48 protein-coding genes and 5 pseudogenes (1 of these 53 only partly in view) are annotated in these 54,153 nt (G+C 64.8%); 23 read left to right on the top strand and 30 right to left on the bottom strand.

Features of this window, described 5'->3' with window-relative positions:
- Positions 1-150 precede the first annotated feature (150 nt).
- Positions 151-1,245: a Gfo/Idh/MocA family protein gene (locus ACW9UR_RS17205; RefSeq protein WP_458918278.1), complete on the top strand. Its 1,095-nt coding sequence runs from the start codon at positions 151-153 to the stop codon at positions 1,243-1,245.
- Between the two features lie 2 nt (positions 1,246-1,247).
- The gene (locus ACW9UR_RS17200; RefSeq protein ID WP_458918277.1) at positions 1,248-1,898 is read left to right on the top strand and encodes a ThuA domain-containing protein; all 651 of its coding nucleotides are present in this window, start codon (positions 1,248-1,250) and stop codon (positions 1,896-1,898) included.
- Positions 1,899-2,337: 439 nt separating this feature from the next.
- Here ACW9UR_RS17200 and ACW9UR_RS17195 read toward each other — a convergent pair.
- Positions 2,338-3,491: pseudogene (locus ACW9UR_RS17195) on the bottom strand (IS3 family transposase); the annotation flags it as partial.
- A gap of 118 nt (positions 3,492-3,609) precedes the next feature.
- Here ACW9UR_RS17195 and ligD point away from each other — a divergent pair.
- On the top strand, positions 3,610-4,206 hold the full coding sequence (gene ligD / locus ACW9UR_RS17190; protein ID WP_458918276.1) for a non-homologous end-joining DNA ligase LigD: 597 nt from the start codon (positions 3,610-3,612) through the stop codon (positions 4,204-4,206).
- Between the two features lie 125 nt (positions 4,207-4,331).
- Here the strand turns inward: ligD and ACW9UR_RS17185 are convergent, their stop codons facing one another.
- The 13 genes and pseudogenes from ACW9UR_RS17185 to ACW9UR_RS17125 form a co-directional block, all read right to left on the bottom strand.
- A complete protein-coding gene (locus ACW9UR_RS17185; RefSeq protein WP_458918275.1) occupies positions 4,332-6,041 on the bottom strand; it encodes a PRC-barrel domain-containing protein in 1,710 nt (569 codons plus the stop codon).
- Between the two features lie 126 nt (positions 6,042-6,167).
- The gene (locus ACW9UR_RS17180; RefSeq protein WP_458918286.1) at positions 6,168-6,539 is read right to left on the bottom strand and encodes a hypothetical protein; all 372 of its coding nucleotides are present in this window, start codon (positions 6,537-6,539) and stop codon (positions 6,168-6,170) included.
- A gap of 90 nt (positions 6,540-6,629) precedes the next feature.
- Positions 6,630-7,553 (bottom strand): annotated as a pseudogene (locus ACW9UR_RS17175) (FAD-dependent oxidoreductase); the annotation flags it as partial.
- A 39-nt stretch (positions 7,554-7,592) separates the two neighbouring features.
- Entirely contained in the window at positions 7,593-7,898 is a 306-nt protein-coding gene (locus ACW9UR_RS17170; protein ID WP_458918274.1) for an aldehyde dehydrogenase family protein, read from the bottom strand.
- A 98-nt stretch (positions 7,899-7,996) separates the two neighbouring features.
- Complete coding sequence (locus ACW9UR_RS17165) at positions 7,997-8,698, bottom strand: cytochrome c oxidase assembly protein (RefSeq protein WP_458918273.1); 702 nt, start codon at positions 8,696-8,698, stop codon at positions 7,997-7,999.
- Between the two features lies 1 nt (position 8,699).
- A complete protein-coding gene (locus tag ACW9UR_RS17160) occupies positions 8,700-9,008 on the bottom strand; it encodes a hypothetical protein (protein ID WP_458918272.1) in 309 nt (102 codons plus the stop codon).
- On the bottom strand, positions 9,005-11,518 hold the full coding sequence (gene ctaD / locus ACW9UR_RS17155) for a cytochrome c oxidase subunit I (RefSeq protein WP_458918271.1): 2,514 nt from the start codon (positions 11,516-11,518) through the stop codon (positions 9,005-9,007). The genes ACW9UR_RS17160 and ctaD overlap by 4 nt, the downstream gene beginning before the upstream one ends.
- Positions 11,515-12,447 carry a cytochrome c oxidase subunit II gene (gene coxB / locus ACW9UR_RS17150; RefSeq protein ID WP_458918270.1) on the bottom strand — a complete coding sequence of 311 codons (933 nt, stop codon included), beginning with the start codon at positions 12,445-12,447 and terminating at the stop codon, positions 11,515-11,517. Before coxB ends, ctaD begins: the two co-directional genes overlap by 4 nt.
- Entirely contained in the window at positions 12,444-12,926 is a 483-nt protein-coding gene (locus ACW9UR_RS17145) for a c-type cytochrome (RefSeq protein ID WP_458918285.1), read from the bottom strand. The genes coxB and ACW9UR_RS17145 overlap by 4 nt, the downstream gene beginning before the upstream one ends.
- Before the next feature lie 15 nt (positions 12,927-12,941).
- Positions 12,942-13,766, bottom strand: a complete 825-nt coding sequence (locus tag ACW9UR_RS17140; RefSeq protein WP_458918269.1) for a c-type cytochrome — start codon at positions 13,764-13,766, stop codon at positions 12,942-12,944.
- Between the two features lie 12 nt (positions 13,767-13,778).
- Positions 13,779-15,557 carry a GMC family oxidoreductase gene (locus tag ACW9UR_RS17135; RefSeq protein ID WP_458918268.1) on the bottom strand — a complete coding sequence of 593 codons (1,779 nt, stop codon included), beginning with the start codon at positions 15,555-15,557 and terminating at the stop codon, positions 13,779-13,781.
- Between the two features lie 3 nt (positions 15,558-15,560).
- Positions 15,561-16,283, bottom strand: a complete 723-nt coding sequence (locus tag ACW9UR_RS17130) for a gluconate 2-dehydrogenase subunit 3 family protein (RefSeq protein WP_458918267.1) — start codon at positions 16,281-16,283, stop codon at positions 15,561-15,563.
- A gap of 101 nt (positions 16,284-16,384) precedes the next feature.
- The gene (locus ACW9UR_RS17125) at positions 16,385-17,194 is read right to left on the bottom strand and encodes a sulfotransferase family protein (RefSeq protein WP_458918266.1); all 810 of its coding nucleotides are present in this window, start codon (positions 17,192-17,194) and stop codon (positions 16,385-16,387) included.
- Positions 17,195-17,310: 116 nt separating this feature from the next.
- On the opposite strand from ACW9UR_RS17125, the gene ACW9UR_RS17120 reads away from it, so the two are divergent.
- From ACW9UR_RS17120 to ACW9UR_RS17105, 4 genes are read left to right on the top strand one after another with little or no spacing between them, the layout of a single operon-like run.
- On the top strand, positions 17,311-19,341 hold the full coding sequence (locus tag ACW9UR_RS17120; protein WP_458918265.1) for an HAD family hydrolase: 2,031 nt from the start codon (positions 17,311-17,313) through the stop codon (positions 19,339-19,341).
- A gap of 4 nt (positions 19,342-19,345) precedes the next feature.
- A complete protein-coding gene (locus ACW9UR_RS17115) occupies positions 19,346-20,542 on the top strand; it encodes a glycosyltransferase (protein WP_458918264.1) in 1,197 nt (398 codons plus the stop codon).
- The gene (locus ACW9UR_RS17110; protein WP_458918263.1) at positions 20,521-21,504 is read left to right on the top strand and encodes a glycosyltransferase family 2 protein; all 984 of its coding nucleotides are present in this window, start codon (positions 20,521-20,523) and stop codon (positions 21,502-21,504) included. The genes ACW9UR_RS17115 and ACW9UR_RS17110 overlap by 22 nt, the downstream gene beginning before the upstream one ends.
- 5 nt (positions 21,505-21,509) lie before the next feature.
- Positions 21,510-22,706 (top strand): glycosyltransferase, encoded by a 1,197-nt coding sequence (locus tag ACW9UR_RS17105; protein WP_458918262.1) that lies wholly within the window; start codon positions 21,510-21,512, stop codon positions 22,704-22,706.
- Between the two features lie 4 nt (positions 22,707-22,710).
- Here the strand turns inward: ACW9UR_RS17105 and ACW9UR_RS17100 are convergent.
- The 4 genes and pseudogenes from ACW9UR_RS17100 to ACW9UR_RS17085 form a co-directional block, all read right to left on the bottom strand.
- Positions 22,711-22,932: pseudogene (locus tag ACW9UR_RS17100) on the bottom strand (hypothetical protein); the annotation flags it as partial.
- 310 nt (positions 22,933-23,242) lie between these two features.
- Complete coding sequence (locus ACW9UR_RS17095) at positions 23,243-23,872, bottom strand: TetR/AcrR family transcriptional regulator (RefSeq protein WP_458918261.1); 630 nt, start codon at positions 23,870-23,872, stop codon at positions 23,243-23,245.
- Between the two features lie 28 nt (positions 23,873-23,900).
- Positions 23,901-24,656, bottom strand: a complete 756-nt coding sequence (locus tag ACW9UR_RS17090; protein ID WP_458918260.1) for a tyrosine-protein phosphatase — start codon at positions 24,654-24,656, stop codon at positions 23,901-23,903.
- Positions 24,646-25,470 carry a metallophosphoesterase family protein gene (locus ACW9UR_RS17085; protein ID WP_458918259.1) on the bottom strand — a complete coding sequence of 275 codons (825 nt, stop codon included), beginning with the start codon at positions 25,468-25,470 and terminating at the stop codon, positions 24,646-24,648. The genes ACW9UR_RS17090 and ACW9UR_RS17085 overlap by 11 nt, the downstream gene beginning before the upstream one ends.
- A gap of 168 nt (positions 25,471-25,638) precedes the next feature.
- On the opposite strand from ACW9UR_RS17085, the gene ACW9UR_RS17080 reads away from it, so the two are divergent.
- The 4 genes from ACW9UR_RS17080 to ACW9UR_RS17065 are packed head-to-tail and all read left to right on the top strand — an operon-like array spanning position 25,639 to position 29,794.
- Entirely contained in the window at positions 25,639-26,919 is a 1,281-nt protein-coding gene (locus ACW9UR_RS17080; RefSeq protein ID WP_458918258.1) for an ABC transporter substrate-binding protein, read from the top strand.
- On the top strand, positions 26,916-27,854 hold the full coding sequence (locus ACW9UR_RS17075; RefSeq protein WP_458918257.1) for a carbohydrate ABC transporter permease: 939 nt from the start codon (positions 26,916-26,918) through the stop codon (positions 27,852-27,854). The genes ACW9UR_RS17080 and ACW9UR_RS17075 overlap by 4 nt, the downstream gene beginning before the upstream one ends.
- A 10-nt stretch (positions 27,855-27,864) precedes the next feature.
- Positions 27,865-28,683 (top strand): carbohydrate ABC transporter permease, encoded by an 819-nt coding sequence (locus ACW9UR_RS17070; protein WP_458918256.1) that lies wholly within the window; start codon positions 27,865-27,867, stop codon positions 28,681-28,683.
- Between the two features lie 4 nt (positions 28,684-28,687).
- Positions 28,688-29,794 (top strand): ABC transporter ATP-binding protein, encoded by a 1,107-nt coding sequence (locus ACW9UR_RS17065; RefSeq protein ID WP_458918255.1) that lies wholly within the window; start codon positions 28,688-28,690, stop codon positions 29,792-29,794.
- Positions 29,795-30,116: 322 nt separating this feature from the next.
- Here the strand turns inward: ACW9UR_RS17065 and ACW9UR_RS17060 are convergent, their stop codons facing one another.
- Positions 30,117-30,326 carry a hypothetical protein gene (locus ACW9UR_RS17060; RefSeq protein WP_458918254.1) on the bottom strand — a complete coding sequence of 70 codons (210 nt, stop codon included), beginning with the start codon at positions 30,324-30,326 and terminating at the stop codon, positions 30,117-30,119.
- A gap of 198 nt (positions 30,327-30,524) precedes the next feature.
- Here ACW9UR_RS17060 and ACW9UR_RS17055 point away from each other — a divergent pair, with 198 nt between their 5' ends.
- From ACW9UR_RS17055 to ACW9UR_RS17030, 6 genes are read left to right on the top strand one after another with little or no spacing between them, the layout of a single operon-like run.
- Positions 30,525-32,084 carry an ABC transporter substrate-binding protein gene (locus ACW9UR_RS17055; RefSeq protein WP_458918253.1) on the top strand — a complete coding sequence of 520 codons (1,560 nt, stop codon included), beginning with the start codon at positions 30,525-30,527 and terminating at the stop codon, positions 32,082-32,084.
- Positions 32,081-33,115, top strand: coding sequence for an ABC transporter ATP-binding protein (locus ACW9UR_RS17050; protein ID WP_458918252.1), 1,035 nt, complete (start codon positions 32,081-32,083; stop codon positions 33,113-33,115). The genes ACW9UR_RS17055 and ACW9UR_RS17050 overlap by 4 nt, the downstream gene beginning before the upstream one ends.
- The gene (locus ACW9UR_RS17045) at positions 33,112-33,948 is read left to right on the top strand and encodes an ATP-binding cassette domain-containing protein (RefSeq protein ID WP_458918251.1); all 837 of its coding nucleotides are present in this window, start codon (positions 33,112-33,114) and stop codon (positions 33,946-33,948) included. The genes ACW9UR_RS17050 and ACW9UR_RS17045 overlap by 4 nt, the downstream gene beginning before the upstream one ends.
- Complete coding sequence (locus tag ACW9UR_RS17040; RefSeq protein ID WP_458918250.1) at positions 33,945-34,682, top strand: glycerophosphodiester phosphodiesterase; 738 nt, start codon at positions 33,945-33,947, stop codon at positions 34,680-34,682. The genes ACW9UR_RS17045 and ACW9UR_RS17040 overlap by 4 nt, the downstream gene beginning before the upstream one ends.
- Positions 34,679-35,614, top strand: coding sequence for an ABC transporter permease (locus tag ACW9UR_RS17035; RefSeq protein WP_458918249.1), 936 nt, complete (start codon positions 34,679-34,681; stop codon positions 35,612-35,614). Before ACW9UR_RS17040 ends, ACW9UR_RS17035 begins: the two co-directional genes overlap by 4 nt.
- Positions 35,611-36,504, top strand: a complete 894-nt coding sequence (locus ACW9UR_RS17030; protein WP_458918248.1) for an ABC transporter permease — start codon at positions 35,611-35,613, stop codon at positions 36,502-36,504. The genes ACW9UR_RS17035 and ACW9UR_RS17030 overlap by 4 nt, the downstream gene beginning before the upstream one ends.
- A gap of 395 nt (positions 36,505-36,899) precedes the next feature.
- On the opposite strand, the gene secD is transcribed toward ACW9UR_RS17030, so the two are convergent.
- A complete protein-coding gene (secD, locus tag ACW9UR_RS17025; protein WP_458918247.1) occupies positions 36,900-39,488 on the bottom strand; it encodes a protein translocase subunit SecD in 2,589 nt (862 codons plus the stop codon).
- Between the two features lie 118 nt (positions 39,489-39,606).
- Entirely contained in the window at positions 39,607-39,969 is a 363-nt protein-coding gene (locus ACW9UR_RS17020) for a hypothetical protein (RefSeq protein ID WP_458918246.1), read from the bottom strand.
- 2 nt (positions 39,970-39,971) lie between these two features.
- Here ACW9UR_RS17020 and ACW9UR_RS17015 point away from each other — a divergent pair, with 2 nt between their 5' ends.
- Positions 39,972-40,421 carry a DDE-type integrase/transposase/recombinase gene (locus ACW9UR_RS17015; RefSeq protein ID WP_458918284.1) on the top strand — a complete coding sequence of 150 codons (450 nt, stop codon included), beginning with the start codon at positions 39,972-39,974 and terminating at the stop codon, positions 40,419-40,421.
- 233 nt (positions 40,422-40,654) lie between these two features.
- Here the strand turns inward: ACW9UR_RS17015 and ACW9UR_RS17010 are convergent, their stop codons facing one another.
- Positions 40,655-41,593: a helix-turn-helix domain-containing protein gene (locus ACW9UR_RS17010; protein WP_458918245.1), complete on the bottom strand. Its 939-nt coding sequence runs from the start codon at positions 41,591-41,593 to the stop codon at positions 40,655-40,657.
- Positions 41,594-42,168: 575 nt separating this feature from the next.
- Here ACW9UR_RS17010 and ACW9UR_RS17005 point away from each other — a divergent pair.
- The gene (locus ACW9UR_RS17005) at positions 42,169-45,807 is read left to right on the top strand and encodes an Ig-like domain-containing protein (protein WP_458918244.1); all 3,639 of its coding nucleotides are present in this window, start codon (positions 42,169-42,171) and stop codon (positions 45,805-45,807) included.
- A 329-nt stretch (positions 45,808-46,136) separates the two neighbouring features.
- Here the strand turns inward: ACW9UR_RS17005 and ACW9UR_RS17000 are convergent, their stop codons facing one another.
- From ACW9UR_RS17000 to ACW9UR_RS16965, 8 genes and pseudogenes are all read right to left on the bottom strand, one after another.
- Positions 46,137-46,433 (bottom strand): DUF6525 family protein, encoded by a 297-nt coding sequence (locus ACW9UR_RS17000; protein WP_458918243.1) that lies wholly within the window; start codon positions 46,431-46,433, stop codon positions 46,137-46,139.
- The gene (locus tag ACW9UR_RS16995) at positions 46,433-47,053 is read right to left on the bottom strand and encodes a DUF1826 domain-containing protein (RefSeq protein WP_458918242.1); all 621 of its coding nucleotides are present in this window, start codon (positions 47,051-47,053) and stop codon (positions 46,433-46,435) included. The genes ACW9UR_RS17000 and ACW9UR_RS16995 overlap by 1 nt, the downstream gene beginning before the upstream one ends.
- Complete coding sequence (gene zigA, locus ACW9UR_RS16990) at positions 47,053-48,273, bottom strand: zinc metallochaperone GTPase ZigA (protein ID WP_458918241.1); 1,221 nt, start codon at positions 48,271-48,273, stop codon at positions 47,053-47,055. Before zigA ends, ACW9UR_RS16995 begins: the two co-directional genes overlap by 1 nt.
- 105 nt (positions 48,274-48,378) lie before the next feature.
- Positions 48,379-48,689: pseudogene (locus ACW9UR_RS16985) on the bottom strand (hypothetical protein); the annotation flags it as partial.
- 77 nt (positions 48,690-48,766) lie between these two features.
- On the bottom strand, positions 48,767-49,192 hold the full coding sequence (locus tag ACW9UR_RS16980; RefSeq protein WP_458918240.1) for a MarR family winged helix-turn-helix transcriptional regulator: 426 nt from the start codon (positions 49,190-49,192) through the stop codon (positions 48,767-48,769).
- 58 nt (positions 49,193-49,250) lie between these two features.
- The gene (locus tag ACW9UR_RS16975) at positions 49,251-49,745 is read right to left on the bottom strand and encodes a nucleoside deaminase (protein WP_458918239.1); all 495 of its coding nucleotides are present in this window, start codon (positions 49,743-49,745) and stop codon (positions 49,251-49,253) included.
- Between the two features lie 63 nt (positions 49,746-49,808).
- The gene (locus tag ACW9UR_RS16970; protein ID WP_458918238.1) at positions 49,809-50,195 is read right to left on the bottom strand and encodes a DMT family transporter; all 387 of its coding nucleotides are present in this window, start codon (positions 50,193-50,195) and stop codon (positions 49,809-49,811) included.
- Between the two features lie 27 nt (positions 50,196-50,222).
- Positions 50,223-50,543, bottom strand: a complete 321-nt coding sequence (locus tag ACW9UR_RS16965) for a DMT family transporter (RefSeq protein WP_458918237.1) — start codon at positions 50,541-50,543, stop codon at positions 50,223-50,225.
- 709 nt (positions 50,544-51,252) lie between these two features.
- On the opposite strand from ACW9UR_RS16965, the pseudogene ACW9UR_RS16960 reads away from it, so the two are divergent.
- The 4 genes and pseudogenes from ACW9UR_RS16960 to ACW9UR_RS16945 all read left to right on the top strand — a co-directional run.
- Positions 51,253-51,382 (top strand): annotated as a pseudogene (locus ACW9UR_RS16960) (IS6 family transposase); the annotation flags it as partial.
- 181 nt (positions 51,383-51,563) lie between these two features.
- Entirely contained in the window at positions 51,564-52,940 is a 1,377-nt protein-coding gene (locus ACW9UR_RS16955; protein WP_458918236.1) for an NAD-dependent succinate-semialdehyde dehydrogenase, read from the top strand.
- The gene (locus ACW9UR_RS16950) at positions 52,937-53,551 is read left to right on the top strand and encodes a glutathione S-transferase family protein (RefSeq protein WP_458918235.1); all 615 of its coding nucleotides are present in this window, start codon (positions 52,937-52,939) and stop codon (positions 53,549-53,551) included. Before ACW9UR_RS16955 ends, ACW9UR_RS16950 begins: the two co-directional genes overlap by 4 nt.
- A 17-nt stretch (positions 53,552-53,568) precedes the next feature.
- On the top strand, positions 53,569-54,153 hold the 5' portion of the coding sequence (locus tag ACW9UR_RS16945) for an SDR family oxidoreductase (protein ID WP_458918234.1). Its footprint extends 18 nt past the window's final position; 585 of the gene's 603 nt are visible here — the first part of the coding sequence; the start codon lies at positions 53,569-53,571; its stop codon lies off the right edge, out of view.

The raw sequence follows: 54,153 nt of genomic DNA, 5'->3' as shown, positions 1-54,153 counted from the left end.
GCGCCGCCCGCTAGGTCGGGCGGCGCGCAAGCGGCATTTGTATTCGCCCGCCTTACGGGGAATCTTTGGTCCAGCAGAGTATGCCGTAACGCATACGTAAGGCCTGCCTCCCAAGAAGAGGTGGCCGCACGACGGAGGAAAGACGGGACAATGAGCGGGACATTTGGCGTCGGGATCATGGGCTGCGGCCACATCTCGGAAATCTACATGGCGAATATCCCGGCTTTCGGGGCACTGCACCTGGTCGCCTGCGCCGATATCCGCCCCGAGGCGGCAAAGGCGAAAGCGGCCGCGCACGGTATCGTCGCCCTGACGCCCGAGGCGCTTCTGGCGGACGACGGCATCGACATCGTGCTCAACCTGACCACGCCCGCGCATCACAAGGCCATTGCCTGCGCGGCGCTTTCGGCGGGCAAGCATGTCTATGGCGAAAAGCCACTGGCGCTGGACGTTATCGAAGGGCGCGAGATCCTTGCGCTTGCCGAGCAGAAGGCGCTGACCGTCGGGTCCGCGCCGGACACGTTCCTCGGTGGGGCGCACCAGACCGCCCGCGCTGCCATCGATGCCGGGCGGATCGGGCGGCCCCTGTCCGGCATGGCGGTCATGATGGTGCCCGGCCACGAGCGCTGGCACCACAACCCGGAGTTCTACTACCAACCCGGCGGCGGCCCGCTTTACGACATGGGGCCTTACTACCTGACGGCGCTGGTGAACATGCTGGGCCCGGTGGCCCGCGTCGTCGGCATCGGCGGCAAGGGCTTCGCCTCGCGCACGATCGGGACCGGGCCGAAGGCCGGAACCTCGTTCCCGGTCGAGATCGACAGCCATGTCGCGGCGGTGCTCGAGTTCGCCCAAGGCGCCATCGTCTCGATGGTCATGAGCTTCGATGTGAAGGCCCACAGCAACGGTCATATCGAGATCTACGGGACCGAGGGCAGCCTGTCCGTCAGCGATCCGAACCGGTTCGACGGTCCGATCCGCCTTGCAAGCGTGGACAGGGAGTGGAGTGACCTGGACCAGACCCACTGTTATGGCGACGGCAATTACCGGGGGCTGGGCCTCGCCGATATGGCGAACGCGCTGGCCGGGGGACGGCAGCCGCGCGCCAGCGGGGCGCTTGCCTTCCACGTCCTCGAGATCATGGAGGCCATCTCTACCGCCTGCCGCACCGGCGCCGCCGTTGACCTGCATTCGCGTCCGGAGCGTCCGCAGCCGATGGCCTCCGCAACCCTCGAACAGGAATGACCATGACCGAACGCAAAGCCCTCATCGTCCACGGCGGCTGGGAGGGGCACACCCCAGCCGAAAGCGCTCAGGTGGTCGCCCGCATCCTGCGCGGGCACGGGTTCGAGGTCACCGTCGAGGCCTCGACCAGCGCCTTCGCCGATCCGGAGCTGGGGCGCTATGACCTGATCATCCCGGCGATCACCATGTCCACGATCGAGAAGGACGAACTGTCGAACCTGATAGCGACGATCCGGGCGGGCACCGGCCTTGCCGGCTTCCACGGGCTGATGTGCGACACGTTCCGCAACGAGCCTGCCTACCAGTTCATGACCGGCGGCCAGTGGGTGGCGCATCCCGGCGACATCATCGACTACACGGTGAACATCACCGATGATACGCATCCGATCACCGCGGGCCTGCGCGACTTCCCCTATAGGTCCGAGCAGTACTACATGCACGTAGACCCGTCGTTGACCGTGCTGGCGACAACCACGTTCGACGGATCGCGATTCCCCGAGATCGACGGCGTCGTAATGCCCGTGGTCTGGACCCGGATGTTCGGGGCAGGGCGCGTGTTCCACAGCACACTGGGCCATGTGGCGGCCGAGTTCGACGTGCCCGAGATGGCGACCATCTTCGAACGCGGCGCGCTCTGGGCGACGAGAGGATAGCTTGCGGTATTTTCGCGTTTACCTGTGGGCCTGTTTAGATATCGTTACATATACTCATTATAATTATTATTAAGTTTAGAAAATTATAGTTTTCTATGCAGCGCGCTTGCCAATTTATTGGGTGGAGTGTTTTTAATTGCTTTACTTGGCGGCCATGTGTGCTCCGATCATCGCTAGGGCGACGCGACAGTAGCTATCCGGTGGCAGAGCAGCGGTGCCGACGGTCGCCACCGGTGATGATCTCTATCTTGGCCACAAGTACGTGCTCGGGCATATGCCTAAGCTTCCATGGCTATGCCTGAGTATCCGGTCTAAACGGCTGCCAGTTTAGGGAGGATCTTGGGAAACCGACAAAGCGGCCCTTCCTAACCGAATATTCTGGTTGCTCCTCTATCGGGCCAGTCAATCGGGAAAGCTTCCGTTCGCTGTGTGTGGCCGGCGAAGCGGCTCCGGATGGCGGATCTGGCCATTGCGCGACCTCGGGAGTTGGCGGCCGATAGCCCAGGGATGACTGCGGGCGCTTCGTGTTGTCTTGCTTGCGCCAGTCCTCGATGACGGTCCGTGCCTCGGCCAGGCTGTAAGAGATCTCGCCGTTAGGCAGCTCATACCTGCGCTTCGCATTGAAGCTCTGGCGGTAGCCGTTCTGCCAAGGCCTGTCCGGCTCGATACAGGCCGTCTTGGCGCCGACCGCGGCGACCCGTTCTCTCAAGGCCGTGACCACGAACTTCGGGCCGTTGTCGGACCTGATGCGGTCTGGGGTACCCCGCGGGATGAACTGATCCGACAGCACGTCGATCACGTCCGTGGATTTCAACCGCCGATCAATGCGGATCGCCAGGCACTCCCGGGTGAACTCGTCGATCAGGTTGATCGGGCGGCCCCTCCTTCCGTCATGGGTCCGGCTCTCGACGAAGTCTTAGGACCATACATGGTCAGGTCGCTCCGGTCGCAGACGGACGAACGATCCGTCGTTTCACCAGAGGCGGCCCCTCTTCGGTTGCTTCTGCGGAACCTTCAGCCCCTCCCGCCGCCGGATCCTCTCGACCCGCTTCGCGTTTGCGATCCAGCCTGCATCACGCAGCAGGGCCATGATATGCCGAGTGCCGTAGCGGCCATACTGCGAAGCGAGCGCGATGATGTCCGCGGTGATGTTTGCGGTGAGCGCGCCCTCGTCGGGACGTCCACGCGGCACCTCCCGCGGGTCGCGCGATGTTGGCCGAGCCCCCCGACAGGCAAGCCATTCGGAGGCCCCAAACTTCTGCCTGACATGATCGACGCGCCGAGGGCGGCGGGCGGGGCTCAGCCGTTCCCCAACGCGGCGCCCTTCAGGATCAGCGTCTCGAGCGTGGGGTCCGATACGGCTTTCCGAAGCCGCTAGTTCTCTTTCTCAAGCGCCTTCAGACGCTTCACCTGGTTGGTCTTCAGGCCACCATACAGCTTGCGCCACCGATAGTAGGTGAACTGCGTCACGCCGACCGCGCGCATCGTCTCCGCCACAGACCGGCCTTGCGACACCAACACATCAACCTGCCGCAGCTTCGCGACAATCTCCTCGGGCTTATGCTTCTTCCGGGCCGTTCCTTGATCCTCAATCCGGCTCGAAAGCCGACCTTGGGGAGGAGCACTTTTCAGTGGGCAGGCCGATGAGATACGGCAAGTCCGCCGACTACCTTGTGATTAAAGCCCGGAGGGTTTCATTGCAGCAACTCAGATGGGTGCCGTCGAGTTTCACGTATGGCCAGCCCATGTCGACAAGCTGGATCGCCCTGACCGGCTGGTATTCGACCTGGATCCCAATGAGACACTGGCGTTTGCAGATGTTCGGGAAGCTGCGCGGGATCTTGGTGCATTTCTCGATGAGATCGGGATCGAAACTCGACCAATGGTTACCGGTGGAAAGGGCGTTCATCTGGTCACACCGCTGCGCCGAACGGTCGAATGGGACGCGTTGAAAGGTTTCGCGAAGGCGGTTGCGCATGCGATGGCCGCGCGCGAGCCGGAGCGGTTCGTCGCCTCCATGTCGAAAGAGCGCCGGATGGGCCGGATCTTCATCGACTACCTGCGGAACGAGCGCGGGGCTACGGCAGTTGCGCCTTGTTCGGTCCGTGCACGTCCGGGCGCACCTGTAGCAGTGCCGGTCGCTTGGGGCGATCTGGCAACTCTAGACAGCGCAAATTCATTCGACATGCGGGTAGCCGCAGGAGAAGAGCTTGCGACCAGTCCTCATGTGGATCTTAATTTGCGAAGTCTGAGAAAACGAGCGTTCTCGGCGCTTGACGAGCTCCTAGGACCGTTTGGGGAAGAATAGCCTCAAGGACAAGTTAGCCTATGGGCGGGATCGGGTTCGGTTCGGTGACCTGACTTGTCCCGTTCACCAGCACAAAAAGCCCCGCCGGAAACCGGCGGGGCAGTCGGCACAGCCGTCAGGGAGACTTACTGCCTGAGGCGCGGCAGTTCGAGCGTGCGATCCGATGCGACGCGCTGTTCATTCGACACGTCGAACTCGGGCATATTTTCGAGTTCTTGATCCGTAATGTCCTGCAGGATCACGTCCTCGCCCGTGAACGCAACCCGCTCGGCCTCAAGTGCGACTTCGCTGTCGCCAAGTCCCAGAAAGCCCCCGTGTTCGACCACGATGTAGGTGATCCCGTCGAGCGCAACGACACGGTCGACATCGCCCATTTCTTCGCCGTTGGCCGTAATGACATCAGCCCCTTCCAGCTCGTTGACGACCACCGACATTGTCTCTTGCGTATTGGCGACGGTATCGACCGGCTCGCTCATGTCCTGCTCGCTTTCAGCTAGCTGGGTCTCGGCGGGTTCCTCCCGCGCGGTGTCGGCCTGTGCCTGCTCGCCCTCAGCGGGCTGGTTCGCGACATTCGCAGTTTCGGTTTCGGCCCGATCCTCTACCGGCTGAAGCGACGCCGCGCCGGCGGCCTGCTGATCCTGCGCGACAGGCTGTTTACCCTGGGCTACGTCCTGCTGCGGTTCGGGCTGCTCATTCTCGGCGACCTCCTGCGAGCCGCGCGCTTCGGTTTGCGCGCCGTCCGCCAGTTGCTTTTCGCCGTTCGCTTCCCCAGTGGCCGTCTGGCCGGCATCGGCGCGGTCGTTCTGAGCGCCCTCGTCCTCGGATCCGCGAATGGTTACCTTCGGCTCGCCCACCTGGGTGATCTCGACGGTTGGTTCGCCGTACATGGCGAACTGGATGTTCGGCTCGCTCGGCTCGTAGCGGATGCTTGGCTCAGCGCGGTTGAACGTGTACTCGGGCTCGCCGGCGGGGCGCTCGATGGTCACCTGGGGCTCGGACTTGTTGAGCGCAACCTCGGGCTCGGCGGTCTCGACTGTCTCGCCAGCGGAGTTCGTGCGTTCGGTGCGGGTCGCAACCTCGCCCTCGGCTTCGCCCGGATCGACGAGGCGCGCTTCGACCTGTACGTCCATGTTCGGATCACCCTGCGTGACCGAGACCTTCGGATCGGCCTGGACGACCTCGACCTTGGGTTCCGATTTGGCGACACTCACGCCGGGTTCGGGCATCGTGATGATGATCTCGGGGGCGGGCTGTTCGATCGTGATCGTCGGTTGCGGCATGTTCACCGAAATGTTCGCCTGCGGTTGGCGAACGAGGATTTCAGCGGACTGCTGCTCGATGTCCACGCGGGCCTGGCTCTCGCGGATGTTGACCTCGGCGCCGGGCTGGTCGACCTGGACCTCGGGGTTTGGGACCTGGACCACGACCTCGCCATCCACGACGGCCTGCTTTTGGATCTCGACGGTTTCGGTAACCTCCTCGCTTTCACGGAAGGTTTCGGTCTCGCGGACCATCTCGGTGTCGGTATCCGAGGTGCGGTCCGACTCGCTGGCTTGCTCGTTTTCCTGCTGGTTGGACTGAATTTCAGCCGTGGTGATGCCACCGGCCTGCATGATTTCTTCGATGTAGACGACGCACTGTTCGGTCTCGCCGGCCTCGGCTACTTCGTTTGCGTCGCGAAACGGTTCCGCAAGTTCAGCGCCTTCAGCGGCCTGGACCATTTCGCGCAGGTCGTCGCAATTCGCTTCGGTTTCCTGTGCATGGACGGCCCCTGCGAGCGGCAGCCAAAGAGCGGTGGCGCTCAGCATAAGGGCTTTTGTTGTACGATGGGTCATGTCGTGCGATCTCCCCCAGAGATTGAATGTTTCGTGATTGCACGTGCACTCTTCGAACGAGGGGGAGCGCAGAATGTTCCTGCAAAATCGGACCTGGTTCTCGCAACCGCGATCACCAGTATGCCATCAGGTGCCGGGCGCATCCCCGGAATCCCGGTCGGTGGGCACTTCCGTTGGGGTCTGCGCGCATATCTCGCGCAGCGCCGCTTTCAGGCCTTCTTCCAGAGTTGGATGATAGAAGGGAAGACCGAGAACATCGCTTGCGGTATCGCCCCGCTGGATCGCGTAGGCTAGCAGGTGGGCCATGTGGTCGGCGCCCGGGCAGAACAGCTCCGCACCTATCAGGCGACCGTCCCGCTGCGCGTGGATGCGGACCAGCCCGCTGGCCATTGCCTCCACCTTCGCACGCCCCTGGTCCTCGTAGGATGCACAGCCTGACACTATGCTTTCATCCGGCGCTGCACCGAGCACCGCAAGCGGCGGGTCGGTAAAGGTCAGTGTGAAGGATGGCGTTCGCGTCGCTGCGTCCGTCGCCGGGTAGGCGACAGCGTTTCGGCCGGCGACGCTACCCTCGTTGGAGGCCTCGTGCAGGACCGGCCGGTCCGCGTTCGCGTCGCCCGCAAGAAATATGGGCGCGTCGCCGCACTGCATTGTGTCCGTGTCGAACGTGGGTAGTCGATTTTCGTCCAGCTGCAGGCCCGCGTTCTCGAGAGCCAGTCCCCCTATCCGGGGAATACGCCCGGTCGCCAACAGGATGCGATCGAAGCGCCGGCTTCCCGCTGAATCGCCGGACCACGACACCCGGACCTGTTCCTGGTCCGGTTCGGCCGAGACCTTGACTCCAAGATGAATCGGGAATTCCTTTTCCAGAACCCGGCGAAGCGATTGCCGGACATCCGGGCTATGTGCGTTTCCGATTTCGCGGTCGTGGTCGAAAAGCTCTGTTTCCACGCCCAAGCGCGCCATGGCCTGAGCCAATTCAAGTCCGATCGCCCCCCCGCCTATGACGGCAAGCGAGCGCGGCAGATCCTTCAATTCGAAGACGGTTTCGTTGGTCAGCGCCAGATCGCCAAGACCGGCGAAGGGTGCCGGTATCACCGTCTCGGAGCCGGTCGCGATCACGACTGCTCCGGCGCTGATCGTGTCGCCATTGTCGAGTGCAAGCCGGGTCTGCGCGGTGAACCGGGCCTTTGCCTTGATGCAAGTGCCATCGGGTAGATCGTCAAAGCCTTCGCGCGTCGACGCGACGAACTTGTCCCGTTCCTATCTAAGGCGGTTCATGACGGCGGGGCCGTCGACGGTGACGTCGCCGGTTCTGATCCCGAAGACACCGGCGATCCTTGTCCTATATGCGGCGCTGGCCGCGGCAATGAGAAGCTTAGATGGCATGCAGCCGGTAGCGGCGCAGAGCGTTCCCCGGAATGCTTCGTCTATCAGCAACGTGCGTGCACCGGCACGCCGGGCGCTGCGTTCGGCAGCGAGGCCGGCTGTGCCGGCCCCAATGATCGCCACATCGGTATCGTGGTGGGTCACAACTCCGTCCTCCTTGTGTCAGCCAAGATAGACGGGCTTGGTGGCGACGAACTCCTTCATGCCGAAGCCACCGTGTTCGCGGCCATAGCCGGAGTCCTTGACGCCTCCGAACGGCATATTGAGGGTCGCGATATTATGGCCGCTCACCGACACCATGCTGGTGTCGAAGTGAAGGATCGCGAGTTCACGGGCCTTTTTCTCATCCTTCGTGAGCGCGGAATGCCAATCCTCAATTGCTGCCATGGCCTCCTGCTCGCTCACCGAGGTGTTGGTCTCGAGGGAGCTCTCGTCGACGGGGTTCACCGTACGAATTGCCTCAGCCATGGGAATGCCTCCTTAAGTGCTTCTTCTGTGATCGTGGAAACGCGGGAGGCGCGCGACGTTTCCAGCAGCCCCGGTCACGATCCGGCGAGGATCAGTCTTTACGCTGGTGTCCTCAGAAACCGGGAGGTGTTCACTGCCGCAACCACGACGAACAGGCCGCCGCCTGCGACCCACATGAGAGCCCCAGACAGCACCTGGTCCTGCGCCGCGTCCAGTCCCCATGTCGGGGCTGTCGCCAGGTGCCAGGCGTGCCAGATTCGGGCGGAGAATGTCAGCGCCACAGCAAGAGCCGTCATTTGCGCGGCGGTTAGCGCAAGCGCCAGCATTCCAGCGAATGGGCGGAACTTTGTGGCGTGCCCAAGGGCCGACCAGAGCACAGTCGCAGCTCCAAGCACGCTCAGGTGCATTGCCCAGTATGCTCCATCAGATTGCAGGGTCGCGGCATAAGGGGCAGGCAGGTGCCAAAACCAGAACAGCGCGGAAAAGCAGACGGCCGTGGCCACCGGGGGTAAGCGCCAGGGCCGCAGCGCAGCGGCCAGAACCGGAGCCGCGATCAGGGTCAGCACGAGATGCTGGGCGATCCGCGCCGAGAACAAGGCCATCGATGCGGCGCACAGCGGGGAGGTGAAAGCCAGCGCTACCAGCACCCAGGCGACACCGAAGCGTTTTCGGTCGGATGCCATCCATAATCCCAGCCCCAGTGCAAGGGCCAGGCCGCCCAGCAGCAACGGATCGAGGGTCCAGCGGGACCAGATTTCCGCAGGCACCGGGGGAGGGCCACAGAAGGGGACGTAGTCCATCTCAGCCTCCGCAACTGTCGAACAGGTAAAGGAAGGCGGCATCGAACAAGATTGCAGCCGAAAAGATCAGCCCGGCCCAGAATGCCGCCGCCCGTAGTTCGGGTGCACCGCGCGGCGGACGGACTGTGGGCCAGATCGTTATGCCCAAGGCCACACCTGTCAGTACACCGGCCCATAGGTGGACCTGCGCGATATCCAGTAGCCCGCGCGGGGCGCAGGCGGCGGACACGAGGGCATAGATGGCGATGAAATGCAGTGCCCACAGCGTGGCAGGGCGCGCGATTGCGCGGATCTGGTGGTGAAGGGTCATGACAATCCCCGTCCGAGCATCAGCAGAGCAATGGCAGCGATGAGGGTCATCGCCCCGCTCCCCTTGGCGAATGTCGCGAGGGTGAAATCTGGCATGGCATGCCCGGCGCGAACCTTTCCCGCGGCCTTGCGCACGGCGTTGAACAGCGCCCATAGCGCGACGATGCCGAGGTTGAGCGCCACAAAACCGGCGAGTGTCCATTCCACGGCACCCAGCGCGGACGCCCAAGGATCGACCGGCCGCAGCGCGGCACCCAGTGATGCGATGGCCAGTGTGGAAAGAACAAGCGTGGCCAAGTTCCAGGCCGCGCCGGTTGCAATCCGGTCGGCCAGCATCGCCCGCCGCCCGAGCGCGCCGGAGGCCGCGCACAGCAGGCCGGCGGCGGCGGCGATCGCCATCCAACCGGATAGCGGGGCCAGTGTCGCCTCGGCCATGTCGGGATGCACGTTCCACAGATACAGGATAGCGAACAGTACCGAGGCGAAGAGCGAGAAGATAACCAGCAGAGTGCCTACCGCCGCAACATGACTGTGCCCACGACGGTCAACAAGGTTCACCGGCAGGTCGATCCCCTCGGCCGAGGTATGTGTCAGGTGGCTCTCGGATGGTTCCCACGCCCAAAGCGCGAAACAGACCAGCGTCAGCACCGCGCCGACAGCGCACAGCCAGTAGGTTGAGGCGAGAGTTGCCGCGAACATCAGTGCAAGCGACAGCGCGGCCAGCATCGGGACCCATGTGGGGTGCGGAAGGCGGACGATATAAAGCGGATCGCCGGTTACTGGATCAACGCCGATCGTCTCGCGCCGGCCATGGGGTGCGCCGCGCAGGTGGCCTTCGACCTCATGTGCGGCCTGATCCATCAAATCGGGCTGATCCCAGAGGGGCTCCCGGCTCTCGACACGCGGGATGGCGTGGAAATTGAACCCCGGCGCCACGGGCGGATAGAGCCATTCAAGCGTCGCGGCGCCCCACGGATTGCGTTCGGCTTTGCGCCCGGTGCGCCGGTGCGCAATCAAGTCCCAGACGAACAGCAGGATGCCCGCAGCCAGCACATAGGAGCCTAGCGAGCTGAGCAGGTTCAGCCGGTCCCAGCCGATGCCCTCGGGATAGGTGGCAATGCGGCGCGGCATGCCGCGGAGGCCGGTCACGTGCATCAGCAGGAAGGTCATGTTGAAGCCGATGAACATCAGCCAGAAGACCCATTTGCCGATGCGTTCCGACATTATCCGCCCCGTGAGGTGCGGCGCCCAATAGTAGAATGCCCCGAAAAGCGGAAAGACCATGCCGCCGATCAGCACGTAGTGAAGGTGCGCCACCACGAAATAGCTGTCGTGGGCCTGCCAGTTGAACGGGACTGAGGCCAGCATCACGCCGGTTAGCCCGCCGAGGACGAAGATGAACAGGAAGCCGAGGATGAACAGCATCGGCACGGTGAGGCGGGTTCTGCCTTGCGCAAGGGTGGCGATGAAGCAGAAGATCTGCACCCCGGTCGGCACCGCGACCATGGTGGAGGCCGCCGAGAACAGGCTTAACGTCATTGCCGGCAGCCCGGTCGCGAACATGTGGTGCGCCCATAGCCCGAAGCTGATGAAGCCCATCGACACAACCGCCGCCACCGCGAAGCCGTAGCCGAACAGCGGTTTGCCCACGAAGGTGGGCAGCATCGTGGCCACCATCCCCGCGGCGGGCAGGAAGATGATGTAGACTTCTGGATGGCCGAACAGCCAGAACAGGTGCTGCCAGAGCAGCGGGTCGCCCCCCAGCGCCGGGTCGAAGAACGGAAGGCCGGCTAGCCGGTTCACCTCGAGTAGGATCGACCCGATGATCAGCGGCGGAAAACCGATGGCGATCATGAAGGCCGTAATCAGGATGTACCAGCCGAAGATCGGCATCTTCGTCAGGCTCATCCCCGGCGCGCGCGTGCACAGGATGGTGACGATCAGTTCGACCGCCGCCGTGACCGAGGCGATCTCGGCGAAGGTTATTCCGATCAGCCAGAAATCCGCGGAAAGGCCCGGAGTGTATTCGTTCGTGGTGAGCGGGACGTACATGAACCAGCCGCCATCGGGCGCCGCGTCGAACAGGAACGATGCAAGGACGATGATGCCGCCGAACAGGTAGCAGTAGTAGCCGAACTGCCCGAGCCTCGGAAAAACCAGGTCCCGCGCCCCCAGCATCAGCGGGATCAGGTAGACTGCGAACCCTTCGAGGATGGGAATTGCGAACAGGAACATCATCACCGTGCCGTGCATGGTGAAAACCTGGTTGTAGGTCTGCGCATCTAGGAAAGTGTTGCCCGGTACGATCAACTGGGTGCGGACCAGCAGCGCCAGGAAGCCCGCGATCAGGAAGAAGACGAAACCGGTGTAGATGAACCGGCGACCGACTACACGGTGGCTGACCGAGGACAGCACGCGGATGCCTGTCGGGGTGGCCCAGACTTCTTCGAAGCTTGGCGCATGGGCGCCCTCTTTGCGCGGCTCAACGGTGAGCGGGTCGGCATGGGTCATTCGAGGCTCTCCAGCCAGGCGGCGACGGCGCGCAGGTCCGGTCCGGAAAGATGGTTGTAGGCGGGCATTTCCGCGCCGGGTTTCATGGCTTGCGGATCGGCTATCCAGCCGGCTAGCGTGCCTCGGTTCAGGTGCCACATGCCCGCGCCCAATGCCTCGCGCGCGCCCACGCGGCTGAGGTCCGGGCCAAGGCGCCCCCCTTCGGCAACGCCCCGGACTTCGTGGCAGGCGGGGCACCCAGTGTTCAGAAACACGTCGCGCCCCTGCCGTTCCTGCGGGGTGACGGCATCGCGGGCCTCGTCCTCGAGTTTGTCCAGGAAGCCAGCGAACTCTGCCTGGGGCAGCACGACCGCTTCGAAGGCCATCAACGGATGCGAGAGGCCACAGAACTCGGCGCATTGGCCGCGGAACCGGCCAGTCTCGAGGGCTGTGAGTGTGGTCTCGTTGGTGCGGCCGGGGATCATGTCCATCTTGCCGGCGATCGAGGGCAGCCAGAAGCTGTGGATGACGTCGGCGGAATTCAGAAGCACGCGGACCGGGCGATCCTTGGGCAGGTGCAATTCGTTGGCATCGCGCAGTGCGCGGCCGCCGGGGTCGTAGACGATTTCCCACCAGTACTGGTGACCGATGATCTCTACCGTCAGCGCATCCTCGGGCGGCGGCGCGGCGATGGCGCGGAGCGTCAGGGTCGAGGCGACGAACAGCCCGGTCAGAGTAGACAACGGCAGGACGATCCCGCCGGCGATCACCCACCAGTGCCGAGCGCCGCCGCGGGCCCGCCACGCCAGCGCAACGAGGGCCATGACCAGCGCCAGCAGCGCGATACCTGCGACGCTCATCGCAACGGTGAGGGTGTAGGTGCGGTCGGCCTCGAGCCCGGCCTGCGCGAGGGTCGTCTGTGAGCCGAAGATGTCGAGCGTGGAGTTCATTCGGTGCCGTCGAGCGTGTAGAGCCAGGCCGCTATGTCGCGGGCCTCTTCCTCGGTCAGCCCAAGATCGGGCATGGCGGTTTCAGGGGCATGACGTGGCGGGTTCATCAGCCAGGACACCAGATCGCCCGGGCGGTTGGGTAGAACGCCCGCAAGGTAGGCGCGGTCGCGCAGGCCGGTCAGCGGCGGGCCGATGGTTCCGCGGGCACCGGGAAGACCGGGAATTGCATGGCAACTGCCGCATCCCGTTTGCCGGACCAGATCGCGCCCACGGGCGGGATCGGCCCCGGGGATGTTCAATGCAGCGTCCGCGAAATCGGCTGCATCCCCCGTGCGCCAGCCGTCCAGAGTGTCGCCGACCGCCTGTGTCGCCGCCCGCGCCGCATCCCCCAGTGGATCCTTGTCGCCGGGGACGACGAGCGACCACCAGCCCACGGCGCCGGAGGCCGCCAGCCCCAACGCGGCCAGCGTGATGCGCATCACCGCCACCGGGAGTTACTCCTGATCCGTCAGAAGCTCCGGCGCGGCGACGGTATCGTTGCGCACCTCGATATCCTCGCCCTGCTTGGGCTGCACGCGGGCGTAGTATTCGGCCACGGCGCGCATGTCGTCTTCGTTCATCTTCACGGCAATGGCTTCCATGACGTTCATCGCGTCATTGTCCCGCTCGCCGTCACGCCAGAGCATCAGCTGATGTTCCATGTAGCGGGCGTACTGCCCGGCGAGATAGGGAACGGACGGTGCAAGGCCGGTGCCGCTGGCGCCGTGGCAGTTCACGCAGGCAGGAATTCCCTTCTCGGCCGAACCAACCGCGGCCAGTTGCCCGCCCCATTGCAGCATGGTGCCATCCACCTCGCCGCTGACGTCGAGCGCCTCGACCTCCATCGCGCCGTAGTAGGCGGCGACCGCTTCCATCTCGGCCTCGGTCAGGCGCTTGGCGATGTCGGCCATGATCTGGTTCGGGCGCGACCCCTGCGCATAGTCCATCAACTGCTTGTAGAGGTACCAGCCCGGCTGTCCGTCGAGCCGCGGGAACGCCCCCGAGCCGTCGCCTTCGCCCTCGACCCCGTGGCAGGTAATACAGGCCATGTCGGCACCGCCGTTCTGCGCACCGCCCATGGCGACCAGCCGGCCAAGCTCCAGCAGGTCGTCGTCTACGACCTCGCCGACGGTGGCGTTGAAGCGTACGACGTCGTCTTCGAGCCTGGCCTCCAGTGCGGCGGTTCCCTCGGCTTCGGTCATGTCCTGGGCCTGTGCAAGCCAACCGGCGCCGAAGACGGTAGGCACCGCAAGGACGAAAATCAGGTTCAAACGATCCATAACGGCCTCCAATCAAGCGTCCATCAGCGGGCGGGGGTTGCTCAGGTACTCCCGCTTCATGTGGTCGAGCGTCCAATAGGCCAGCCCCATCAGCGGACCGGTCGGGTTATAGCCAAGGTTCTGCGGGAACAGACAGGCGCCGAAGACGAACACGTTGTGATGGTCCCACATCTGGCCGTACCGGTTGACGACCGATGTCGCCGGATCGTTCCCGATCACCGCGCCGCCTGTGTTGTGCGTCGTCTGGTAGGGTACGGTGGAGTAATCGTTTCCCTCTTCGGCGTTGTTGGAGGTCGAGATCGACTTCACATGCGCCATGTTCCGGGCGATCTCCTCGGTTTTACCGAGGACGTACTTCGCCATTCTCCGGTCGTTCTCGGGGAAGTTGAAGGTCATCCTCAACAGCGGCTGGCCATAGGCGTCGGTGTAGGTGGGATCGAGGTCAAGGTAGTTCCCCGGCATCGCAATTGAACTGCCGTGCACACCGATACCCACGTGGTGCAGGTAGTTCTCGCGCACCGCCTTCTTCCATTCTCTGCCCCATTTGGGTGTGCCTTCGGGCACCGGCTGGTAGTTGATCGGGCGACCGTTAGTCTGGTTCGCCGAGATGTACCCGCCGCCGACAAAGCCCAGACCGGTATGATCGAAATTGTCGCCGTTGAAGTCGTCCATGCTCATGCCGAGCGCACCGGCCCCCATGAACGGGTTCGACCAGACCTCGTCATCGAAGAAGACGGAAACGCCGGCCATCGTCTGGTAGGCGTAGTTTCGACCGACGACGCCCTCTCCGGTCGCCGGGTCATAGGGCTGGCCCAATCCGCTGACCAGCATCAGGTGGACGTTCCACAGCGCGTAGGCGTTCATGCACACAACATCGGAGGGCTGGAACACTTCCTGCCCATTCTCGTCTAGGTAGGTGACGCCGGTGGCCGTCTTGCCGTCGCCGGATTTCTCGACCCGGAGCACGTGCGTGTTAAGCCGCAGCGTGAAATTTTCGTGGTTCTTCACCCGGTCGTAGATGCAGATGATCGGGTCCGCCTTGGCGTAGTAGCCGCAGCCGAACCTTTCACAGAAGCCGCAATAGGTGCAGCCGTGGAGCTTTGCGCCATAGGGGTTCTCATACTCGGCGGTCATGTTGGCCGAGGGCATCTGGAACGGGTGATAGCCCATGTCTGCCACTGCATCGCGGAACAGTTGAAGCGGCGGCGAAGGCTTCATCGGCGGGTTCGGGTACGGATTGGAGCGTGGCCCTTCGAACGGGTTTCCGCCCTCCTGAATCTCGCCGTTCAGGTTTCCCGTTGCGCCGCCGATCCCGGCGACTTTCTCCCAAAAGTCCAGATGCGGTTCAAGTTCCTCGTAGGTCATACCCCAGTCCTGGACGTTCATACCGTCGAGGATCTCTTCGCCGTAGCGCTCGGTGTAGTGAGAGCGCATCTGAAGGTCCGAGGGCAGCGGGCGCCAGCTTTGTCCGTTCCAGTGGATGCCGGCGCCGCCCAGCCCCTTGCCCGGAAGGAACGAGCCCAGCCGGCGCATGGGCAGCGCAGTCTGATCGGTGTTGTTCCGGAAGCTGAGCGTCTTGGTGTGCGTGTCGATCATATGCCCCTTGCGGCGGGCATAGCGCAGTTCGTCGTGCTCTTCGGGTCCGGCGAAACTGGATGCATCGTGCCGGTATCCGCCACGTTCCAGCACCACGCAGCGTTGGCCTTCGTTGCATAGCTCGATGGCTGCGGCCAGCCCGGTCCAGCCGCCGCCGACGATCACCACATCGGTTTTGGGAAGCGTGCGCACCATGGCTCAGCCCTCCTGTTTCGCGGGGCGCGGCCGGGCGGTGTAGACGCTGCCCGACCGGCCAGTGCCGGGGATATGTGCCACGCCCTTGGGCGGCGCCGGGTAGGGCACGTTCTTGTCAATGAAATCGGTGTAGTAGGCATGGGCGCCGGGGAAGCCGACCATCCGCCAGCCTGCGTAGTCCTTGTTCCCTCCATAGACCGGGTCCGCGAAATAGCCCTCGTTGGTCAGGGCGTGCAGTTCTCCGAACACGGTCTTTGCGTCCAGTTCGCCCAGGTCGATGTCGCCTTCGGATAGCCGGGTCACGAGGTCTTCGCGCCCCGCCTCGTCCATGTCCACCAGCGGGGTCTCTTGTGCGTCGAGAGCCGCAATCGCTTGCCGGATCAGCTGCGCAGGCGTCAGGGGAGACTGGTAGCCCTGCTGCGGCGTGCCTCTTTCGAAAGGCCCTCGCATGTAGAGTCCGTCACCTTGCCCGAATGACCCCGCGAGTTGCAGGTCGATGAAATCCACGACTCCGGTCTGGCTAGCCGACGGGTGTTCGTCTTCGGGGATTAGCACGTCGGAGAAGGCGGCCAGGAAGCGCGCTTCAGACGTGGTCAGGAAAAACCAGGATCGGCTGTCGAGTTCGACGTAGCGGTTCTGTGAAAGCGCCGCACCCGGTATGGTGGCAGCCAGGCCTGCTGCGCCGATCTGCAGCAATACGGCGCGTCGGGAAAATTGTTCGGTCATCCAAAACCCCCGCTCAATATCCTTGAAGGGCGAACGGATCAGCGGCGGAAGGGGTTCCCGAATTTCTTGCTGTTGCTCGTCAAGCTACTGATATTCTAATATTATTTTAGGTTTTCCGCGCTTGATATCGCGTTCACCCAGGTCGCCGCCGTGCTTTCGCGCACCGATCGCAGCGGGTGGCGGACGTCCAGCGGGGCCGGCAAGATAGCTCCTCCGCCAGCGTATCCCCAGCGCGCCAACTCGGCGTTTTGGGCCGGATCAAGGCGCGCGGACAGATCGTACTCTCGATTGCCGTCTCGGACGGGTTCGGGTGCGAGGTCTGGGCATTCCACACCGAGATATTTCGCTACCGTATCGCGTGCGCGGTGCGGGTCGGCGACCACGTCCTCGTATCGCAAAACCAGCGCGGCGTGGAGGTAGGTAAGATCGACCGCGACACGGGCATGTGCTTGGATCCAATGGTCGATCAAGGCGGGCGTCGGGGTGTTCAGCCATTTCGCCACTGCTGCCGCAACTGCCTGCGGGTGCCGCAGAACTACGACAAACTGCGCCAGTGGGAACAGCTGCTGGTAGAGACGCATCCGGGTCAGGTTCACGGGGGATTTCTCGACCCGCCAACGTGCAGCCGGATCGAACCACTTGGCCCAGTCGGCTTCGATCCGCTGGCGGGTTTCAAACCTATCGTAGGCGCAGCCTTCGACAAGGTGCTGAGTGGGGTCGGTAGCGAACGACATGGGCGCGCCATGCCGCGCTGTATGAGGGATTGCACCTTGCAGGTAGGCACCCTCGTTCTCGGGCACCGGCGCGCCGGTGATCGAGGCAACACCCGGCAGGCTGCCGATCAGCCGCGCGACAAGCGAGGTGCCGGAGCGATGCAGACCACCCACGAAAACATAGCGATGGCCGGTCACGGAGGCTTTCCTTTTTCTTGGCCGCCCGTCCTTGGGGAACCAAAGAGGGGGGAGGGGGGTTTAGGTGCAGACTGTGGGGTTCTTCCTCTGAAAATCCAGAAATTGAAGGGGGTGTCATGCGCGTCATGCACATCGCTCTGGGCGGCTGCCTGAAGTCGCCGCCGGTCTGCTATGGCCTGACGGAAGATACCGGTGGGCACATCGCCTATGTACTCGGCGCGGCCATGGCGCAGGCCCGGCGGGGCGATGTGAGCCGTGTGGATATCGTGACACGGGCATTTGACGATGCAAGTCTCGGGGCGTGCCACGCCGCCAGCGAAGAACTTGTCGCGACCAAGTGCGTGATCCGCCGGTTGCGCACCACGAGGCGCGACTACCTGAGCAAAGAAGCGCTCGAGGCCGAGCTTCCCGCCCTGCAACGCGCATTCCTCGAGATGCTGACAGTACCTGGTGCGCGACCCGACGTGATCCACGCTCATTTCGCAGATGCGGCGGAACTGGCCCGTGCGGCTTACGAGGCGTTCGGGATTCCGTGGGTCTATTCCAGCCATTCCCTGGCTTTGGACAAATTAAGCGCCGGCGGGGAAATGAACCCAGCATTGAGGCGGCGGATAGACCGGGAGCGTGCCGCCATACGCGGCGCGGTGGCGATCATCGCCTCGTCCCGCGACGAGGCAGAGCGGCAGATCGTCGCCTATGATGCGACGGCCGAAGGCCGGACGCATCGGGTCAGCCCGGGGGTGACAGTGCCCCGCACGGTCGGTGTCGCACCCGCACGACGCTTGATCGCGCCCTTCCTGCGTGAAGCCGACAAGCCCGTGATCCTGGCCGTGGCGCGCCCGATCCGGAAAAAGAACCTTGTTTCGCTTGTCGAGGCGTATGCCCTTGATCCGGTGTTGCAGCAACGGGCCAACCTTGTGGTTCTCGCGGGTTTGCGGAACGGGTTGCAGGGGCAAGGCGACGAGCCGGACGCCGTTTTGGCCGACCTGTTCGACGCAGTGGATCGGCATGACCTGTGGGGCCGCGTCGCGTTGCCCCGCCGACATTCGTCTAATGACGTTGCCGCGCTCTACGCCCTAGCTGCGGAGGGAGGGGTGTTCGTCAACCCCGCGCATCACGAGCCCTTTGGCCTGACCCTGATCGAGGCGGCTCAGGCGAACGTACCGCTGGTGGCCACAAACAAGGGCGGGCCGGTAGATATCATTAAGGCTCTGGGAAGCGGCGCGCTCGTCGATCCGTCAGATCCGGCGGATATTGCTCTGGGCATCCGCAGGGTACTGCTGGATCCAAATCGGGCACGGCTTGCGCAACGCGCCGGGAAACGTGCGCGACGGATCTACGACTGGGACCGCTGGGCCGATCGGGTGCAGGAAGTCTGCCGGGGGCTGGTGAGTGCCGCGCCCGCTATCTCGAAAGCACGGGCGCTCCTGGTAAGCGATATCGACGGTACGCTGACCGGCGATACCGGTGCGGCCCATCGTTTTCGCGACTGGCGTGAGGCGCACGGAGACACCGGCTTTGCCGTCGCCACAGGCCGGTCGGTGGTCGAGGCGCGGCGCGTGCTGGCGGACTGGAAGCTGCCGATGCCTGAGGTCTTCATTACTTCTGTTGGGACTGAGATCTGGCGGTGGACCGGGGCCGGGGGCCTCGAACTCTGCCCCAAGTACGCCGCAGAGGTCGATGCTGATTGGTGCCGGTCGGCGATCGAGGCCGAGTTGGCGGCTCTGGCCTTGCCACCGCAGCCTGCGCATGACCAGCGCCGTTGGAAGTTGAGCTTCTTCGGTGACGTTGCGGATGCGCGCAGAGTCGATATGGCCCTTAGGGGGCTACCCGCGCGGGTCGTGCATTCGCATGGCAAGCTGATCGACGTGCTTCCCCTGGCCGCTGGCAAGGCGGCGGCGATCCGGTTCGAGGCGCACCGGCGAGGGCTCACCAACGGTGACTGCGTTGTGGCGGGGGACAGTGGCAACGACCTGGACATGCTGGAGAGTTTCGCGCGCGCCATCGTTCCGGCCAATGCCTCGGACGAGGTAGCGGCGGCGGCTGGAGTTTTCCTCAGTCGCTTTTCTTACGCGGATGGTGTGCTTGAAGGTCTTGCCAGGTTCGGGCTGGCGGCACCACTGCCTCACGCACTGGCTGCGGAGTAGAGCGATGCGGGATCATGCAGATTTTCTCCCGCGGCCCTTCGGCTATTTCGTGCACCATCAGGGGCGGGGTCACGCCGAGCGTTGTGCAGCGCTGGTCAATGCCCTGCCCAAGGACCGGCCAGTGCGGATCTTCAGCGCGCGCGACGACATATTTCCGACGCTGCGGCCCGGGGTCGAGATCACGCGGATCCCTTCGCTCTTTGAAAGAACCGAGGATGCGGCGCGGGGAATGGACTGGGTAAAGACGCCCGATACGCTGCACTGTGCGCCGTTGGGCTGGCCCGGCATCCGCGCCGCTATGGCCACCATTACAGGCTGGTTCGCGCAGGCGGACCCGGCGTTGATGATCTGCGACGTCAGCGCGGAACTGGCCCAGCTTTGCCGGATCTGCTCGGTGCCGCACGTAAAGGTCGTGCAGCACGGCGATCGTAACGATCCCGGACACCGGGCGGCCTACGATGGCGCTGCCGGGCTGCTGGCTCCGTTCCACGAAGCGTTGGCCCAGCCGGAGTGGGGGTCGGACATGCGCGCCCGGATGCACTTCGCGCCGGGTCTTGGTATCGACACCGCGCAGCCGGACCGTGAAAGCGCCCGGATTGCACTGGGGCTGAAGCCTGACCAGCGGATGGCGCTGGTGATTTCGGGCGGCGGCGGCAACGGCTGGAGTGAAGCTCCGCTGGGAGTGGCAGCGCGCAGCTTTCCGGAGATGCGATGGATCGTGATCGGCAAGGCACAACGGGACTGGCACGCGACGCCACCTGCAAACCTGGAGTTCCGGGGCTGGGTGGACAATGCGGCCGAACTGATCTCGGCGGCCGATCTGGTGGTGTCCTCGACCGGGAACACGACCTGCCATCAGGTTCTGTCAGCGGGCCGTCCCTGGCTGGTGGTGCCCGAATGGCGCTATTTCGACGAGCAGGTCGAGAAGGCCTGTGCGCTTGAGCGCGCCGGTGTTGCCGTGCACCTGTCGATGCTGCCTGCCTCGGCCCATCGGTGGCGTGAAGCGGTTGTCCGAATATTGGACACCCACGATGCGAACCGTCAGCGCAATTTGGTGACTTCAGGCGCCGCCAAGGTCGCTGCGGACTGGCTCGAAATGCTTTCCACGCGCCTTTGGCGTGCTGGTTTTACCAAAATCACACCGGGGCAGGACCCCGCCGACATGGAAAGGAAGGAAAAATGCCCGACGTCTCCGCTTTGACCATCGCCGCCGGTCGTGCCGAGCATTTGCGCAACGTGATCCGCGGTTTCCAGGCGCAGCAGCAGAAGCCCGTCGAACTGATCGTGGGCGTGATGCAGGACGCTGCCTATGACGATCTGCCCGAAACCGACTTTCCGGTACGGCAGATCCTCGTCCCCAAGGTAGAGGGCGAATTGCCGCTGGCCGCCGCGCGCAATCGCGTCGCTAAGGCCGCTGCCGGCGAGGTTCTGGTCTTCGTCGACGTGGACTGTATCCCGAACCCGTCGCTGGTATCCGACTATGCCGCCGCGGCGACGCCCGGATGCGGGTTGGTGATGGGCGAAGTGCTGTATCTGTTCGAGGGCGCAACGGCCGGCGGCCTCGACTTCGACGCCTTCGACCAGATTGGCGTGCGTCATTCGGATCGCCAAGGGCCACCCGAAAGCGGCCTGCGCCGGTGCGAGGATTACCGCTGTTTCTGGTCGCTGAATTTCGCGATGCACCGGGACGACTGGGAGCGGTCCGGCGGCTTCGACGAGGGGTACTATGGCTATGGGGGTGAAGACACCGATTTCGGCCGGGTCCTCGACGACCGCGATATCGCGATCTGGTGGACAAGGGGGGCGCGCGTTTACCACCAGTACCATTCGCACTGCATGCCGCCGATTCACCAGGTTGCCTCGGTGATCCGCAACTCCGAACATTTCGCCAGCCGGTGGGGGCATCGTACCATGGAGCATTGGCTCTACGGCTTCCAGCTGATGGGGCTGGTCGAGAAGACGCCGCAAGGTCTGCGCATCTTGCGCGAACCAGATGCTGCGGATTTCGAGTTGTGTCGGCAGGAGCCGCACATGCCCTATGCGAACACCCGGCGGGTGCTCGACAAGCTGCAAGGTGTCGATGCTGGTCGTGCCGCTAGCCGCGACCGCGAGACCGAGGTGGCTGAAGCGCAATCGAGCCTCCTGAATATCGCGGCGGAGTAGGCACTATGGCGCTTCGCATCGCGCTGATCGCCCATGTCCGGCACCCCATCTCGGTGCCGTTCATGGGCGGAATGGAAGCGCATTCCTGGCACCTGGCACGGGGACTCGCGGCGCGAGGGCACGAGGTGACCTTGTTTGCCTCGGGCGACAGCGCCGCCGGGGTGCCCGTTCACCCGATCCTGCCCGAGCATTACGACAAGACACATCCTTGGCACGACTATCGCGGCACCCCCACGCTGAACCGTGTTCAGGATGAAGGCTTCGCGGGGATACTTCACGCGCTCTCGGGTGGTGATTTTGATATTGTTCACAACAACTCGCTTCATCGCTATCCGCCTCGCATGGCGCGGCGGGATCGGATGCCGATGTTGACATCGCTACACGTGCCGCCATTCGATGCGTTGCAACGTGCAGTGCATGCCTCGGTTGCGCCGTGGTCGCGCTTTACCGTCTGTTCCCGCCGCCAGCGTCAGGCATGGTGGCCCGGGGGTGCGCCGCCCGAGGCGCATGTCGTGTCCAATGGAATCAACCTAGCGGACTGGCCCTTCTCACCCCGTGGTCGTGGCGGAGCGGTCTGGGCCGGACGGATCACACCTACCAAAGGAACGCATATCGCGGCGCACGCCGCCCGGATCGCCGGAGTGCCCCTGACAATTTTCGGAGCCATCGAGCGCAGAGATTATTTCGAAGAGGCGGTCCGTCCGCATCTTGGCGGGGATGTGCGCTACGGCGGCCACCTGTCCGGGCCGGATCTCGCCTACGAGATGGGCGCGGCCTCGGCGGCGCTTTTCACACCGCACTGGGACGAGCCGTTCGGTCTTGCCGCGATCGAGGCGATGGCTTGCGGTTTGCCGGTGGCCGCAACCGATATGGGCGCGGTCCGAGAGGTTGTGGGCAACTGCGGCGGTTATGCTCCTCCAAACGATGCGGCAGCACTGGCGCGCGTGCTGGAGAAGGTGCTGGAGATCCCACGCAACGCACCCCGCGCGCGGGTTGAGCGACTGTTCAGCTTGGAAGTGATGCTGGATCGTTACCAGTCACTCTACCACGCTGCTATGGATGTCTGTGACACTCCGGCAGAATCCGTGGCGTTCCCGGAGATTGAACTCCCTGCTGGATCCCGCGTCGCGGCCGAAAGGGTGATAAGCCCGTTAGATAGAGGGTCGAGAGCGATTGCTTCGTATGGTCGCAGTTTGTGGTGAGTTGTCACGTTAACCGAGGGAGTGGGTTTCGGGGCTGTTGATGCAAGGCTCGGGCGACGCTCGCAGGGGCCTTCAACGCACGGAGAGCTTCCATCCGATGGTAGCGAATGGTCGGGGCGGCACTTCGGCGAGCTGGAACGGAGAAACAATTGCCCGTGGCAGAATGGATGGACACGCAGGGCTGCAGGCCGCCGGGTGAACGATGACACTGCATCATGCGCTCTCGATTTTATAACGGCTTGTCTTGATGGCGCCTGAACGCGAGGCCCGGCCATATCGCGTGCGGATGCCGGTACGGCCCTACGTAGGGATGGGCTGAACCTGATGTTGCTGGCGCATGTTTGAGATCGTGGAGTTCGTGAAGTGCCAGCCGATCCTGACTCCTGGCCAAGTGGGGAGGAACTGGGCGTGGCCTGGGCGATCGCGCTGTCGTTGATCGGAACGCTGGAAGGGTAGGGGAGCCTGGTGAATTTCACCGGCCGCCGCTCGGCCTTTTCTGGGCAACACCGACCTTGGCCGCCCTCAACAGGGCGGCACTATTCGCTTTGCGGTGTGCACTGGAATGGTTGGCGCGCCGGAGGCAACCGCGCCGAGCCAGTGGCATTCAGACACATCGCGACGAGGTCCGCGCGGTCCGTTTCGGTCAGCGGCTCGCCGTGAACCCGCCGCCATTTCAGCGCGTTCCGGATCGCGCCTCCGACAAAGGCAGCCATGGTGCGGGGACTGATCGTTCTCAGTTGTCCCGCTGCGTGCGCCTCGCTGAAAATGGCACGGTTGTAGTCGCGGACCGGCTGAAACACATCGGCTATATCGGCCGGCGGAATTAAAGGCACGTTGGAAAGGTACTCGAACAGCATAGCGCGTTCAGGATCGCTCCAGAAGAAGTCGATGTAGCGATGGAGATATGCCTCCACTCGGTCCTCCTCGTCACCGCTCTCCTCAGCTTCGGGAACCAGCGCTGTTCGAAGCTGGTCCGCAAGCCTTGCATAGACGCCGATCACGATGTCGGTCTTGGACGGGAAATGGCTGTAGATCGTGCCGATAGCGACGCCCGAATGGCTGGCGATGCGCGACATTGGCGTTTCCAGACCACCGGTCACGATCAGCTCGGCGGTGGCCTGAAGGATGCGTTCGCGCTTGTCTGCTTCGGGGGAAATCTGGTCCATGAACTATCCAATGTTTTGGAAAATACCGTCAGGCCGGGGCGGAGATGACCGCCCTCGCCCGGAACGCCGCCAGCGCCTCTGCGCTGCCGACCGCTTCCTCGGCGAAAGCCTCGGCCCCGCCGTGATGACGGGCGAGCGCCGTGAACGCAGCCTGCAGGTAAGCCTGCTCTACCCCTAGCAGCGGCCTGCGGTGCGGCAGCACTTCGGCCACATCCGCCGGCGGGGTCCAATCCGTGTTCGAGCGCAGGTAGTCGCCGACGATCACGTCCATATCGGCCCCCAGCACTGCCAGAAGCAGCGCGGCGGCAAAGCCGGTGCGATCCTTGCCCGCCGTGCAGTGGAAAACCACCGGCCCCTCGGCCTCGGCCACGAGCCGCAGGAAGGTGGCGAACCGGTGGGCATTGTCCTCGACATAGCCCTCATAGACCCGCGCCATCACTGCTCGCGAGGTTTCGACAGAAGCCCACCCCTCGGCCTCGGCGGCGGTGAGCAGACCGCTGGCCGTCGGTTCGACCGGCAAGGCCAGTTGCCGCGCAGCGAGCACGGGCGTCAGCCGGTTGGGCGCGGCGGCGGTCTCGTGAACTCCGCGAAAATCGGCGATGGTCGCGACCCCTGCGTGCTCCAGCACCGCGAGGTCCTCGGGGTCCACGTCGGTCAGCCGCTGGGTGCGCAAGAACAGGCCGGGGCGGACCGCGCCTCCGGCAACCAGTAGGCCGCCGAGGTCACGGAAGTTCGGAACGCTGGCAAGCGCGATGCGGTCGCCGCTGCCGGTTTCAGGCAGCATAGGCGTCCTTCACGGTCTGGTAGCCGGGCGCATCCATGCTTTCGGGATAGAGGATCTCGGTGCTTACGCCATCCGGTGTGAAGCGGTAGTGAACCAGCCCGCAGGCCTTGTGGCCCACCTTGTGCTGCACATCGTCCGGTAGCCAGAAGGCGGTCGCCGGGGCCCAGACATGCTGCCGAGTGCCGACGGCATGGCTGCGCCCCTGATGCACGTGGCCGCTGGCGAAGAGCCGCACGTCCGCCTGCTCCATCAGTTCGGCCAGCGCCGGGCGCACGGTCAGCGGCACGTAGCGCATCTCGACCTCGGGGGTTTCCTCGAGCGCGTCACGCATCAGCGGTTTGTGGCAGAAGATCCCGACCGGGCCGGGCGCGGCATCAAGCGTTTCCGCCAGCCAGTCCGCCTGCGCCGCCTCTTCATCGAGGCCCGAGCGGAACAGCTGCGCGTTCAGCCCGATCAGCGTCCAGCCAGCCTGCGAGACCGCCCAGCGATCCGGGCCGAACCGTTCGCGATAGCGCGCGATACCGTCGACCGAGACCGGACGGCGCGGCACGTAACCGTCGTCCGGATTGTCACCGACATCGTGGTTGCCGGGGATCGCGTGCCACGGGGCTGAAAGCGACTGCATCGCCTCGCGCCCGAAATCCAGGTCGTCCGGCCGCTCGGGCGCTTCGACGGCGATGTCGCCGGTGTGCACGACAAGGTCCGGTGAAAGCCGGGCGATCTCGGCAGCGGCGGCCTCGAAGTTTGCGACGAACTGAGGGCGGGCGCGGGACAAGTGGGTATCGCTGATCTGGATCAGGCTGAAGCTGGACAAGGGAAACCTCGCTGGATTGACCCTGCCCACATGCCAGCCAAGCATGACAGTCCCGTGACCGAATGAACGTTCGTTCGAATTTCACGGAACCGTCACGGGAATCGCCAGCAAACGTCATGGAAGCCGGTGCATCTGAGGGCCACCCGCAGCCCAAACGGAGTGTTCCCGATGACCCTGACCTTCACCCGCCGCGCCGTTGCAGGCATGGCGCTGGGGCTTGCCAGCCTCGCCACCCTGTCGAGCGCCCAGACCGAGACCGAGATCACCTTCTATCACTACCAGACCGGCAATTTCGACGCCTTCCGGGCGATCCTCGACGAGTTCGAGGCGCAGAACCCCGGCATCACCGTGAAGGACATCTTCTCGCAGTCGCAGCAGATCACCTCGGAAGTTCAGGCCGCATTGGCCGCGGGCCGTCCTGTCGACATCGCTACGGTGATCGGCAAGAACGTGCGGTTCTTCCTGAACAACACCGATGCGGTGGACCTGGTCGCGGCATCGAAGGGCGATACCGAATGGCTGGACGGCTACCTGCCGAACTTCCTGGACCTCGCCCGGGATGGCGACGCGGTCTATGCCATCCCGCACGCCTACGGAACGCCGATGCTCTACGTAAACGGTTCGATCTTCGAGCAGGCCGGGCTGGACCCGAACACCCCGCCGACGACCTGGGCAGAGTTCCTTGAGGCCGGGAAGACCATCACCGAGACCACCGGCCTGCCGGGCGGCGCGCATCTGCATGCCTCGATGGGCGACTACGGCACCATGGTCATGGTGACGAATGCCGGCGCCACCTACCTCAGCGCCGACGGCACCGAGGCCGGGTTCGACAGCCCCGAGGGGATCGCCGCGCTGCAGAACTGGCAGGACATGGCGACCAGCGGCATGATGCCGGTGGCCAGCGACAAGGACTGGACCGCCGCCTTCCTGGCCGGGCAGATGGGCATGTACATCACCTCGTCGGCACTGCTGCGCTCGGCGGTGGCCTCGTCCGAGGGTAACTTCGACCTGCGCGTCGCGAACTACCCGCTGATGGGCGACGCACCGCGCCGGGTGAACAACTCGGGTGCTGCGCTGATGCTCTACTCCCACGACGAGGAGCGGCAGGAAGCGGCGATGAAGCTGCTGCGCTTCATCTCGCAGAAGGAAATCGCCAACCGCTGGTCGCGCGAGTCCGGCTACATGCCGGTCGTCGCCGATCCGCTGACCGATCCGGCGATGGCCGAGTATGTCGAGAGCTTCCCCTATGTCGCCCCGGTGATCGCGCAGATGGCCGAGACCGTGCCGACCGCCGTCTGGCCCGCCAAGGGCACGCTGGAAGCCCAGACCGAGATCCGCGCCATGCTCGACGAGCTGTGGGCCGGGGATCGTCCCGCCGCCGAGATCGTCCCCGAGACGGTCGCGAAGGTGAACGCGGCGCTGGCCGTCAACGAGCAGGCGGGGCATTGAGCGACCTCGCCGCCCCCGCCGGCGCGGCCCCTACCGGGGCCGTGTCCCTGCGCCGTCCTTCGCGGGCGGCGCTGACGCCCTGGCTCTATCTGGGTCCGACGCTGGTGCTGCTGGGCATCTTCACCTACTGGCCGCTGCTCCATACCGCGTACCTGAGTCTGGTTGAATGGAACCTGAACCCAGGCCAGACCAAGGAGTTCGTGGGCCTCGACAACTACGGACGGGTCGCAAGCTCCAGCCTGTTCGCCAGCGCGATGACCAACACGCTGATCTATATCGGCGCGTCGATCCCGCTGAAGGTTCTGCTGCCGATCCCGATCGCGGTCTTCCTCTGGAGCCTCGGCAACCGTGCCCACGCCTATCGCGCGATCCTGTTCCTGCCGACGCTGATCAGCTTCGTGGTGGTCGGCGTTGCCTTTCTGTGGATCCTCAACCCGATCTTCGGCTACGCGAAACAGTCCTTCGCGGCGCTCGGTCTGCGGTTTCCGAACCTGCTGGCGGATGCGGACGCGGCGATCTGGGTGATCATCGGCATCTCGACCTGGAAGGTGCTGGGCTTCAACGTGCTGATCTACCTGGCCGGCCTTGCCAGCATCAACCGCGAGTACATCGAGGCGATGCGGATGGACGGCGCCGGAGATGTCACCATCTTCCGCCGGCTGATCTGGCCGCTGCTGACGCCGACGCTGACTTTCGTCGCGATCTCGACGGTGATCTTCACCATACAGCAGGTCTTCACGCCCATCGACCTGATGACCGAGGGCGGGCCGTCGAATTCGACCACCAACCTGTTCTACATGATCTACCAGTACAGCTTCGTCACCTTTGACGTCGGCGGCGGCGCGGCGGGCACGATGATGCTGTTCGTGCTGCTGATGGCGGCGGCGTGGCTTCAGTTCCGCGTGCTCGACCGGCGCGCGCATTACCGGCAATAGGGACAGACGGATGGAACTCTCCCGCCCCATGCGCACGCTGGGCCATGTCGCCCTGCTGATCCTGTGCCTGTCGATCCTGATGCCGATGGCGATCGTGCTCGGCACCGCGTTCAAACCCGCGAACGAGGTCTACCAGGCCACTCTGTTGCCTGGCGCACCGACGCTGGACAACTTCCGCACGCTCTTCGCCAAAACCGACTTCGCGCGCTATGTCTGGAACTCCTCGGGGACCACGGCGCTCAGGGTCGCCGGGCAACTGGCCCTAGGGGTTCTGGCCGCTTATGCCTTCGCGCGGTTCACCTTCCGAGGCCGCGAGCTGATGTTCGCCGCCGTGCTGGGCGCGATGATGATCCCTCAGGTTCTGACCATGCTGCCCGTCTATATCATGATGGCGCAGCTTGGCTGGTTCGACACCTGGGCGGCGCTGATCGTGCCCAACCTCGCGACACCCATTGCCGTGTTCCTGCTGCGCCAGCACATGCTGAGCTTTCCGTCAGAGCTGCTGGACGCCGCGCAGATGGATGGCGCCGGGCACTGGACGACGCTCTGGCGGGTGATCGTACCCAACCTCGGCCCGGCGCTGGCAGCGCTGACCATCATCATCTTCATCGACAGCTGGAACGAGTATTTCTGGCCCCTGCTGGTGACCGAAAGCAGCGCCTCGCGGACGATCCAGATCGGCCTGCGCGAGTTCCTGCAGGAGGACATGAACGACTACGGCGCACTGATGGCGGGGATCACCGTCGCCAGCATTCCCGCCGTCGCGGTGTTCCTCTTTTTCCAGCGGCGGGTCATGGACACGTTCGTTTCCTCGGGACTGAAAGGCTAGGCACATGGCAACCGTTTCCTTCCGCGACATTGGCAAGCGCTTCGGCCCCTCGGTCGCGGTCGAAGGGTTCGACCTCGACATCGCCGACGGCGAGTTCGTCGTGCTGGTCGGCCCCTCGGGCTGCGGCAAGACCACCTCGCTGCGAATGCTGGCGGGCCTGGAGCAACCAACCTCGGGCCGGATCCTGCTGGACGGATCCGACGTGACCGGCCTGCCCTCCAAGGAGCGCGGACTGGCGATGGTCTTCCAGTCCTACGCCCTCTACCCGCACATGACGGTGGCCGAGAACATCGGCTTCTCGCTGACGCTGGACCGGCTGCCCCGCACGCAGATCGCCGAGCGTGTCCGGCAGGCCGCCGAAACGCTACAGATCGGCCACCTGCTCGACCGCAAGCCCCGCCACCTGTCCGGCGGACAGCGCCAGCGCGTGGCCGTGGCCCGCGCCATCATCCGGCAGCCGCACGCCTTCCTGTTCGACGAACCTCTATCCAATCTCGATGCCCGGCTCCGACACGACGCACGCGTCGAGATCCGGCGGCTGCAACAGCAACTCGGCACCACGACGGTCTATGTCACGCATGATCAGGTCGAAGCCATGACGATGGCCGACCGTATCGTGGTCATGGAGGGTGGCCGGATCCGACAGGTCGGCACGCCGCTGGAACTCTATCACCGGCCCGCCAGCACCTTTGTTGCCTCGTTTCTTGGCGCACCACCGACGAATTGTCTGCCCGGAGTCGCATCCTATCGTGACGCGACAGGGCAGAACTTCGAGGTCTCGGGAACCAGCATCGCCCTGAATGGCTCCATTGCTCCCGGTCCGGCGACGTTGGGCATCCGGCCCGAATGCCTACGGCCCGGCGCAACCGACGGCGCCGCCTTTCGGGTCTCCGGCCCGGTCCGCTTCGTCGAGTGTCTTGGAGCGGAAACGCTAGTCGAAGTCGAACTGGCATGCGCCGGGGCTGCGGGCAAACCGCGGCCGCTTATCGCACGCCTAACAGGCACGCGCGACATTCATGTGGGCGAAATGCTGACGCTATCGGCTCATGCAGACGACCTGCTATTCTTCTCAGCAAGTGGCGCGCGCAACGCAGAGGCAAGGGCGCTTTAGGTCTTGTGAGTTCGCGGGGCGGCTGTTTGATCAGCTCGCCTAATCGCCTAATCGCCTGATCGGGTGAGTCCGTGACGAGCGGCCCATGCGCCGCATGTCATGGACAATGGGTTTACTGGCGTGGCCCGGCGAGTCGCCCTACACGAGCTATGACCGGCAGATCGCTGCCCAAACCGCCAAATGGCTGAATTACGAGGCTCCGTAGCACACTGACAAGGCCTGGGTCCTGTTCGTGTCCTTCGTAACGCCCCGTATTCCGCTGACCGCGCCGCCCGAACAGTATAGCCGCTACCACGGCGCCCGACCTTCCGATGCCCAAGCTCTACGGCAGGGACGAGCGTCTGAGCATCCCGATACCCGCGAGTATGGCCAGTCCTTCAATTGCGACGACCATTTCGAGGATGCCGACAATGTGCGCCGGGCAATCGCCGCGTGCGAGGCGCGGCTGGGCGATATGCTTGACCCGGAAGAGGTCGACCGCCGGGCTAGTACCCGCCAGCGCGACCTTGGGTTCCTGCCGCTTCCAGGTCACCAACCCGACCTAGGTTGACGTACAACCTCGCAATGCAGGGAGGGACGCCGCGCAGGTGCGGCGTCCTTGTCCTCGTTTCGCTGCGCTCCGCCCATTCGCATTTCCGTCGTCAAATCGTTGAGGACCGTTCATGCTGACGTCACGTCGCTGTCATGGTGCCTCCCTATCGAAACGGTCCATCGACAATCTCCCCGGAGCATGACTGTGAAGCTGATAGCCTCGATCGCCGCGGCGACCCTTGGTGTATTCGCGATGTTCGGCACTGCCGCCATCGCGGATGAAAGACCCGATATCGTCGTGGCGGTCCCCGATCTGCCCCCGACGCTGGAGCCTGCCAAGGAACTCTCCAACATCGGCACCCGCATCACCTATGACATCTTCGACACACTCATCCGGCGGGACTTCCTGTCGTCCGAGGATGGGTCGGGCGCCGCACTGGTCCCCTCGCTGGCGGAAAGCTGGGAATGGCTGGACGACCGCACGCTGGAGCTGACGCTGCGCGACGGCGTCAAGTTCCACAACGGCGAGGTGATGACGGCCGAGGATATCGCCTTCACGTTCTCAGCCGAGCGTCTGTCCGGGCCCGAGGCGATCATGGCAAATGGCCGCGGCTACTTCGGGAACATCGAGACGGTCGAGGCGATCGATCCGCTGACTGTCCGCTTCACCCTGAAAGTGGCCGACGCCATTTTCGAACAGCGCCTTGCCTCGTGGACGGCGTGGGTGGTGAACAAGAAGGACTGGCTGGCCAACCAGGGCGACAGCTTTCCGCAGTTCCCGGTCGGCACCGGCCCGTTCATGTTGGACGAGTACAACCCGGACCAGTCGATCCGCCTTGTGGCCTTCGACGACTATTTCGGCGGCAAGCCCGAAGCCGGCTCGGTGACGTTCGTGAAAGTGCCCGAAGAAGCGGCGCGCATCGCGGGTCTGGTCGCTGGCGATTTCGACATCGTCACCACGATCGGCCCCGACCAGATCGCTCAGATCGAGTCCTATGACACCCTGGACGCGCGTTCAGTGGTGCTCTCGAACTCGCATGTGCTGGTCTACAACACGCAGAACCCGGTCATCGCGGACAAGCGTGTGCGTCAGGCCATGAACCTTGCCATCGACCGTGATCTGCTGGTCAAGGCGCTGTGGGCCGACAAGACGGTCGTGCCGTTGTCGCATCAGTACCCCGAGTATGGAGAGCTGTTCGACCCGACCCGCGAAGGCCTGGTCTATGACCCCGAGCGCGCCAAGGAACTGCTGGCCGAAGCGGGCTACAACGGCGAGACGATCCACTATCGCACGCGCCCCAGCTACTACATCAACTCGGTACCCGCCGCGCAAGCGATCATCGAGATGTGGAAGGCCGTAGGCATAAATGCCGAACTGCACCTGGTCGAGGACACGCTGGCCGGCCCGGAAGACGAGCTGATGGTCCGCACCTGGTCCAACACCACGCGCTTCCCCGATCCCGCCGGTGGGCTGTGGAACCTCTGGGGGCCGCATCAGGGCGTGCAGCGCAACGGGAACTGGCTGCCCGAGGACTTCAACGCGCTGGGGGCCAAGCTGGACCTGACCTCGGATCTGGCCGAGCGCAGGGTCGTGTTCCAGCAGATGCTCGACATCTGGGAAGACGACGCGCCGGGCACCATCCTGTACCAGCCGCTGGAAACCTATGGCGTTCGCAAGTCGCTGAAGTGGCAGCCCTATTCCCACTTCTACCTCGATCTGCGCAACTACAACTTCGAAGACGAAGCGCTCACCCAGTGACTGTTGCACAAGTCAGTTCGTCCGCCGGCATTGCCCGGCGGACGACCCCAGTTTCCCCCGGCTCGGATCTCGATGAACCACTGCTGCGGATCGACGACCTAAGCGTCGGCACGGATCGCGCCGACCTGGTCATGGACGTCAGCCTGGACCTCGCCCCGGGCGAGACGCTGTGCCTTGTCGGCGAAAGCGGCTGCGGCAAGTCGCTGACCTGCCTCGCCGCCATGGGCCTGCTGACCACGCCCGTCAGCCGCAAGAAGGGCCGTGTTCTGTTTGAGGGTCGCGATCTTGCCGCAATGTCCGAAGCCGCGTTGCTATCCCTGCGCGGGCGCGACATCGCGATGATCTTTCAGGATGCGACCGCCGCGCTGAACCCGGTGCGCCGGGTCGGCGAGCAGATCGCCGAGGTGTTGCAGATCCACGAGGGTGTGAAGCCCTCTGCCGCCCGCGCCCGCGCGGCCGAGCTGTTCGACATGGTCGGCATCCCCGATCCCGTGCGACGCCTGCGCGCCTATCCGCATGAGCTTTCCGGAGGCATGAACCAGCGCGTCATGATCGCGATGGCCCTGGCCTGCCGCCCCCGCCTGATCGTCGCCGACGAGGCGACGACGGCGCTTGACGTGACGACGCAGGCGCAGATCCTCGACCTGCTGCGCACCCTTCAGGCCGAGACCGGCGCGGCGATGATCTTCGTCACCCATGACCTGGGCGTGGTGGCCGAGATCGCCGACCGCGTGGCGGTCATGTACTCGGGCCGGATCGTCGAGATCGCCTCGGCCGACGCGCTGTTCGAGATGCCCCAGCACCCCTATACCCGCGGCCTGATGGCCTGCCGGTTGCATGTCTCGGCGTGCAATTCCGGGCGGTTGGCCGCGATCGAGGGCGTGGTGCCCAACCCCGCGGCCCGTCCCGAAGGCTGCGCCTTTGCCCCGCGCTGCCCGCGTGCCGCGGGCCCGTGCGCGGCACGGCCCGCGCTTGTCCCGCGGGGCGCGGGCCAGCTTGCAGCCTGCCATTTCCCCGGAGACCGGGCATGAGCGGCAGCGAGATCGCCCTGACGGGCATCAGCCGGCTGTACGGCGGCGGACTCCGGGGACGGCGCAATCCGGTACGCGCGGTCGATGACGTCACCCTGCGGATCGCCCCGGGCGAGGTTCTGGGCATCGTCGGCGAAAGCGGCTCGGGCAAGTCGACCCTTGGCCGGATCGCGGCCCGGATCGAGGCGCCAAGTTCCGGCGAGGTGCTGATCGACGGCCGGCCCGGCCCGCGCATTGGTTCGGTGGACTGGCGGCGCGAGCGGGCGCAGATCCAGATGATCTGGCAGAACCCCTCGCGCGCGTTGGACCCGCGCATGACCATCGCCCACCAGATCGAAGAGGTCATGGCCGCCCACGGCATCGCCGACCGGGCGGGGCGGCGTAGGCGGACCGAGGAGTATCTTCACCTGACCGGCCTCGACGGGTTGGGCAATCGCTTCGTTCACCAGCTGTCCGGTGGTCAGCAGCAGCGGGCGGTCATTGCCCGCGCCCTGTCGCTGCACCCCAAGGTCGTGATCTGCGACGAGGCGGTCAGCGCGCTGGACGTATCGGTGCAGGCGCAGATCATGAACCTGCTGGCCGATCTGCGGGACCGCTTCGGGATGAGCTATCTGTTCATCTCGCATGATCTTGGCGTGGTGCGGCACATCTCGGACCGGATCGCCGTGATGCGCAAGGGCCGCGTCGTCGAGATGGGCGATGCGGCCCGCATCTTCTCGGCCCCCGAACACGCCTATACCCGCGCGCTGCTTGCCGCGGTGCCTGCCGAAACGCCCGCCGCCCGCCGCGCCCGCGATGCGGCGCGCGCGGTCTCAGACGGACCCAGACCATGACCGACATGCCGCTTCTGATCGCCCACCGGGGCGCATCGACCCATTTCCGCGAGAACTCTCCGTCCGCCTGGGCCGGGGCCATCGCCGCCGGGGCCGACGTGATCGAGGCCGACACAAGGATCACCGCCGACCACCGGATCGTCATCAGCCATGACGCCGACCTGTCGCGCGTGGCGGGGCACAAGGTCGTCGTTTCCGAAAGCACGTTCGCCGATCTACAGGGGATCACGGCCGATGGCGCGCTGGCCGCACCGCCGCTGTCGATGCTGTTCTCTGAGGTGCCCGCGACCCAGCCGATCCTGTTCGACGTCAAGGACGAAAGCCCAGAGGCCTTGGCGCTGCTGGTCGAGGCGGCGCTTGCGACCGGGCGGAACAACCTGACCTTCGGCCTGCACCGTATCGAGAGCCTCGACCGCGTGCGCGCCCTTGGCTGGTCGGGCGCGGTCCTTGGCCTGCTGGTGGATATGGCCGAACAGGAGGCGTTTGCCGCCCACGGCGGCACCATCCTGCGGATGTGGGAAAGCTATGCGCTGGCGCATCGCGAACGGCTTGCCGCGCATGTCGCCACTGGCACGCCCGTCTGGATCACCGTCGGCGACAAGGCCGCCGGACGGGCGGTCGGAGAGCACGCGGGCGAAACGCTGCTGCGTCTGGCGATGCTCGGCGCCTCGGGCTTTCTGGTCAACGATCCGGCGTCCTGCCGGGATGCCCTGCGGGCGGGGCTGAGCGAATGAGCCCGGTTTTCGTGCTGACCAAGTTTCTGCGCGGGCTGCTGACCCTGTTTCTTGCCGTGACCTTTGTGTTTCTGATCCTGCGCACCGCGGGCGATCCGCTGCGGATGCTGCTGCCCGACGACACGCCGCCGGACGTGATCGAGCACTATCGCCAGCTTTACGGCCTCGACCGCTCGCTGGCCGAGCAATACGTGCTTTACATCAAGGGCCTGCTGCAGGGCGATTTCGGGTATTCGTTCCGCGACCGCCAGCCGGCGCTTGACGCGGTGCTCGACCGGATCCCCGCGACGCTGCTGCTTGGGCTGACCAGTTTCGTGCTGTCCACGCTGATCGGGGTGGCGTTCGGCATCGCCGCGGCGCTGAGGCGCGGCACGGCGCTGGATCATGCGGTCATGGGCCTGTCGATCTTCGGCCATGCCATGCCCAGCTTCTTTCTGGGGATCCTGATGATCCTGACCTTCGCGATGAGCCTGCGCTGGCTGCCGAGCGCGGGCATGGGCTCGGCGGCCCACCTGGTCATGCCGGCCATCACGCTGGGGATCGGCGGCGCGGGCGCCATCGCCCGGTTCACCCGGTCCTCGATGCTCGAGGTCCTGGGCCAACCCTACATGCGGACCGCCCGCGCGAAAGGCGTGGGGCTGCGCGCCCGCGTGTGGCGCGACGCGGTGCCGAACGCGGCCATCCCGGTGGTCACCGTGCTGGGCCTGCGCATGGGGGGCCTGATCTCGGGCACCGTGGTGGTCGAGACGGTCTTTGCCTGGCCCGGCATCGGCCAGCTTCTGGTCACCGCCGTCGGCCAGCGCGACCTTGCCGTGGTGCAGACCATCGTCCTACTGGTGGCGCTGACGATGGTGGTGGCCAATTTCCTCGTCGATATCGCCTACCGCTGGCTGGATCCGCGGATTGCCGCGGCCGGAAAGGAAGCCGCATGACCGCCCAGGATATCTCTCCGCTGCCCGCGCGCCGCCGCCTGCTGCGCCGCCGCCGTGACCGGACCGCCGGCCCGGTCGTGCTGCTGTCGCTTGGATGGCTGGCGATCGTGGTCCTTGTGGCGATCTTCGCCGACCTGCTGGCGCCCTATTCCTATACCGAGCAGAACCTGCTGGCCCGGCTGGTGCCGCCCGCCTTCGCCGGTGGCGATCCCGCGCATCTTCTGGGCACCGACAACCTTGGCCGCGACGTGTTCAGCCGGTTGCTCTATGGCACCCGGATGAGCGTCATCATCGCGCTGGCCGGGTCGATCATCGGCGCCAGCGTCGGGACGCTGATCGGCATCCTTGCGGCGCATTTCCGCGGCTGGGTCGAAGAGGCGATCATGGTCATGGTCGACCTTCAGGCCTCGATGCCGTTCCTGATCATCGTGCTGGCGATCCTGGCGTTCTTTGGCAACTCGATCGAGCTGTTCATCCTGATCGTCGGGTTGCACGGGTGGGAGACCTATGCCCGCATCACCCGCGGGCTGGTCCTGCAGGCCAACAGCCAGAGCTATGCCTTCGCCATCCGGACGCTGGGCATTCCGCCGGTGCAGATCTACCTGCGGCACATCCTGCCGAACATCCTGTCGATCCTGATCGTGCAGGTCACGCTCAGCTTCCCCGACCTGATCCTGCTCGAAACCTCGCTGAGCTTTCTTGGGCTCGGCATCCAGCCGCCGCAGACCAGCCTTGGCCTGGCCTTGGGTGAAGGGCGGACCTATCTGGCGACAGCCTGGTGGATTGGCGTTCCGGCAGGGCTGGTGATCTTCCTGACGACCCTGTCGATCAGCCTGGCCGGAGACTGGCTGCGCGACCGGCTCGATCCCACGCTCAGGAACGCAGCGTGACGAGGACGACGAGGCTATCGGCGTTCCGGGACAGCGAGAGGGTGGTGCAAATCTATGAGGTGAAATCACCAGTTGTCGCGTAGCTCTAGGTTGGCTTTGGCCTCAATCTGTGTGTCGCAACTATCCTGATACCCGAAGGATCCGGTGGCATAGGCGCGCTGGGGTTAATGTCGATGGCGCGCGGGCCGGTGCTCCTTTCCGGGCCCGAGAGTTTCGCCGCCACGGCGCGGGGCGCCGGTCTGCATGGTGCTGAGGGGCTATTGGCTGTAGTGGTTCGTGATGGCCGAACTGATGACGCTGCGCTACGCCCGTGTAGGGCTGTGCCGTTCAACCTGGGTTGGTGGGGGGACACGTTCCGGCCGGCGGCATCCCGCGATGCACCGGCCGGGCACAGGTCACGCCTCGATGTGGTCGTAGGCGCCGGTCTGCCTGCGCTCCTCCAGCGGCCTGCGGTCCACGCCCAGCAGCAGCACGATGTTCTTCGCGACGTAGATCGACGAATAGGTGCCGACGACGACGCCGAAGGTGATCGCGATGGCGAAGCCACGGATCACGTCGCCGCCGAAGACCAGAAGCGCGATCAGCGCGGCGAGCGTCGTCGCCGATGTCAGCAACGTGCGGCTGAGCGTCTCGCAGGCCGAGAGGTTCAGCACATCGCGCAGCGGCGTTCGGGTGTAGCGCCGCAGGTTCTCGCGCACGCGGTCGAACACGACGACCGTGTCGTTGATCGAGTAGCCGAGGATGGTCAGCAACGCCGCCACGATCGCCAGATCGACCTTCAGGCCGAGCAGCGAGAACAGGCCCAGCGTGACGATGATGTCATGCGCCAGTGCCAGCACGGCTCCCAGCGCGAACTGCCATTCGAACCGCAGCCAGACGTAGAACAGGATCGACAGTACGCCGCCGCCGATCGCCAGCAGCGCGGCTCGGACGAGTTCCGGGGACACCTTGCCGCCGATCGTCTCGGTCGCGGTGAAGGCCAGGTCGGGGTCCACGGACAGCAGCGCGGCGCGCACCTCGCCCATCTGCGCCGCGTCCAGGGTCGCCGCTCCGTCCGCCCCATGCGACGCGGCGATCCGGATCGCCGCCACATGGGCATCGCCCGGCGTGCCGACGCTGAAGACTTCGGACAGGGACACGTCCTGCAGTCCAACCCCGCCAAGCGCCGAGCGGTAGGCGTCCAGTTGCAGCACGTTCGGCGTCTCGATCCGCAGGCTGGTGCCGCCGGTGAAGTCGATCCCGAGGTTCAGACCAAGCGTCGCGATCAGCAGGGCCGAGGCCAGGACCGCGACCGCCGAGGCGCCGAGCGTCGCCCCCTGCCAGCGGAAGAAGTCGATCTCGGGGCGCTTGTTCAGGAACCGCAGCAGGCCGTTCAGCGGCAGGCGCGCAGGTTTCCGCCATTCCAGCCAGGTCTGCAGCATCAGCTTTGTGACGGTCAGCGCAGTGAACATGGAGGTCAGGATGCCCAGGCCCAGCGTGATCGCGAAGCCGCGCACCGGCCCGGCCCCCAGCCAGAACATCAGCGCCGCGGTCAGCAGCCCGGTGATGTTGGCATCGAGGATCGATGAGAACGCATTGTCGAAGCCGCGCCCGACTGCGCGCCAGAGATTGCGCTCGTGGCGCAGTTCCTCGCGGATCCGCTCGAAGATCAACACGTTGGCATCGACGGCCATCCCCAGCGTCAGCACGATCCCGGCGATGCCGGGCAGGGTCAGCGTGGCCCCCACGAGGGTCAGCACGGCCATCAGGATCACCATGTTGATCGCCAGCGCCGCCACGGCAATCAGGCCGAGCCCGCCGTAGCTGCCGACCATCAGGACGCAGACCGCGACCATCCCGATCAGCGCGGCGTTCAAACCTGCGGCGATGCTGTCGCTGCCAAGCTCTGGGCCGACGGTCTTTTCCTCAAGGAACTCGAGGTCGGCAGGCAGCGAACCGGCGCGCAGCAGGGTCGCAAGGTGCGCGCTGTCGTCCAGGGTGAACTGGCCGGTGATGATGCCGCTGCCGCCCGGGATATGGCTCTGGATCACCGGGGCGGACAGGACTTCGCCGTCCAGTACGATGGCGAAGGGGCTGCCAATGTTCTTGGCAGTATAATCGCCGAAAGCGCGCGCGCCCGAAGCGTCGAAGCGGAACGAGACCGCCGGTTGCCCGTTCTGGTCGAAACTGGCCTGTGCGTCGGTAAGCTGTTCCCCCGAGACCACCGGGCGCGGGTCGATCCGATAGGTCCGGCCCGGCTCGTCCACCGAAAGCAGTTCGAGCGCGTCCGCCGAGGTGGCAGGCAGCACCGGGTGGAAAGACAGCTGCGCGGTAGTGCCTATCAGCTGCTTCAGCGCCTCGGCGTTCGAGAAGCCGGGAACCTCGATCAGGATCCGGTCGGTGCCTTGCCGCATTATCGTCGGCTCGCGGGTTCCGGCCTCGTCGATACGACGGCGGACGACCTCGAGGCTTTGCGACACCAGCTGGTCGGTCAGGGTGCGCGCGCCGATCTCGGAATAGGTGACGGACAGGCCGTCGTCGGTCTCCGTGATCGAAAGGTTCGATCCCGCCGCGCCTGTCGGCGAGGTGATCGGGGTCGCGAACTCCGCCGCGATGCTCGCGGCCCTGTCCTGCAGTGCGGGCGGGGACACGGCGACGCGCAGCTCGCCCTCGGGCGCGTCGAGCCGGCGGATCCGGGCCTCGGCGCCGCCGTCCTCGCGCAGTGCGTCGCGCAGGTCTGGCCAGAGCGCGTCCAGCCGCTGGGCGATGGCCTGTCGGGTGTCGACCTCGGCCAGAAGATGGGCGCCGCCGCGCAGGTCCAGACCGAGGTTGACCAGGCCCGACGGCATCCAGGATGGCCATTCGGTCGAGGTAATCGCCGAGGTTTCGGCAGTCTGATTGAAGCTATCCACACGGGAATAGAACGCATTGGGCAGTGCCAGCCACAGGCACAGCAGGCAGATGCCCCAAACGCAGAGGCGCTTGAGCAGGGTAGGTCTTGGCATGATCACTCCACGACAGCGGGCACGCGCGAAGACGGCCCCTGTCAGATTCGGGAAGATGGTTCAGGATCTGAGCTTGCCACGCGCCGCGCGACCGGCGCGGGAGACGTGGCGTGTCGGATCATGCCAGAGGCGGCGCCCGGGGAAGGTGGGCGCGCGCCCCGTCCTGGGCGCGGAGGACTCGCTTGGATGCAGTCTGGGTGGTGTCCGTAGCACGGCTCGAACGCCATCGTGCATCGCCGGACGCGTAGGGGTCCGGGCCATCGTCCGGATCGTCCAGCAGCCCGGCCAGATCGGCAAGACGCAGCGTCAGCCGCGGCTCGGCGCTGCCCGCGTGCACAAGGCGGGGTGCGGTCTGTTCCGCGACGGTGGTGAATTGTGCCTTGGGTGCGCCGAACGTGCTGCTGATGCTGAACGGCAGCAAGAGCAGAAGGGCCAGGAAAGCCCTTTGGATCGTTCGGAACATTCCGGTCCGCGCTTTCATCGATCCGCTCTGGCAGGTCGCCCTGTCGCTGTCAATCCTGCCCGGCACCGAGCTCGCACGGACTGCAATGGCAAGTCGATGAGATCGACCTTCGCGTGGGCGGACGCTGGCGCTGCCTTGGGAGGGCTGAGGGTCAGTTTGGCCAACCGATCGATTTCCGCCTGACGGCGCGGCGTGATGCCAAGGCAGCAACGGCATTTCTGCGCAAAGCGCGAAACACCGTTCGGAGCAATCGGCCGCTTGTAATCGTCACCGACAAGTCGCACAGCCATGCAGAGGTGATAGGCGAAATCAAGCGCCGCCTCGGGCCCAAAAAAGCAATCCGCCACGCTGACCGCATGTATCTGAACGATCCGATCGAGAGTGATCATGCCGCACTTAAGCAGCGATTACGCTCCATGCTCGGGCTCCAGACATTAGCCGGAGCGAAGGCCACGCCCGCTGGCATTTAAACCTTCCGCACCATTCGACTAGGCCAATCTGAGTACTGTGAGATCGGGGTGATCAACGAGATCGCCTTCATCGCCAAACTGTTCCAAGAGGCTGGGTGATAGCCGGGCAAAGCTGGCGACAGACACATACCTCCGCCTTTTATGCAAAGGCCCCTTCGGCACCCGCAAAGGCCTCGGCCGGCGCACCGCCACAAGCTTGGCCGTGACCTGATGTCGCTTTGAACGCGACGTCCCTAGTGGATCGCCCGCGCGGCCCACTGACCCGGAGGAATGCCGAACCGGCGGCGGAAGGCAGAGGTGAAATTGCTGACGTTCGAATAGCCCAGCCTGTGCGCCACCGCCTTGATCGGCTCGCCCGCTTCCAGGCCGTCGCAGGCGGATTCGAACCGAAGATGCTGCAACAGGCCGTGGGGGCTGGTGTCGTATATCTCCCGGATCGCGGCGTCGAGGCGCCGGACCGACAGGCCGCAGGCCTTGGCAAGCTCGGCCATCAGTGGCGGCGCCTCGACCCGGTCCGCAAGCATCGCGCGCGCCTCGCGGGCGGCGGCGGCTTCGCGGGCGGTCACGCCGCGTTCGATCCCGTCATGCAAAGGGGCAATGTGGTGACTCAGAACCTGAAGCGCCACCGCTTCCTGGGTCAGTGCCGAAAGCGGGCCTTCGTCGCTGAGCGCCTGCTGGATGCTGGTCCGAAGATGGGGCGGCAGCGGGGCGTTCAGGCGGGCGCTCTGGTCGATGCGGTCGCCGACGAGCGCACGGATGCCCGGAGACAGGCGGTCGCCGAACCACCGGCCCAGTGTCTCAAGCGAGACCAGCGTACCGAACAGCGTGTTCCGCTTGCGGTAGAAACGGAACGTGGCGCCCGGCGATTTCGGGCGGATCAGCGCGGACGAACTGGCGCAGTAGCGCAGCCCGTCCGCCAGTTCGACCTCGAAGCCGCCGGTCAGCGGGACCTGGGTAAAAAGGAAGTCCGTCTCGCGGGAGCCGAGGACCTCGATTGCATCGGTGCCGCGCGACTCGAAGCGCGAGACGCTCCATTCAATGCCGCTGCCGGTAGGACCGCGGCGCGGACGCACCTCGGCGCTGACGTCCGGGGTTTCCAGCCGGGTGTCGCCATGCCTGCTCAGCGCCATGGTCACCGCAGCGCGTCTGCCGCCCCGTTCTTCGTCCAGCAAATCCGTCACCTCGTCCGCGCATCGGGAAAATCAACAAGAATGAACCGATTACCAACAAACGGCGGAGCCCCGCCATGCGTGCCGGGGTGATACCTGTGGAGAAACCTTGCCCGCGTTGCACCCATCCCACGGGATCGGGGCGATTTTTTGGCATGGAGAAACGGAACGGCAGGGCGAGGCAGGAGCGGGCGATGAGCGGGACAATTCTGGCAGCAGTAGAGACCTGGGCGAACCGGCTGGGCGGCGCGCTGATCGGCGTTGCCTTCGCCGCCGCGCTGGCCCCGACGCCGGTTGCGGCGCTTGATTCATTTGGTGAACTTTACTGGGGCGCATTGTACCCGAGTTCTTCGTGCAGGGTAAATATAGATACTCGCTCATCTAGGTCTGTTGTCAGATTGCATATTGGTGGTACTTATAGGTATGCCGGCTCATACTATTATGAGCCTAACGGATACGATAAGTATTATGGGCCTCCAATGTCCGTTTCACTTCTTGAATCGGGGTGCGGGCTTCGCAACGTTGCCAACCTGGAACAAAGTGGTGCGGACCATGCAAACTCTTTTGAAGAAGATGCCATGTACTTCCGCTTCGGAGCCGAGGTGGTCGGCGACGGCTGGTACGAAATAGATCAAGGCCTGTACGGCGTCACAGGCACCGAGCGCAGGAATAGGGCAGCCAAGGTCGCTAGCTCGCCAACCGTAACCCTGTCCGGCATGTCCGGCACAGTCTGGGGAGCGCAGACGCTCACGGCAGAGGTTTCGACGCCAGCCCAGACCCTTGAGCCGGGCGATCTGATCGTTTCGAACGCGACCGTGACATCGATCAACGCCAGCGGGGCGCGGACCTATGCAATCGATCTGGTTCCCGACGCACCGGGGCCGGTTTCCGTCCAGGTCAAGGCGGGCGCGTTGGAGGAAACGGCCGGGTACTCGCTGCTGAGTACCGCCTCGAACACGCTGACCGCCACCGCCGAAGCGCCGACGGTCACGGCGGACTTCGCTCTCACTCCGAGCGAGGGGGTTTCCATCCCGCACACAGTGTTCGCGACGGATCGAACGGCTGTCGTGGGGGGCGGCGGAGCGGCGGTCACGTCGTGGCAATGGGATTTTGGGGACGGCGGCACCTCGACCGCGCAGCACCCGGTCCACAGCTATACCGCGAGCGGGGGGTACGCTGTCACGCTGACGGCCTGCAGCAGCGGCGTCTGCGATACACATACGGATACGGTCAAGGTGCACGCCGTGCCCGGCACGCTGACTACCACGCTGACCGGGCTGCCCTCGGATTTCGGGGCGGGCGAGCAGGTGGTGACCGTGGCTTTCAACTCGGGTCTTCAGACCTCGGACCCGCTGCGGCTTTCAGATTTTGATGCCGACGGGCTGGATCTCGTCAGCCTGTCGGGGCCGGATGTCACGCCCGCCTATGCCGATCCGCAAAATTACCGGCTTACGGTTCGGGCGAACCGTTCGGGCACCGTGTCGCTGTCGCTGCCTGCCGGCGCCGTCAGCAACTGGGGCGGGGCGGGCAACGCGGCCGGCAGCGTAAGCGGCAACGCGCATCTCGACGCGCCCCGGATCGTCAGCGGCGGAGCCACCTCGGCGGGCGGCGATGGCATGGCGCTGGTCTCGATCGAGATGCAGAGCTCCAGCCCGGCGACCGCTTCGAGCTTTCCGCGTTCGACCGGCGGCGAGGTGAAGGATTGCGCATTTCACGCCCGAGGCTCTGCCCCGCTGGCGCATGACTACGAGATGCTCTGCAAGTTCTATTTCCAGGCGGATGGCAGCTATACGATCAGCCTGCCCGCCGGTGCGGTCGCGGATGGTTTCGGGAACAGCACTGCCGCCTACAGCCTGACGATCGGGCCGTTCGACGTGAACGAGCCGGTGCCGGAGATCCGTCGCGCTCCGGCGGTAACGGCGGGGCCGTTCGAAATCGATATCGCCTTCAGCCGCACGGTCGAGACGTTCGAGGCCTCTGACGTGCAGGTCAGCGGTGGCACGATAACCGGGTTCAGCGGCAGCGGCGACAGCTATGCGCTTCGGATTGCGCCGGACGGCACGCCGGACATCAGCATCGGCGTGCCAGCCGGTGCCGCGCTGCATCGGCCTTCGGACCCGTTGTCGCCGGGCCTGCCGAGCGCAGCGGCCGTGCCGGTGAGCGTAGCCTATGACGGCCCGCCGGTGGCCAATGCAGGGGCAGACCAGACTGCCGCCTCTGGCGCCGAGGTCACGCTGGACGGCAGCATCTCGTCCGATCCGGACAGCACCTCGCTGCGCTATCGGTGGACGGCGCCCGCCGGGATCACCTTGTCCGACCCCGGCAGCGCGACGCCCGTGTTCACCGCGCCCACGCTGGCGCCGGGCGATCCCGACCGGGTGCTGACCTTCGAGCTTGAGGTCGACGACGGCACCACGGTCCTGCGCGACAGCGTGTCGGTCACGGTCATGGCGAACGTAGCCGTGGTCCTGTCGGGCCTGCCTGAGACTCTGATCGGCCCGACAACGATCACCGCCCGGTTCAGCGAGGATGTCAGCGGCTTCGACGCCGGTGACGTGCTGCTGGAGAACCTGGCCCTGTCGGAGTTCCGGCGCACGGATCGGCAAAGCTACAGTTTCGTGCTCGCCCCCGTGGCGCGGGGGGCGGCGACGGTCAGGATCGGCCGGAACGCGGCACAGGACGTCGACGGGAACCCGAACGCGGCCTCCAACCAGCTGGCGACAGAAGCCTTCGTCAATGGCGCGCCGGTGGCGGATGCCGGGCAGGGCAGGGTGGTCGGCAGCGGGCGCAAGGTGACGCTGGACGGCTCGGCCTCGGCGGACCCGGACGGCGATGCCCTGCAGTTTGCCTGGAGCGCACCGGGCGGCGTGACGCTGAGCGATGCCAGCGCCGCGCAACCGGTGTTCACCGCGCCCGAGCTTGAACCGGGCGATCCCGACGAGGTGCTGACCTTCACGTTGACCGTCAGCGACGGCACCGCCTCGGCCAGCGCGACGGCGGAAATCACCGTGCGGGCTGCGGTGACGGTCACGATCAGCGGCCTGCCGGAGCAGATCGAGGGGCCGGGCGAGCACACGGTTTCGGTCGTCTTCTCGCGTCCCGTCACCGGGTTCGAGGCCGAGGACATCTCTGTCGAGGGCGGCGCGGTCACGACGCTGACCGGCGAGGGCGCGCGCTATTCCGCGACGATCCGGGCCAGCGGGCAGGGCGATCTCGTGGTCTCGGTTCCGCGCAATGCGGCCCGCGACGAAGACCGGATCGGCAACGTGGCATCCAACGTGCTGCGGTCGCTGAACATGGTCGTCGAGCGCACGTCAGAACTGATTGCCGCCTTCATGCAGACCCGCGGCAACAACCTGGTGTCCAACCAGCCCGATCTTGCCGGGCTTCTGACCGGAAACGGGGGTGGCGGGTTCAGTGGCGTGATCACCCGCGGGCAGACCACGATAGATTTTGTCACTGATCCGGGCAGCCCGGTCTGGGGTGTCCTGCGCGGCGCGCTGACCGAAGAGGGCGACACCGACAGCCGCTATGTGTTGGGTGTTGTCGGCACCCACGCCGAGGTCCGCCCCGATGTGCTCGTCGGTGCGATGCTGCAGTTCGACTATGCGCTGTCGCGCGAAGACGAGGCGCGGATCGAGGGCTATGGTTGGATGGCGGGCCCCTATTTCGTGGCGCGGCATCCTAGCCAACCGGTGATCTTCGACGGTCGGCTGCTCTACGGTCAGACATACAACGAGGCCGAGCCGCTCGGCACCTATTCGGACGAGTTCACCACCGACCGCTGGTTGGCGCAGCTGGCCGTCACAGGCGAGATCGAGGCCGGGCGCTGGATGGTCTATCCGCTGTTCGACGTCAGCTACACCACGGATGCGCAGCGGGCCTATACCGACAGCCTGGGGAACCGGATTCCGGCACAGGACTACCGGCTGGCCAGTGCCGAGCTGGGTGCGGACCTTCGCTATCAGCTGTCCGAGGTTCCCGGTCGCAGTGCCCTTATCGGCGGCGCCTCGGGGATCCTGGCGCACAGTTCCGGCTCGGGCGCGGCGGGGGTGCTGGAGCCGTCACATGACGGTTTCCGGATGCGTCTCGAGCTGGGCTACGAAAGGGCCTGGGCCAATGGCGGTCGGTTCGCGATCAGCTCGTTCACCGACGGGATCGGCGCGGACGGGTACCAGAGCTACGGCATGGATGCGCGGCTGGAGCTGCGCTTCTGAATGGGGGCGGCGCGGAGCGGTAGACGGTGGGGGACCGTCGCACCGCGCCGGGCTGGTGTGAGGCCGGGCAGGCGTTGGGGGACGCCGCCCGGTCTCGCACCTGCCATGGGCCTTGCAGGCAAGGGTGTTTGCAAGACGTCCGTTGCATCGATCATCGGAATGGCAGACGCATTGTCGCACCAAGCTGAGGAGTGACCGAATTCTCGGCGCAATTCGTCCAAACGGCACCGGTTTCCGCGCGATGTTATGTAGCTTGTGGTGGCGTGCTCCCATTATGGGGATCTGATTAATTCAGCCTAGGGCGACGGCCAGATGCTGATCCCCGCACTCTAAGGCCTCTGCTCCGGCATGCCGGGATGCGCGTTCTCCCAGATGGACGGTATATCGCGGTCCAACATGGCCTTCTCGACGCGCGAGAGATGCGCCAACGCCGCCGAGGCATCTCCTCCGTGCCGTGCCAATGATCGATGCCAGAGGCGCAACGCTGAGCGCGGGGACCATGGCAGGGCCGCACGTGCGAGCCACTGGCGAAGGTCAGGAGGCAACCGGTCGAAGGCGTCCATGGGATCTCCGGTCCGGGCGCGGCGCTTCAGGGCGGTTCGCGTGTTCGCGTAGCGGCGCGGCATCAGTCGTCTTCCCGGGGCGGGTCTATGGCCAACAGCAACCGTATTTCGCCCGTTCCCTCGATCGGCGGGGAACGATGCAGTAGCCCGCATGGGACATCGCCGGGCCAGAGACGGCCGCGGAACAGGCCGACATCTCCCGCGCGCATCTGGTCCACCGTCGATGGATTGCCATCCTCCCCGGCGGGGCCAAACTGGGTGCCGGATCCGCGGTAGGTGCACAGCATGCGCAGCGGCACATAGTCCGTATGGAACCTGTGGCAGGCATTTCCCCGCACCACGTCGAGGCGAAGGTGCATGAGCTCCTGGCCGGTGATCTCCGAAAAATGTCGCGCGAGGGCAGATACATCCTGGGCCAGCAGGTCGAGTCCGACCGAAGAGTCACCATCCTTGGCGCAGACGCTGCGGACCTTGGTCGCGACCTCACCCAGGTCCACAATCTCCCGCAGGGCGGGAAGGCGGCCCTGTGGTAGCGCAGCTAGCCACGCCGAGAATACCGGCGGCAGGTTGCGCTGCCAGACGGCGGCAGCGCAGCCAGATCGGTGGATCTCGTGCAGGATGCTCGCGCTGCGCCCCTTGGCGATATTGCGGGCGACGGCAGTTTCCTTCGACAAATCCAGCATCAGGCGGCCTGCTCGGCGCGGCGCCAGCTGGGAAAGGGATCGGGCAGGTCCGCCCAGTTCTCCGGTTCGAACCGAGCCTCGTCGCCGACCAAGGCCGCATCCAGCGCGGTGGTGATCGCGGCCTTGTCCATGCCCGCCCCGATGAACACCAGCTCTTGCCGCCGGTCGCCGAACGGCTCCTGCCAGTGCTGCTCCAGGTAGGCCAGGGCCTGCGGATGATCGGGCCAGCGGCTTTTGGGCACCGTCGCCCACCACATCCCCATCGGCTTGACGCTGCTCAGCGCCCCGGCAAGCGAGAACTCGACCAGCCAGTCGGGCCGGGTGGCGATCCAGAAATGCCCCTTGGCGCGGATCACGCCGGGCATGGCGCCGTTCAGCGCATCGTGGATCTTCTGCGGGTGGAACGGACGCCGGGCGCGGTAGACGAAGGACGAGACGCCGTATTCGTCGGTCTCGGGCACGTGGTCCTCGAACCCGTAAAGCTCCTTGGCCCACATCGGGTGCATGTGCGCCTTGTCGGAGTCGAACAGGCCGGTGTCGAAGATTCGGTCCTGCGGCACCTGCCCGTAGTCGGTCTCGATGATCTGCGCGTCGGGGTTCAGCGAGGTGACGATCTTGCGTGCGGCATCGAGCCGCCCCGGCCCGGCGTCCGTGACCTTGTTCAGCACGACGACATCCGCAAACTCGATCTGGTCCACCAGAAGGTCGACCAGCGTCCGCTCGTCCTCGTCGCCGAGACTTTCGCCGCGGTCGCGGAGGAAATCATGGCTGGAGTAGTCCTTGAGCAGGTTGACCGTATCGACCACCGTCACCATCGTGTCGAGCCGCGAGACATCGGACAGGCTGTTGCCCTCCTCGTCGCGGAAGTCGAAGGTCGCGGCCACGGGAAGTGGCTCGGCTATGCCGGTGGATTCGATCAGCAGGTAGTCGAAGCGCCCTTCGGCAGCGAGGCGGCGGACCTCTTCCAGCAGGTCGTCGCGCAGCGTGCAGCAGATGCAGCCGTTCGACATCTCGACCAGCTTTTCCTCGGTGTGGCTGAGATCCGCGCCACCGTCGCGCACCAGGTCGACGTCGATGTTCACCTCAGACATGTCGTTGACGATGACCGCGACCCGGCGGCCTTCGCGGTTGTTCAGCACATCGTTCAGTAGGGTCGTCTTTCCGGCTCCGAGAAAGCCCGAGAGGACGGTGACGGGAAGGCGGGTATCATTGGCTGGCATATGGGCGTCCGTCATGATTAAATATGTTATAACATAACAATATCGATCTGCGGCGTGCAATGTCCTATTTGTGTCGCTACCCCTGATCAGCCCTCGCTACGGCAGTTACTCGCGGGTCTCGAGCAGTACCGCCCATCCCAATGGCCGCAGCACGCATGATGAGAATGCCGCCATCTCTCGCCACCCCGCAGTATGCCAATCCCGTGGCTCAGCGTAGAGTACTTCGATTTAGGCAGTCTCGGACGAGCCAGAGTCGGGATCTATGTCAATCACGTTCATCCAGACGTCCCATTCTCCAAAGGAGCGGTCGTCGAAACGCGCATAGCAAGCGTGATCGATACGGAGAAGAAAATGGGGATCAGCTCGGCTAACAGGCGGCCAGGGGTATCCGCCAGTTCTTTGCCACGCTTGGTCACGCTGCAGGGAGTCGTTCGGCGCTCATTCCATAGAGACCACCGGCAAGGTCAGGGGGCCATCCAGCCCCGGATCCGTGTCAGCGACGCCCACGGGTATCCGCGCTGAACAACCGTGTGGCCAGCAGCTCCCCACAATCGTGCCGATCGAAGGCGGCGTTCAGCGCAGCCTCATAATCAGCGGTTGCCCGATTGAAGGCGGCGCGCCCCGCGTCAGTGAGCACCGCATAGATGCCTCTCTTGTCATCGGGGCATCGATCGCGCGCCACGAGTTGCCGGCGTTCGAGCCGCTCCACCATGCGGGAGACCGAGCTCTGGTTCAGGCTAAGCTGGGCGGCAAGGTCCTGAAGGCGCAGCTCGGAGGTCGGCGATATGGAAAGCGCGCGCAGGCCGCGGTATTCCGAGAGGCCAAGGCCATGGCCGGCCTGCAGGGCAGCAGCCAGTTCGGCCTCGATCTCTCCGGTCAGATGGATCAGCCGCTCCAAAAGCTCGCTCTTGCCAGACATCGTGATGGACCACTCCTCTCGTCGGTCTCGGTGGATGTATGACCACGCAACATTCTAATCAACCCTGTCCCCGCGGTCGTCGCAGGGCGTGGAACTCCTCGAACGGTGCGCTTGCTCCCGGGACCTCCAGCCTGCCGACAAAGGGCCTCTGCCAGGTCTGAGGGTCCTCGGCGAAGAGCGCGTAGGTGTCCCGGTAATCGAAGCCCATTTCGGCGGCCTCGTCGCGATCCACGGCATAGTGGACCTCGGCGATGCCGGCATGAAGAGCGTTCATGTAGCACATTGCGCAGGGCTCTCCGGAGGCCAGTAGGATGGCGCCCGGCAGTTGGGGGCTCCGCTTCGTGCGACAGGCGTCGCGGATGGCCTCCACTTCCGCATGCGCCGTGGGATCGTTCATCGCCCTGACGGTATTGGTGCCACGCCCGAGAACGGTGCCGTCCCGGTCCATAACCAGAGCGGTGAACGGAATGCCGCCGGCTTTCACGTGGTGCGTCGAATGGGCGACGGTCTCTTTCATGAGGCGCACGAGGCGCGTCTTCATATCTTCGGTCATGCTGTGTTACCCGGTATGTTGTTGGGCGCGCCGTGATCGGTGGCCGGCGCGCCCGGATCGGCGTCAGCCGGCGTAACCCACTGCACGACGTATCCTTGGACTGTCGGCGAGCTTCAGCCAGATCACACCGAGGATTATGACAGCCAGCCACGCGGCCTGGGCGAGGGTCAGCGACTGGTCGAGCAGCACGCTGGCAAGAAGAGCCGCCCCGACAGAGCCGATCCCGGCCCAGACGGCGTAGCCGATCCCGACGTCGATCTTCTTAAGCGCTACGCTGAGGAAGAACAGCGTCAGCAGAAAGAACACGATCGCGGCGAGAGACCAGCCAAGGACCGTGAAAGCCTCGCTGCCGCCGACGCTCAGCGCGTAGCCGACCTCGAAGAGGCTTGCGAGGAGCAGGGCGATCCATGCCCGTCCGGTTTCTTCGGGTTTGTTCGAGATGTCCGTCATGTGAATGATCCTTTCGAAGAGGATGCGTTAGGCAGCGCCGCTTAGACGCAGACCGATCACACCGCCGATGACGATGGCGATTCCGGCGATCTTTGCGATGTCGAGCCGCTGGCCGAAGAAGAGCGCGCCGAGAACGACGATCCCGACACCCGAGACCGAGGTCCAGATCGCGTAGCCAACCCCTACATCGAAGCTCAGGAGGGCAAGGCTCAGGAAGAACGTCGCGATTGCGCCGCTGATGAGGGTGATCGCCGTCCAGGCACGGTCGGTGAACCCTTTTGCCTTGCCGGCGGAAATCGCCACGGAAATTTCGAAGATCACGGCAACGCCGAGGTAGAGCCAGGACATGTTCATTCTCCTGCGATGGATTGGGAAAGGGGGACCTCCGCCAGGAGGCGGAAGGGACATACGTAATCTGAATAGACAGTGATGGAGGTCACTGAGGGTCTCCTCTATATAGTTGCGTGCGCATGCATATAGATTGGCCGGCCTACGCCCGCAATACTGCATCCGCATGCAAGTATGTAACGACTCAGTGAGGGCGATCGGCATTGGCGCCTGTCTCTTGTTGAGCCTCGTGAACAGGTGTCGCGTAGCACCCAGTTGGGTCTGCCTCAAACTGTGTCGCAACTATCCTGAAACTGGAACATTCAGCCGGGATAGTCGTAAGTTCGAAGAGACACTGGTCGCCCGAGCGTGACGTTTCGGTTCAAGGCGTTGAGCGTCGTAATAACGGCGGGTGGCTTGTTTCGGGCACTTTGGCGCCCTAAGGCATGTGCGCCGATTGCGGTACGCAATCGCGACGAGGTCTCGAATGGCGGCATCGTTGGCTGCAGGAATTTCCCGCGATTGGTGAAACGGTTGCAGTCGTGCTCCAGGTTTGCCGGTGGCAGTGTACGGAATCCGCTTGTCCACGCCGGTCGATTTCAGCCCCTCCGCCGCACAGAGTGAGGCAGAACCGCGTTAAGAGCTACGTGAGACCCGAAATCAACTCCGCCTCCGGAAGTGTGAGAGGAGCCGCGCTTGAGCCGGAGCAGGGGGCATCAAGCGTCGCGCCATGACGAAAGCCAGCGCTGTCAATTGGTTCGCGACGGGTCCCGGAGATCGTCCGGCGAGCGGTGATGCTCTATGCTCGGTTCCCACCGTCGCTTCGGGAAGTCGGGGATCTGCTGCATGAAGGCGGCGTTTAGACCTCTCTACGATCGCCTTGCGCTCACGGGTAGGCCGACATGCTCCGTAGTCCCACCCGGAGAGGCGGTCACGCCGCCGCGCGCGATAACGTCTCGGTGATCGGTAGCGTTGGAGGCGTGCCTGGCAGGAACTCAATCCCGTCGGAGGTGTTGGCCTGCAACGCTTGAAGGAGAGATCATGCCGACGATCACCACGAAGAACCCTGCGACCGGTGCGACGATAGAAACCTACACGCTCATGACCGAGGACGACGCCTTTCAAAAACTGGAAGCCGCGCATGCGGCATTTCTCGACTGGCGGACCAAGTCGCATGCCGAACGGGCGCCCTACCTGATGCGCATTGCCGAGGAATTGCGCGCGCAGTCCGATGACCTCGCCGCGCTGATGAGCCGCGAGACCGGCAAGCTGTTCAAGGACGGCAAAACCGAGGTCGAGATCTGTGCCGAGATCTTCGAATATACCGCGCAGCACGGACCGGACATTCTGGCCGACGAAAACCGCACGCATGGTCAGAGCGGCGCGCGCGGCCTTGTCAGCTACCAGCCGGTCGGTGTGATCTACTCGATCCAACCGTGGAACTTCCCGCTGTATCAGCCAATCCGTGTGCTGGCGGCAAACCTCATGGCGGGCAATGCCTGCATCCTGAAACACGCCAGCATCTGCACAGGCTCCGGGCTGCGCCTGCGCAGCTTGTGTATCGAGGCCGGCCTGCCCGAAGACCTATTCCAGGTGGTCCTGATCGACCATAGCACCAGCGATGCCATCATCGAACACCCCCTGGTACGCGGTGTCACCATGACCGGCAGCGACGGAGCCGGACGGCATATCGGCGGAGTGGCGGCCAAGGCGCTGAAAAAAACCGTGCTGGAGCTGGGGTCGAACGACGCCTACCTGGTGATGGAGGACGCCGACATCGAAACCGCCGTCAAATACTCCGTTATGGGGCGCTTGTACAATAACGGCGAGACCTGCGTCTCGGCCAAGCGGTTCGTGGTGATCGAAAAGAACTACGACGCCTTCGTGTCGGCCTTCGTTACGCAGATGCAGGCGATCACGATGGGCGATCCAATGGACGAGGATACCGAGCTCGGGCCGCTCTCCAGCGACGAACAACTCGACACGGTGAAAGACCAGGTTGCGAAGAGCGTCGCGAAAGGGGCCAAGGTGCTTTGCGGTGGCACAGTGCCCGAGCGTACCGGCGCCTATTATCCTGCCACTGTCCTGGCAGATGTCACGCCCGGCATGCCCGCCTATGACGACGAGATTTTCGGCCCGGTTGCCGCGGTGATCCGCGCCAAGGACGATGAGGACGCCATGCGGATCGCGAACGACAGCCGCTACGGCCTCGGCGGTGGGATCTTTTGCAAGGACGAGGAGCGCGCGCTGAAACTTGCCCGCGATCACTTCGATACCGGCATGGTGCGGATCAACTCCTTCGGCGCTGCTGATCCGAACATGCCGTTCGGTGGCGTGAAGGACTCGGGCTATGGTCGGGAACATGGCGGCTTTGGCATGAAGGAGTTCACCAACGCCAAGGCGATCTTCCTGCCATGATCACGTTGCACGCTCTGAAATACTCCCGCGCCAATCGCGTACTGTGGTTGCTGGCCGACCTTGGTCAGCACTGCAACCGGATCGACTACGACCGAACCGACAGCTTTCGCGCCCCCGAGGAGTTGAAACAGGTTCATCCCTTGGGGAAGTCTCCGGTGATCGAGGACGAGGGCGAGGTGATCGCCGAGTCCGCGACGATCCTGCGCTATCTCGCAGCAAAGTACGCCGATGACAGCCACACTCCGATCCACGGCTCGCGTGCCTACTGGCAACACGAAGCGTTGCTGGACTACGTGGAGGCTTCTTTGGCCGAGGTGGCCTTGCAGGCAATCCTACCCGCCTTTCGTGGCAAGCCGGTTCCCCAGGACGCGCGCGACGCGTTGAACCGCCATCTCGACTACATCACCCGGGCCATTGGCGACGGCCCCATGCTGTTCGGCGAGCGCGCGATGCTGGCGGACATACAACTGTCCTACATCGTGGCTCTCCTGGCGCGGCTCGATCTGCTGACCGACCATCCCGCCATCACGGCCTACTGGCACGCCTTGCAACAACAGCCCGGCTACATCGCCGCAACAGAGGCAGCGGGCCCCATGGCCCCGCCTGTCTGACACGAAGAGGAAACAACATGACCAAGACCATTCTCATCGCGGGTGCGACAGGCAAGACCGGACGCATCCTGACCCAAGTACTCGCGGATCAAGGCCACAACGTAATGGCCCTGGTGCGCGACGGCTCGGACACCAGCGTCTTGCCCGAGGCCACGAGCCTGCGCCAAGCTGACTTGACCGATCTACAACCGGACGTGTGTGAAGGCGCGGACGTGGTGATCTTCGCCGCAGGATCCGGCGGATCGACCGGCCCGGAAATGACCGAAAAGGTCGATCGCCAGGGGGCGATGCGCCTGGTTGATCTGGCCAAGCAGGCGGGGGCAGAGCGTTTTGTCATGCTCAGTTCGATCGGGGCCGACCAATCCGATCCATCCGGCGATATGGCGCACTACCTGAAGGCAAAGCATGACGCGGATGAGCATCTGAAAGCGTCCGGGCTGACCTACGCCATTCTGCGGCCCGTGGCCCTGACGGATGGCGGGCGCAGCGACGATGTGATCCTCGGCTCCGACGTGGATATCTCTGCCGAGGCCAGTCGCGCGGACGTGGCCAATGTTCTGGCCACAGCCGCCACCACCGGGAAGTTCGACGACAAGGCGCTC

This window comes from Halovulum sp. GXIMD14794 (assembly GCF_054457455.1).
Note: the sequence above shows the minus strand (reverse complement) of the source record. Positions and strands in the feature narration are given on the sequence as shown.

Bases quoted from the DNA above. Each gene is read 5' to 3' on its own strand.
- ACW9UR_RS17080 (WP_458918258.1), top strand. From the start codon at position 25,639: ATGACCCTGACCTTCACCCGCCGCGCCGTTGCAGGCATGGCGCTGGGG.
- ACW9UR_RS17030 (WP_458918248.1), top strand. From the start codon at position 35,611: ATGACCGCCCAGGATATCTCTCCGCTGCCCGCGCGCCGCCGCCTGCTG.
- ACW9UR_RS17035 (WP_458918249.1), top strand. From the start codon at position 34,679: ATGAGCCCGGTTTTCGTGCTGACCAAGTTTCTGCGCGGGCTGCTGACC.
- coxB (WP_458918270.1), bottom strand. From the start codon at position 12,447: ATGAACTCCACGCTCGACATCTTCGGCTCACAGACGACCCTCGCGCAG.
- secD (WP_458918247.1), bottom strand. From the start codon at position 39,488: ATGCCAAGACCTACCCTGCTCAAGCGCCTCTGCGTTTGGGGCATCTGC.
- ACW9UR_RS17200 (WP_458918277.1), top strand. From the start codon at position 1,248: ATGACCGAACGCAAAGCCCTCATCGTCCACGGCGGCTGGGAGGGGCAC.
- ACW9UR_RS16965 (WP_458918237.1), bottom strand. From the start codon at position 50,543: ATGTCCTGGCTCTACCTCGGCGTTGCCGTGATCTTCGAAATTTCCGTG.
- ACW9UR_RS17105 (WP_458918262.1), top strand. From the start codon at position 21,510: ATGGCGCTTCGCATCGCGCTGATCGCCCATGTCCGGCACCCCATCTCG.
- ACW9UR_RS16975 (WP_458918239.1), bottom strand. From the start codon at position 49,745: ATGACCGAAGATATGAAGACGCGCCTCGTGCGCCTCATGAAAGAGACC.
- ACW9UR_RS17000 (WP_458918243.1), bottom strand. From the start codon at position 46,433: ATGCCGCGCCGCTACGCGAACACGCGAACCGCCCTGAAGCGCCGCGCC.
- ACW9UR_RS17055 (WP_458918253.1), top strand. From the start codon at position 30,525: ATGACTGTGAAGCTGATAGCCTCGATCGCCGCGGCGACCCTTGGTGTA.
- ACW9UR_RS17130 (WP_458918267.1), bottom strand. From the start codon at position 16,283: ATGACCGAACAATTTTCCCGACGCGCCGTATTGCTGCAGATCGGCGCA.
- ligD (WP_458918276.1), top strand. From the start codon at position 3,610: ATGGGTGCCGTCGAGTTTCACGTATGGCCAGCCCATGTCGACAAGCTG.
- ACW9UR_RS16995 (WP_458918242.1), bottom strand. From the start codon at position 47,053: ATGCTGGATTTGTCGAAGGAAACTGCCGTCGCCCGCAATATCGCCAAG.
- ACW9UR_RS17045 (WP_458918251.1), top strand. From the start codon at position 33,112: ATGAGCGGCAGCGAGATCGCCCTGACGGGCATCAGCCGGCTGTACGGC.
- ACW9UR_RS17040 (WP_458918250.1), top strand. From the start codon at position 33,945: ATGACCGACATGCCGCTTCTGATCGCCCACCGGGGCGCATCGACCCAT.
- ACW9UR_RS17185 (WP_458918275.1), bottom strand. From the start codon at position 6,041: ATGACCCATCGTACAACAAAAGCCCTTATGCTGAGCGCCACCGCTCTT.
- ACW9UR_RS17020 (WP_458918246.1), bottom strand. From the start codon at position 39,969: ATGAAAGCGCGGACCGGAATGTTCCGAACGATCCAAAGGGCTTTCCTG.
- ACW9UR_RS17135 (WP_458918268.1), bottom strand. From the start codon at position 15,557: ATGGTGCGCACGCTTCCCAAAACCGATGTGGTGATCGTCGGCGGCGGC.
- ACW9UR_RS17110 (WP_458918263.1), top strand. From the start codon at position 20,521: ATGCCCGACGTCTCCGCTTTGACCATCGCCGCCGGTCGTGCCGAGCAT.
- zigA (WP_458918241.1), bottom strand. From the start codon at position 48,273: ATGCCAGCCAATGATACCCGCCTTCCCGTCACCGTCCTCTCGGGCTTT.
- ACW9UR_RS16950 (WP_458918235.1), top strand. From the start codon at position 52,937: ATGATCACGTTGCACGCTCTGAAATACTCCCGCGCCAATCGCGTACTG.
- ACW9UR_RS17090 (WP_458918260.1), bottom strand. From the start codon at position 24,656: ATGCTGCCTGAAACCGGCAGCGGCGACCGCATCGCGCTTGCCAGCGTT.
- ACW9UR_RS17205 (WP_458918278.1), top strand. From the start codon at position 151: ATGAGCGGGACATTTGGCGTCGGGATCATGGGCTGCGGCCACATCTCG.
- ACW9UR_RS17140 (WP_458918269.1), bottom strand. From the start codon at position 13,766: ATGGATCGTTTGAACCTGATTTTCGTCCTTGCGGTGCCTACCGTCTTC.
- ACW9UR_RS16955 (WP_458918236.1), top strand. From the start codon at position 51,564: ATGCCGACGATCACCACGAAGAACCCTGCGACCGGTGCGACGATAGAA.
- ACW9UR_RS17145 (WP_458918285.1), bottom strand. From the start codon at position 12,926: ATGCGCATCACGCTGGCCGCGTTGGGGCTGGCGGCCTCCGGCGCCGTG.
- ACW9UR_RS17115 (WP_458918264.1), top strand. From the start codon at position 19,346: ATGCGGGATCATGCAGATTTTCTCCCGCGGCCCTTCGGCTATTTCGTG.
- ACW9UR_RS17005 (WP_458918244.1), top strand. From the start codon at position 42,169: ATGTACTTCCGCTTCGGAGCCGAGGTGGTCGGCGACGGCTGGTACGAA.
- ACW9UR_RS16970 (WP_458918238.1), bottom strand. From the start codon at position 50,195: ATGACGGACATCTCGAACAAACCCGAAGAAACCGGACGGGCATGGATC.
- ctaD (WP_458918271.1), bottom strand. From the start codon at position 11,518: ATGACCCATGCCGACCCGCTCACCGTTGAGCCGCGCAAAGAGGGCGCC.
- ACW9UR_RS17120 (WP_458918265.1), top strand. From the start codon at position 17,311: ATGCGCGTCATGCACATCGCTCTGGGCGGCTGCCTGAAGTCGCCGCCG.
- ACW9UR_RS17160 (WP_458918272.1), bottom strand. From the start codon at position 9,008: ATGACCCTTCACCACCAGATCCGCGCAATCGCGCGCCCTGCCACGCTG.
- ACW9UR_RS17170 (WP_458918274.1), bottom strand. From the start codon at position 7,898: ATGGCTGAGGCAATTCGTACGGTGAACCCCGTCGACGAGAGCTCCCTC.
- ACW9UR_RS16980 (WP_458918240.1), bottom strand. From the start codon at position 49,192: ATGTCTGGCAAGAGCGAGCTTTTGGAGCGGCTGATCCATCTGACCGGA.
- ACW9UR_RS17070 (WP_458918256.1), top strand. From the start codon at position 27,865: ATGGAACTCTCCCGCCCCATGCGCACGCTGGGCCATGTCGCCCTGCTG.
- ACW9UR_RS17095 (WP_458918261.1), bottom strand. From the start codon at position 23,872: ATGGACCAGATTTCCCCCGAAGCAGACAAGCGCGAACGCATCCTTCAG.
- ACW9UR_RS17165 (WP_458918273.1), bottom strand. From the start codon at position 8,698: ATGGACTACGTCCCCTTCTGTGGCCCTCCCCCGGTGCCTGCGGAAATC.
- ACW9UR_RS17065 (WP_458918255.1), top strand. From the start codon at position 28,688: ATGGCAACCGTTTCCTTCCGCGACATTGGCAAGCGCTTCGGCCCCTCG.